This window comes from Lentzea waywayandensis (genome assembly GCF_900115955.1).
In the GTDB taxonomy this organism is placed as follows: domain Bacteria; phylum Actinomycetota; class Actinomycetes; order Mycobacteriales; family Pseudonocardiaceae; genus Lentzea; species Lentzea waywayandensis.
On sequence record NZ_FOYL01000011.1, the window covers coordinates 1 to 55,205 of the forward strand.

Below are 55,205 nucleotides of genomic sequence, written 5' to 3' on the forward strand. Positions count from 1 at the left end.
CCGCGACGACATCCACGAAGCCTTCCTCAGCCTGGCCTGCGGCATCATCTGCTGGCGCCGCCTCCGCAACCTCTCATTGAGTTAGGAGTTCTTAGACGTCGCGGCCTTCGGGCTCTGCGCCTTCTGTCGTGCGAGTTCCCGAACGCGACGTACCGCGAACTGGTGAGTGAGCACCGCGCGGAACGTCGGTTCGGCGACTCGCAACGCCAACACCTGTTTGTCGGGCTTCGAGTGACAGGCGGCCCGGACGATCAGCTCGTCCGCGTCGACCTTGTAGATGTGAGCCAGCTCGGCGAGCGTGATCAGGGTGGGCAGTGCGTGCCCGTTCTCGAATGCTGACAGCTCGGTGTTCGAGAGAGTCGGCGCCTTCTCGGCGATCTCGGCCTGACTCGATCCTGACGCGATACGTGCGTCTCGCAGTGCTTTGCCTAGTGCGACGGCGTACGGCTGCTGGGTGGAGAAGTCGCCCAAGGCGCGGTCGATGTCGAGTCCGCGCTCCGCCACCAGTTCCCGGAGGTCGGCGTCGTCGGCTTGCTGGAGGAGTGCACGTGCTCGGTCGACGCGTTCAGTGGACAGCCAGAAGTGATCCTCGGCGGGGACGACGTCCAGATCGGTGCGCCGACCGAGCACGCGTGCCTTCGTGAACCGGCGCAGTTGGTTGAGCAGGTCGACGTGAGCGAGGCACGCCAACTCCGCGAGACGAGCGACGTTGTGTTCGACGGTCACACGTTCTAGGAAAGCCACCAGGACGATGCCGCCTTTGCGGGTCCAGGAGAGGCGTTTGTCCTTGGAGACCCATTCGGTGATCTTCATCGGCGAGCTGTTTGGAGATGGGCGCCCTGGGCGATCAACGTGTCGATGACGAGGTCAAGCACGTCGATCGGGCTGTCGGTACTGGAAGTTGTGGAGGCTCCAGGACGAGGTGAAGACAACGGTCCGCCGTCTTGGCCAGTTCGTGGCCACGGCAGGATGCCTTCGGATTCTCGCCAAGCCAGGTCGCACTCGTTGCACGTCGGCCAGTAGCGAGCATCGTTGGGCCACCTATCGGAACCCGCCGTCACCTCGATGCCGCATAGGGTGTGGCCAACGTGGTTGACGGCTAGTTCCTGCGGTATCGCGTGGCGACCCTCGTCGTGGGGCTGCCATTTGTAGCTTCGAACCATGCCCGATCACTTCCCGTGAACGTCTGCGCTAACAGCGCACCTGATGTCGGCAGTGATCCACGGAAATCGACATAACTGTGGAGAACCAGGGCGGGTATCCAGCCGCGACCCGGCCAGAATCGAGCATCTGGCGCTCCTGCCTGCGTAAACACCGGGATGACCCGACCGGGTGAAAATGAAGTTCTCTTGGAGGAACGGTTGTTCGGCAGGTGTTCCGAGCTAGCCTGTGCAGGCACAATGCGCCGAATTCGCGTCAGAGGAGACCGATGGCGAAGCCGAGGAAAGGGCTAGCCGCCCGCCGCAAGGCAATGGGGTATTCACAGGAGAGCCTGGCCGAGCTCCTGCGAGTCACTCCCGGAACCGTCGGTCGCTGGGAGCAGGGCAAGTCCACTCCGGAGGCCTGGCTCCAGCCGCGCCTCGCGAAGGTGTTGGAGGTGTCCGTTCAAGAACTGATCGAACTCCTGAATCCGCGCGCTGAGTCGCCGGCAGGCGAGACCGCGGACGTGGATCGCCTGGAACGTGCACTCGCGAACCCGTCGAAGGTCGACCTGGTCACGGTGGCGGAACTGCGCCAGCACATCGCCTTGCTGAGCGTCCGGTACGACGGTGAGCGATCGACTGGGCTGCTGGCCGAGGCGGGACAAGCGCTCGGCCAGACCTGTCTGCTGCGCGAACATGCACGCGAGTACCGGGTGAAGCGGGACCTGCTCGCGGCCGAAGCGGAAGCCTCCACCCTGATGGGCCAGTTTGTCTGGGACGCATCTCAGCGTCGCGATCACGATGCCGCGAAGGGGCATTTCACGACTGCGGCTGAAGCAGCGCGCAAGATCAATGATCCGGTGTTGGAAGCCATCGCGCTCCTGCGCACGTCATACGTCGAGCTCTACGGCACCGAAGATCCAGCCGAGGGCCTGGTACTCACCGAACGTGCGGCCGACGTGGCTCGAGGGCACAGCGATGTGTTGACGGGGCTGGCAGAACTACATGCTGCTGAAGCACGCGCGATGCTCGGCGAACGCGTCGCGTGTGAGCGTTCGCTGGAACGAGCGCAAGACCACTTTGGACGAATCTCAGCCGACGAACCCGTTGTGGAGATGTTCTCCGAGACGCAGCACGACCGCCTGGCCGGGTCCTGCTACTTGCGCTTGAACGACGCGCCGAGAGCCCAGTCGACGCTGGAACGGGTTGCTTCCCAAGCGCCGTCCCGCTCCAAGTCGCGCAGCATCGTGCTCGCGAACTTGAGCTTGGCGCATATCCAGCAGCGCGAACTCGACCACGCTGCGGCGGCCCTACACGTCGCGATCGACTGCGTTGAGGCCACATGGGGCGGCGGTGGCCTCAAGGTGATCTTCGGCGTGGCCCAGGAACTCCGTCCCTGGCGGAAGGAACCTGTGGTAGATCAGGTGTATGACCGCCTCTTCACCATGATGGCGGCGTCGTAGAAAGGGTTGCCCGTGGTGAGTCCGGACGAGGCTAAGAACGAGGTTCGCCACCGCGTCTGGGACTTGCTCACCGAACACCGCGCCGCTCAACCTGACGTCCACGGCTCGATCCCGGACTTCGTAGGTGCGGAGCTGGCCGCTCAAAGGCTCTCGGAACTGTCGGTCTGGAAGCGGGCGCGCGTGGTGAAGGCTGTACCCGACAAGCCGCAGGCTACGGTCAGGGTGCTTGGTCTTCAGCAGGGCAAGCTGCTTTACGTTGCGGTGCCCAAGATCGCAGCGGCGAAACCGTTCTACGAGCTCGACCCGGTGAAGCTGCCTGTTTCGCCTGAGGAAGCGGCGGTGCCGAAGAAGGCCGCGTTGTTCGCGAGGACCGTCGACACGGACGAGATGCCCAAGATCGACCTGCTCGTATGCGGGACCGTGGCGGTGAACCGCAGGGGCGTCCGGCTGGGCAAGGGCGCGGGATACGCCGATATCGAGGTCGCCCTGTTGCAGGAGGCAGGGCTGATCAGCGAGTCGACGACGATCGTCACGACGGTCCACGACCTCCAGGTCGTCGATGGCGATCTCCCGGAGACCAGCCACGACTTCTCCGTCGACCTCATCGTCACCCCGACTCAGGTCATCGAGTGCGGACCACCTCGACGGCCTGCCGGGATCCTGTGGTCGGAGCTGGATCCAGGGAAGATCGCCGCCATTCCGGCGCTCGCGGCGCGGGCGGCTCGGCGCCCTGCGTCGGGTCTGTGACTACCTGATCGGCTCAGCGATGTCCTCTGGCTTGGAGTGCCTCCAACAACTACGCAGGTAGTACGGCGGAGCGCGAGAAGCGAGGGGAAACACGTGGGGGCTCAACCTGACCTGCAAACGCGGGTGACGTTCGCATGGCTCGAAGTGACTGGGAAGTGTCAGCTGCAGTGCGATCACTGCTATGCCGACTCTGGCCCGGCTGGTTCGCACGGCGCCATGACTACCGAGGACTGGGGTAGGTCGATCGATCAGCTCGCCGATCTCGGAACGAGGATGGTCCAGTTCATCGGAGGCGAGCCGACTCTGCATCGTGCGCTGCCTGGGCTGGTCCACCATGCCCTTGATCGGGGGCTGAGGGTCGAGGTGTTCTCGAACCTGGTGCACGTCCGTCCGGAGCTGTGGGAGGTCTTCTCGCGGTCCGGCGTCCAGCTCGCCACCAGCTACTACTCGGATGACGCCAAGCAGCACGAGCAGATCACACGAGGTGGGCGCAGTTATGAGCGGACGAGGTCGAACCTCGTAGAAGCCGTTCGGCGATCGATTCCGGTGCGGGTGGGCGTGATCGACGTCGATGAGGAGCAACGCGTCGACGAGGCGGTGGCGCAGCTGAGAGACCTTGGGGTCGGCGGCGAGGTGCGGATCGATCGTCTGCGCCAGGTCGGTCGTGGTGTCCGCGATCGTGGGCCTGACCTGGGTGAACTGTGCGGTCAGTGTGGTGACGGTAGGGTCGCGATCGCACCGGACGGGTCGGTGTGGCCGTGCGTGTTCTCTCGGTGGTTGCCGGTGGGGAATGTGCGGGAGGAGTCGCTCGCCGACATCCTGACGGGATCGAGGATGACGGAGACCGCATCAGTGCTCGCGACGGAGTTCGCTCGGCGGCCTCTGAACCCGTGTGTGCCCAACATGTGTGATCCGCAGTGCGGGCCGAGTTGCAGCCCGGCGTGTCGACCGGCCGGCAACTGCGTACCTACGGGAGCCTGCGCTCCGGACTACGACTGATCGAAGGAACTTCCACCTATGCTCGCCCGCCGCGCCTACATCCCCGAAGAGTCGTTGCCTCGTGGCTCTCGGAGACCGTGGCCGCTTGACGTGCCGTGCGTCGCCCAGCTAGCAGACGAAGGCATGACGTTCGAGCGGCCGGTGACCTTCCTGGTCGGCGAGAACGGCTCTGGCAAATCCACGCTGGTCGAGGCTTTCGCCGAGGCCTGGGGGCTGGACGCGCAGGGCGGGCGGGCCGGGCGGAAGTACGTCAACGACAGGCCGAAGTCAGAGCTCGGTGAGATGGTGCGATTCGACACCACCGCCCTCGGCGCCCGGCACCGCATCGGCCCGCGAACGAAGCGCAAGGGCTACTTCCTGCGTGCCGAGACCGCGTTCGGCTTCATGAACGCGGTCAGCGGCATGAACGGGTACTGGGATGAGGACACGAGCGAGATGAGCCACGGCGAGGGCTTCCTCACCGTGTTCGCCGCGATGTTCCGCGAGCCTGGCTTCTACTTGATGGACGAGCCTGAAGCGGCGCTGTCGTTCCAGTCCTGCCTACGCTTGATGCACCTCATGCACGAGCTGGGTAAGTCGGGGGCACAGATCATCTGCGCGACCCACTCACCGATCCTGGCGTCCACGCCGGACGCCGACATCATCGAGGTGGGGGAGCACGGCTTCCAGCGCTCCAAGTGGGAGGACCTGGCGCTGGTCGACCACTGGCGCCGGTACATGGCCACGCCCGAGGCTTACCTGCGTTACGTCACCGAGGAGTAGCGGTGCACGAGGACCTCAGCGACGCCGACGCCCAGTTCCGCGAATGGATGTGCGAGAACCTCCAGCGCGCTGCGGAGCACTTCGGACTTGATCTCGCTGGCGAGCCGCGGCTCGGCTGGATGGACCGTTCGATCAGTGCGCTCGCCGGCCGTGGTGAGGAGCGGTTCTGGTTGCGGGTGGTGTCGGAGAACAAGCAGTGGATCGACGGCGCCTTCTGGACCGGCAACCTCGACGCCAACATGTTGACCGGGCTGGCCAAACCGCGCGTGCTGGACGTGTTCGAGTGGGAGGAGTACCGGCAACAGCGCGCGGAGGTGCTGACCTTGTTGCCAGGTTCGCCGTGCTCCCGCACCGACGCGCTTCGCGAGCCGATCGACCTGCCGGATGCCTGGTGGGCTGAACTTCGCCGCACGATCGACGCGGTTGCTTGTACGCCGACGGATCGGGTCAACGCGGACCAGGAGTTGGTCAGCAAGCGAATCCGGCAGCGGTTCGGTGATGCCATGACTCCTGTTGTCTCCCAGTGGGAAACGGTGCACGGCGACCTGCACTGGGCCAACCTCATGGGACCGGCCTTCGGCCTCCTCGACTGGGAGTGGTGGGGACGCGGTCCAGCGGGCACGGACGCCGCGACCTTGCTCTGCTACAGCCTGCTCGTCCCGGAGATGGTCGAGCGGGTTCGTTCCGTCTTCGGTGATGTGCTGGAGTCCGAGTCAGGCCGGATTGCCCAGCTCTACGTCGCATCCCGGCTCTTCCGCCGGATCGACAAGGGTGATCACCCGGACCTCGCCGCGGTGCTTTCGACCCACGTCGAAACGCTGACGTGAGCGGCCTCGCGATGGCGTAAACACCCGATCGGGCGACCAGGGGTGTTTCTGCAGGCGAGAGCTAGTAGTTGCGGGATTCGTGCCGGGTCGCTGCGCGATTGGTGAGCTGGTCTGACCTGCGGTGGAGCAGTTGGCTGATTGTGCCTGGCGCAACAGATCCCAGCTACTGCAAGGAATTCCCATGCCGCAGAGATGTTCCACGGCTCGTGGCCGCGAGTTCGGTGAAGGCGTGCGGGCGGCCATCAAGGCCTCCGGGATGCCCGCACGTCGGGTCGCTGAACTCGTCGGCTGGCAGGAGGCGAAGCTGTCGGACTTCCTGAACGGCAAGATCGGGTGCACGGAGACAGAACTTGCCCTTCTGCTGGGAGTTTGTCGCACGCCCGTGGATGAACGTGACCACTTGTTGGCGCTCCGGCCCGCGACCCACGTCAAGGGTTGGTGGCAGAAGCACAGCTTGAGTGCGCCTGAACGGCATCGCACGCTCGTCCAGAACCTCAAGTCGGCCAAGAACCTGACCACGTGGCACCCACACGCGCTCCCGATGTTTCTGCAGTCGGCGGACTATATGCGGGCGACCATCGCTGCTTCTCCGAACGTGCCTGACGAGGAAGCGGACCGACGCCTCAAGGCGGGACAGGAGCTTCAGGAGTTGCTCGTCGGCCGCGGCCTGCAGTGCACCTTCTACGTTCACGAGCAGGCGCTGCATCTGCCAGTCGGTGGCCATGACGTCCACGTCAGCCAGGTGCACCACCTGCTGCTGATGGGTGTTCGTACGAACATCACGATCAAGATCGTGCCGACGGCGGTCGGTGCTCACGCGGGCATGAACGAGGCCTTCACCCGGTTGACCTTCCGAGCGCACGAGCCGCTGATCTTCCTGGAGCACGAATATTCGATGCTCATCGAAGAAGACAGCGGAGCTGTTGAGGCCTACCAACAAGTCGTTCGTGCACTCGACCGAGCCAGCCTGGACGCGGAACAGTCGAAAGCGATGCTGTGCTGCCTTGGGGAGAGCCTCTCCGCCGTCGACTCCACGGGACGTGACGGGTTGCCGACGGCCGTGTTTGTCGACGCGTCCCTCTAGAAAGCGCGAGTTGTAGAACGGGGACTGTCTGTCCATCACGTGATGGACAGACAGTCCCCGTCTCTGTCCGCTGTCAGTTACGCGGCCAGCGGGTGGTGCTCACCGGTGAGCGCGGCCAGCGCTGTGGCGACTTCCTCAAGGGTCGCCCGGACGTAGGTCGTGGTGCTGCCCGCGTCACTGTTGGTGTCGTTGTGCCCGGCGAAAGCACGGGCGACGGCGTAGCCGAAGTGGCGTTCGACCCACGTGAGCGTGGTGTATCGGATCCAGTGCGTGCTGACCCCCTGCTTCGCGGCCCAGGGCAGGCCTTCGCCGACGCGGCCCCAGAGCCGGTCGTAGCGGTGGTAGGTGATCGGGCGGCCGTCCAGGTAGCGGAAGAGGCGTCCGTTCATCGGTGCACCGCGCTGTTCGACGTGCTGGAGCAGGTGCCACATCAGCGTGGGGGAGACCGGTTGCCAGCGCGACGACTCGCCCTTTTCGCGGAGATAGACGAGGCAGTTCTCTTCGTCTAGGTCTTTGGGGCGTAGTGCGAGGGCGCCGCCGCGGCGTGCGGCGGTCTCGGTGTGGAACCGGATGATCAGCGAGTCGAGTTGTGGGTCGTTGCCTCCGGTCGCGACGACGTCGTTGAGTTGGTCCATCTGCTTGCCGGAGAGCGCCCGCCGGTTGCTGGGCTGGCGTCGGGGCTTGGGAACCTTGGCGGCCGGGTTGGAACGTTCGTCGACGAGTTCGTCGTTGACGGCGTGGCGGTAGAGGCAGCGCAACGCGGCGATCAGGTGCTCGGCGGCGGAGTTGCCGTTGCGGGTGTTACGGCGCACGGTCAGGTTCGCCTTGACGTGCTGGACCAGCCGCTGGATGTCGGTGGGCGTGCGGTCGCTTAGCGAGATGTCCGCCCACTGGTCGAGCACGCGGTTCCAATACGGGCTGTAGGCGCGGCGAGTGCCGTCGCTGACGGCCGCCGCCACGACCGGGATGTACTCGCCGAAGGTGGGAGCCAGCGGCTTCACCGAGTTGAGCAGGTCCTCGGCGGTCACTCCCATCCGATCGAGCACCAGGCGCGCGGCGTCGAGCTCAGCCTGGGTCGGTGCACCGGTCACAGGTCCCCACCGCCTTGCAGGGCGGGCAGCACCAGCTGGTCCAGCGCGATGGGTGGGAACACCGTGACCGTCTGGCGGTCGAGGTGGGCGACGAGGAGGACCCGGTCGGCGGACTTTAGGTGTGCTGCTCGACGGGCGTCGGCTGGTAGCCGGACGTGTCCCTGTTTGGTGAGTTTGAAGACGCCGTGCGGGTCGGCGGTGACGGCCAACAGGCCGTCGTGTTCGCGGATGTTCAGCCGGGTTGTGGCGGTCCAGTTCAGTGCGGCGGTCATGTGGCGGTCAGCGACCCGGCCGCGGTCGTCGAGCGTGGCCACGCTGTACAGGACATTGCCCAGCCGCGGTGGCGGTGATACCGGGACGGCGATAAGCGGGAGGGGCTGACCGGCAATGCGGGCGGATGCGCCCCTTGTGTTTCCTGGTGCGGTGTCAGGAACGATGGGGCGGATGAAGGAAATGGTCATCGAACGCCACCTGGAAGTGGCGCTGAAACGCAAAACAGGTGCTCAAGCGTACTTGAGCACCTGCCACGTAGATGTGGCACGTGTGCCACTTTTTCGTGTCCGAGGAGCGACTTGCTCTCTATCCCTACGTCTGCCCATCTAGTACGACGAGCGGATGACCCCGTCCCAGCTGTCCCTGCCGGTGCGAGGCCGGGACAGCGCTCCCCAGGGGTCAAAGTTGTCCTCTACGTGCGTGAACAGGGTGGATGCGCTAGAACGGGACGGGTCCATGAACCCGTCCCGTTCGTCCTGGATACAGCTTGTACGTGGCTTCCTGAGTCCGGCGTCGTGCGGGACAGGTGGCAGGTAGGGAGCTAGATCCGGGGCGGTACGCGGCATAGTCGGCGTGATCAAACGGTTGCCTGGGCGCATAATCCTAGGATGGCAACCGAACGTGCGTCGTCAGATTCTGCGGATAGAGCGACCGAAGACAGGTCGTGGCGGGACCGGCATCCGACCGCCGTTTTCTTGGCTACCTCCATCGTGGTGCCTTTGCTGGCTGCGGCCGCAGCCATCGTGGGGAGCCGTATCGGAGCTGACGGCGCACTAACTGCCGCAATCGCCCAGCAGGAACAATCTCTGAAGTTGGTCCGCGCTGAAGAAGCTCGAAAGAAGCGCGGAGAAGTATATGCGGAGCTAATCGACGCCGCCAATTCATTTGCGGACTTCATTGATAATCTTCGTGCAACGGCTCGGCGTTACGAGGAAGAGGACAGCAGGCGAGCGCCGGGAACCTATGTGCCCAATGATGTGGAAATCAATGATGAAGCGCGTGTTCGGGCAGCCTTTATCAGCAAATTGAACCAGGTTTTTGTCTATGGTAGCGATGAAGGGTATGCAACTGCGGAAGAGTTGCGCACGCTCTTCGGTGACGGTAAGGCGTTGACGCCGGTGAGGCAGCGACTGAATCCAGCTGAAATCGGAATTGAACGACCTGCTTATGATGCAGCGCTTAAGAAGCTTCAGCTACTCATGTGTCGGGAAGTATCCGCTGAACCGCGTCCAAGTTGCCGCTAGTCGCGGCAAAGTGCATTCGTGGGAGTACTGACTGCGGCTCAGGTCTTACCGCCACGTGTCGCCTGTTTGTAACGAAACTCAGGTTAGGTGCGACGGATGAGGCACACGTCGACTTCGAGTCCGAAGGCGGAGGGCTGGCCACGCGATGAATTTGCCGCTCGATGAACTCCACGGCGCGGAGCCTGGTGACGAGGTAATCCGATACTCTCAGGATGATCAGAAATCAGTCGAGGCGCACTATCGGAGATTTTTTGGAGGTCACTACTCTCATGTGTGGCACGAGAGAGTTTCCGTGGGTGTGCATCTAGATATCTACATTTACGGAGCAACACCCGATCGTCCGTACGTTACGCTTGCCACGGTTGGCATGGGGGCCGCTGATGTAACTTGCGAGCACGGTGACGTAGTTGGGCATCCAATAGAACTTGTGACCTACGTCCCTCATGACTGGGATTTTTCTTCTTCTGAGACCCAGTGGCTTATTCGTCGAATTATCGAGGTGGCGCGGTTTCCGCATGAGTTCAAGAAGGTAATGGGAAGACATCACACGTGGTGTGTCTACGACGGTAGAACGGGGCTTGCTGACGCTCTATTTCCTGGATCAAGCTTCACTCACTGGTTCTTTCGCTCCCTTATCGATGAGCCGGACGAAATTGACCACCTCGCGTTGCCAAGTGGACGGTGCGTCAATTTCCTCTGGGCGTACCCGATAACCCGGCATGAGCTGCACTTCGGAGAGCAAGAGAGTGAGCTTATAGAGCTAGAAACTCAGCTGGCGACGTATGCGCCGATACCCATCGATCTTAATCGTCCGTGTCTGTTTTCCTCGGAGAATAGAGAGGGGAGGCGGGCGCGAAAGCGAAATCAGAAGCGGCTCGCAAGGTCCCTGCCTGTATCCCCATGGATGGCGATTCGCTGTGAGTATCCCGGGCATCAGCGTGAATCGTCTGATGGTGAGAGCAGTGAATGAGCTATGGAACATCCCAAGTTTTGTTGTGAGCGCAGTGCTGGGTGCTGTATCTGGCGGGCTAATGAGCATAGTGATCGGGGCGAGGAAAGCGGAGCGGGAAGAAAAAGGTAAGCGACGAGTAGAAGCAAGGGTGGCGCTAGTTAAAGCCATCAGGGCTTATCGTCATGACTATAAAAAGGCTCGGCTTCTGCGCTTGGAGAATCAGGCTGTCGCAAGTGAGGACCTGTTCTCTTCTGCTTTAGGGCTCGCCAGTTCGGCCAATGCGCTTGCTCAGTTTCTTTCTTTTTTTGGGCGTACGCTTTTGCGGAGAAGAGTAGCGTCTGTTGTTGGTGTTGAGATGCTCAGTCTTGCTGAATTGCAGGTTGACGGCAAGGATGAGGTTTCCGTAGCGGCACTTCATATGGTCGCTGAAAGATGTCGTGCTGACCCAAGGGAATCTATGCGTCTGCTCGTCGAGGTAGATCCGGCAGACCTCTTTTGGGATGACTTACTTCGGCGGATCGAGCGACTATCTCGGAAATATTCTTGATTCCGTGTGGCTATTGGTGTCGTGATTTAGGTTTGAGTTGGTCTTTTGGCCTAGGGAGCATAGGGGCGTGCCACTCGACGCACCTGGTGCAACCTGGAGCGCAGTGACCACACAGCCAACTTACGCATCGCTCACGTGCCTGAAAGATCCGCTCGTGATCCTCGTCAGCCTGTGGTGTACGACCTTCGATCCTCATCGCAGATCACCTTGGCGGCGTGTCGTGTCAGATGCTCGGTGCCGTGCTTGATCAGGTGAAACTCTGCGGACAGCCGTGCGTGCGATGACTTCGCCATACACGACGGTGATGACCACCGCGAGAACCGCCATCAGGATCGTGTCGAGTCCGCAGATGCACAGTGCTCCGGGCGTCATCGGTGCTGCTCCTGGCGATCGGCGAGCGCGCGAAGCTGCTCCGACAGCATTGAGGAGAAGTTCTCGGCACCTCGCGGGAGGAAGCCAATCAGCACCGGGCACGGACTGCCGGGGAGCGTGACGTAGATCAGGTCATCGTCACCGAGGTGCGCCTCGATCGGTGTGCTTGACCGGACCACGGTGACCACGTATCCCGAGCCGAGAAGTCCCTCGGTTGCCGGGTGTCGTTCGCCGGGGGTAGTCACGTGACCTCCGTTGAGAGGTGTCCGGCGGCGCTGAGGCGGACAGGAGGTGTCCACGCCGCCGGACGGCTCGGGGGACCGCTTGTGAGCGACCCATGTCAAACTGAAATCAACGTCTCATCAGCACTTGGTCAGCGGAACGACCTGGCGGCGACATGTAGACGACATGGGCGAATCGGGAGGTGGGACGGCGTGCGGACGTTCCGGACGGTCCTGGAGCAGAAGATTCGGGAACGGCGTGAGACTCTCCAGGAGTTCATCGACTTCGCCGAGGTGTTCGCGCGTGAGCACAACGAGCCGGGGACGATCGGCAAGCGTCATCTTCAGCGGCTCATCGCTGGCCGGAAGGCCTCTGGGGAACCGCTTGGGCCGACTGTTCAGCCGGCGACCGCGCGCTTGCTGGAACGGATCTTTGAGGTAGGGATCGACGACCTGTTGTCGCAGCCGAAGCCATCCGAGATCGTCGGTCGGCAACGACCGGAACGGGACGCGGTCGAGTTGGCTGCTGCTCTTGACTGGCTCGATGAACGTGCAGGCTGGAAGTCAGGAACGAGCCGTTTGAAGGTGCGTGCGAGGCTTGATGCGCTCGACCTGGGGGCGCTGCTGGACCGGGGAGCGCGGCGGGCGAGGGTTGGGCGAACGGCGTTGGCTCGCGCGCTCGTCGAGTACTACGGCGACCAGGGCATCTACCGGGCGATCTGTGCGGACGCCGAGATCTTGACCAGCGTTGTAAGCCGTGCGGAATGGCTCGACCTGGCCTGTCCGCTCGGCGGTGCCCGGGGTGAGCTGACGCTCGCTGAGGAGACGGGCGACCACCGGGCACTGGACGAGGTCGAGGCATCGGCGGCCCTGTCGCGGCTGGCAGAGTCTGTCGCGCTCGGCGTGCGGTTCGCCAACCTACCGCTGTATCGCCTACGAAGCGTTGACGTTGGTCCAGGGCGGGTGCGGGGGCGCGTCGGCATCGTGCCGTTCGTCGAGTACGCGCTGACGGCCGATCTCCTCGAACGAGAACTGATCGATGCCGTCGGAGTCGGAAGTATTGCCCGACGAACTCCGTTGCGGGACAGGCGATTGCCGAGCCTCGACGCGGTACACGACCTGTCCGGTCGCGTGTGTGCCGGTGGTGTTCTGGCTCTGTGTGCGATCGCTCGGCCGCATGATCAAGTCCGCGGTTCGGCAGACTACGCCCTGCTGGTGCAGGAGCGTTCCAGCCAGGTGCTGAACGCCGCTGGGCGGCTCGCGGTGATCCCGAAGGGCTTCCACCAGCCGCTGACCGATGTGCGAGCTGAGACGGCGGTGGGCGCGACGCTCCGGCGAGAGCTTGAAGAGGAGTTGTTCGGCCGTCACGACGTCGATACGACGGTGGGTGACGCGCGCTCGGCGGCACCGATGCATCCGAGTCGACGGTCGGAGCCGATGAAGTGGCTGACCGGGGCACCGGGGCGGTTGCGGATGGAGTGCACCGGTTTCGGGCTGAACCTCGTCAGCGGGAACTACGAGTTCGCGAGCCTCGTCGTGATAGAGGACGAGGAGTTCTGGCACCGGTTCGGCGGACAGGTCGAGGCCAACTGGGAAGCAAGCGGACTGCGGCTGTACTCCAGCCTCGACGGCGGCCTGGTGAGCGAGTTGATCTCGCAAGAGGCCTGGAGCAACGAGGGGCTGTTCGCGTTGCTCCAGGGCCTGCGTCGGCTGAGCGAGATCGGCGGCGACCGCGTCAGCCTGCCGCCGGTCGAGTGGCGGCTCGGTGACTGATCACGTCTGGGACGGCCAGCGCACCGTCATGACAACCGAGTCCTCTACGGCTTCCCACGAGTGGTCAATCCCAGGACCCCACATCACGTAGTCACCTTGGCGCGTCATCGCCGCGCTTCCCTCGGTGAGGTCAACGCGGAAGTTCCCTTGTACCAACAAAACCAGGGTCGTTCGCTGGTCGTCTGAAGTCCACTCGACACGCTTGTCTCCGGCGGGGTGATTGAACCACTTCACCTCGACGTCCTTCGACGACCGCACACCCTCTGATGGGTCGATGAAGTGTCCGACTAGCCAGCCGCGCGTGGCGCTTCCGTCCTCCGCAGCGTTGCCCTGGCTCCAGTTCGCGGTCACCGTATCTCCCATTCGATCGTTGGCACGTTCACGCGGCTACCGCCGATCTCTTTGAGTCGGCGAAGCCCTTGCAGGAGCGCGAACAGGCCCTCGTTGCTCCACGCCGTGTCGGCCGCGAGCTCCTCGACGAGCTCGGCATCGGCACTGGAGTACTGGCGAAGGTTCGCCGTCTCCCAGTTGGCCTCGATCTGCCCGCCGTAGCGCTGCCAGAACTCCTCGTCGTCAACGACGATCAGGCTCGGGAACTCGAAGTTCCCGCTTACGAGGTTCAGCCCGAAGCCGGTGCACTCCATCCGCAGACGACCCGGTTCGCCGAGGAGCCAGCGCATCGGCTCGGAAAGGCGGCTCGGGTGCATCGGATCGGCACTGCGTTGGTCGCCCACCGTGTTGTCGATGTCGTGGCGGCCGAACAGCTCCTCTTCCATCTCGCGTCGGAGCGTCGCGCCCACTTGAGCGTCGGCCCGGAAGTCCACCAGCGGCTGGTGAAAGCCCTTCGGGATCACGGCAAGCCGACGCGCGGCGTTGATGACGTGACCTGAGCGCTCCTGCACCAGGAGAACGTAGTCTGCCGGGCCTCGGAACGGGTCGGCTGGTCGAGCGAACGCGCACAGCGCGAGCGTGCCGCCTGCGGTGAGACGTCCGCCGACGTCCAGCACGGTGTCGAGGTCCGGCAAGTAGCGGTCACGAAGTGGAAGTTCGCCCGCGCGCACGCCGCCGGCCAGCGCGTCGACCAGCTCACCTTCGAGGAGATCCATCGTCACGATGTACTCGACGAACGATGAGACTCCGACCGTGCCGCCGAGCGACTCCCTGTGCATGTCGACGCCAAGTAGGCGGTACAGCGGCATGTTGACGAAGCGGATGCCGAGCGCGAGCGACTCGGCCAGACGCTGAGTGGCCTGGTCGAACGCCTCCTCGTCGAGAGAGACCGGCGCGGCACCGGCCGCGCGCATCAGCTTGAGACGGTCATGAGTCGCGATCAGCGGACAGTTGAGGTCGAGCCAGTCGGAGCGTGTGAAGACGCTCGTGTCGGCTTCGACGTCGCCGAACCGGGCGGCATATCGGCCGTAGCCATCGGAACCACGGCCGTAGTAGTCCGCGAGAGCCTGCGCGACCTTGCGCTGATCAACGCGTCCGCGACGACTTCCCCTGTCCTGCAAGGAATTCACGTCGACCTGTGCGAGCCGTGATGCGACCGCGCGGCGAGCGGTTCCGGGCTCGCGCGTGCCGCGCTCGTCGAGCCAGTCGAGTGCGGCGACGATGTTCGGATCGGAGGCGAGCCGCTGTTCGGCCTCGGTCGCCGCCTTGACTGGGGCTGCCTCGGTCGCGGTGGGGGACGTGCTGGTGCCCTGTAGCTCGGCGAAGCGTGCCTGAACGTCTGCGGGCGCTCGATCGAGCGCGGTGTCCAACATCTGCTGGATCTCAGACTTGGGTCGTGAGCTGGGCTTTTGGTGCCAGTAGCCGACCGTTCGCGGGTGGACGTCGAGGTACTCGGCGAACGCCTCCTGGCTGAGCCGCAGAGCGTCTTGCAACATGCGCGCGTCCGCACCGGTCCAACCGTTGGTCAAGCTCATCTCGTCGCTACCCCCGAAGCGCGATTTGCAGGAAACTTGCTGCGGTTTTGTGGTGGAGTTGCATAGGTCTTGCATGGGATTCGGAGCGATTCCGCAGTGAAATTAGTGCCATGGAAAACAGCCGCTCCACCAGCAGGAACACCGCGCTAACGACGACCGCGGACATGCTTCGCCACTTCCGCGACCTGACCCATTACCGATGCGATATCCGATTTGAGAGCGTCAAGCCGATCGGTGATGTCTTCGAGTCGCTCTTCGACCCGGTCCATTCGAGTCCACAGGGTGTCGGCAAGGTCCACCACGGGGTCGCCGACCTCGGGAGGCGTGCGCCCCCGCAACACGGCGTCCAGGTGCAGCGGGTGCCAACCCAGCGCTGTGGACAGGGATTCCAGGGTTCGAGGGCTCCGCCGGCGCTCCACGAGGTTGTGCTGAATCTCGCGGACGATCGCGAGCGATACGTGCGACCGCTCGGCGAGTTCCTTCTGTCGCAATCCCAGCTCGTCCACCCGCTGGTTGATCGCCTTGGCGACTGCCGCCCAATCCTCCGACACGTATTCCTCCGCGCTCCGCCTCGGCGCTGAGATTAGTCACTGTTTCGAGCGCTGCGGCGTGACACGGCGTTTCACGCGCCGTTTGCGACCTTGCATGTCTTGACGAGTGTTGATATCAGCACTCATGAAACTGAAATCATCATTTCTCGCAGAAAGGCTATTCCTCATGCGTACTTCTCTGTCTTCCTCCGCTCACACCATCCGTGAGACCGCGTGGCTCCTCGGCGTCGACCGGTCCGAGGTCTGCCGTGCCATCCGACTCGGCAAGCTGCACGCCGAACGTCGGCGCGGCCAGACCGTCATCCCCGTGAGCGCACTCCTGCCGCTGCTCGCCAACGCCGGTCCGGGGGTGCTCCGTGACTGACGACCGACTGATCGGCATCGCGTGGTCGCTGGACCGCCTGCGCTGGGTGCCGACCGACCAACTCGCCGAGCTGGTCGAACGCGACGGCCTGTGCATGTGGGCGTTCACGAACGAGCCACCCGACGCTGGCGAAGAACTGACCGATCACGAACTCGCCGCGCGCACCTGTGCCGGGTGCCCCGTGCAAGACGAGTGCCTGGAACTGGAGCTGCGCACGGCCGGAGAGAAGACCACCGGTGTATGGGGTGCGCTCACCGACGACGACCGGCGCGAGCTGTACCCGCACTGGCTCCGACGCGGCGAACGCTTCGAGAGGGGGCCGCGTTCATGAACGCACTCACCCTCACCCCGACTCAGATCATGGCCGCTGTAGGCGCGCTGCTGGTCCTGGTGCTCGTGTGGCGAACGGCGTCCCGTCGCGCGAAAGCTGCGGCGAGCGCGGCACGCACGGGAGCGCGGTTCGCCTCGCTCGCCGGGCGCGTGCTGTTCAACGCCGCGCTGATCGTCGTGGCGCAGTGGATCGTGATCACCCAACAGGGAAGCGGTTGGCTGCTCGTCGCGGTGCTCGCCGTGCCAGCGCTGTTCGCGTCGTACACCCTGACCAAGGCCCTGACCGTGACGACGTACGAGCCTCGTCGCCGAGGCGGTGAACGGCGATGAGTGAACCGATCGAGCGCGTAGCGGTACAGGTCGATCGATTGTGCTGGACCGGCATTCTGCTCGGGCTGGCGTTCACGATGACCAACGTTCAGCAGTTCGCGGCGGCCGGTTCTCCGGTGTGGTCGCTCGCCTGGTGCGCTGCGTGGCTGCTCGACCCGATGGTGTCGCTGGTGCTCCTGGCGATCCTTCGAGCCGAGCAAGTCACGGCCAGACACGGCATCCGCATGGGTGGCTGGGTGCGGGCGGCGAAGTGGTTCACGCTCGGCGCGACATACGTCATGAACACCTGGAGCGCGTACGCCGCCGGATCAGCTGCGCTGGTGGTGCTGCACTCGGTTCCTCCGCTCGTCGTGTTCGTCGCCGCCGAAGCGGTGACCGACCTTCGGGACAAACTCGGCTCGGCGGTCGCCGCGTTCACGGCCGAACCGGCGGAACCGGCGGCTTCGCCGAGTCCTCGGCGGAAGGCGCAGAAGCGCGCGAATCCAAGGACTTCCTTTGACGACTACCTCGCGGTTGCCAGAGCGGCTCGCACGCCGGACGTGACGGTCACTCCCGCGTGGGTGCGTGAGGTGACGGAGTGCTCGCGTGGCCTGTCGTCGAGGCTGGCTACGGCGCTGAACGCCGAGGTGCCGTCATGACCGGCGAGATGGTTCCGGCGGGACCGGTGTTCGAAGGCGAACTCGTCGACGACCAGGCGGCCGAGGTTCAGCCGCCGCACGCTCACCGGGTGGCGGGCTGGTGGCAGCGGTCGCGGTTCGTTCCGGCTGCGTTGAAGTCACGGCAGGCGCTCGGATACGCGGCCAAGGACGGGCTCGTGTGGCTGGCGCGGTCGCCATTCCGCCTCGTCCGAGCCACCTTTCGTGGCCTGGTGGTCGCCGTGCGCGGTTGGCGGCGATGGGTGCGAGTGCACGACTATCGCGAGGCGGCCGAGCAGTCCGAGAAGCTGGCGGACAAGTTCGCCGAGATCCGTGGACTGACGTTGTTCCGGTGGAAGGTGACCGGTGCTGTAGCCGTCGTTTCCCTTGTCTCGCTTGCGATCCTCGATCTCGTCTACGGGCACCGGGTGTTGTGGATTGCCGGCGTCGTCGGCTCGGCGACGCTGGCGATCCTCGGTAGACAGAAGGACGGGAACCCTGGGCGAAAGGCTGCTCTTGCCGGGCCGCGCTCGCTCGCGTGGACGATGGACCCACAGATCCTGGTGGACGCATTCCGCGACGCGAAGCTGATCGGCAAGGACGAAAGCCTGCGTCTCGTCGAGCGGGCGAAGCACCAGGGCGGGGGATGGGCGGTTACCGTCGATCTCCCCGCCACCCGCAAGGCGGCCGACGTCGTGAAGCATCGGGAAGACCTTGCGTCGGCGCTGGCGGTTGATGAGATCCAACTCAGTGTCGAGCGGGTGCGAGGCAACGGTGGGCACGCCGGACGCGTCGCGATGTGGGTTGCCGATGAGGACCCGTACGCCAAGCCGCCGTTTCGGACGCCGTTGCTGGCGGTCGAGCGGTGGGACGCGTGGCGGCCGGTGCCGTTCGGCACGGACGCGCGCGGCAGGCGGATCACGCTGCCGCTGGTGTGGACGTCGCTTCTGATCGGCGCGCTTCCCAGGCAGGGCAAGACAATGGCCGAACGGTTGGCGGCCGCGGGCTTGATCTTGGACCCGCATGTTCGGCTGTACGTCGCCGACTTCAAGAACGGCAAGGACTGGAAAGCCGCCGAGAAGGTCGCCCATCGATTCATGGCGGGCGACGACGCCGAACACGTGCTCGCGTTCCTGGACTGGCTCGTCGAGCTGGTCGCCGACGTCCAGAACCGCTACCGGCGGATGCAGGATCTCGACGACGTCACCTGTCCCGAGTCGAAGGTGACACCGGACATGTCCCGTGATCAGTCGCTCGGAATGCCGATCACGGCGTTGATCGTGGACGAGGTCCACATCGCACTGGAGGACCGAACTCCCGTTGAGGTGCAAGGGAAGAAGCTCACGGCGGGGGAGTACATCGGTGAGTTGCTGACCTGGCTCGCGAAGAAAGCGCCGGCCGCAGGGATCATCCTCGTTCTGGCGACCCAGCGACCGGACAGCAAGACCATCCCGACCAAGCTGCGTGCTGTGCTCGGCTCTCGCTTCGCCCTGCGCGTCATGGACTTCCGTGACAGCAACATCATCCTCGGCGAGCAGATGAACACGCGCGGATACGACAGCAGCCGCCTACTTCCATCCCATCGCGGCGTGGGCATCCTGCGGCCGGACGGCGAGACCCAAGCCGGTGCCGACGTACTCGCGCTGACTGTGCGGACCTACTACATGCCCAACGAGGACTGGCGGGAGATCTGCGAGCGCGGCCGTGCCCTGCGGGAGGCAGAAGGGACGCTGAGCGGACACGCGGCAGGACACGACGTTCCGCCGATGCTCGACCGCTCGGCGGCTGCCAAGGCAATCGGAACCGGCACCGTGGCGAGCCTGGCCGAGGTCGAGCTACCCGAACCGTTGGCGTCAGTCGTCGACTACCTCGGCGACGACGTGAACACGCGGGACTTCGTACCGACCGCCGAACTCGCCGAGGCGCTCGAAGTCGAGGTAACCGCGCTCGGCGTCGACATGGGCGAGCTGGGTTGTCGGCCGACACGCCAGTACGTCCCGACCGACGAGGGCACCCGACGCGTACGCGGCTACCTGGTAGCCGACCTGCGTGCGGCGGTCGAGCGTATCGCTGCTGATGATGAAATCGACACTTCGGGCGAAGTTGACGGGGTCCGATCGTGATCGCCGACGAGCCGTCGAGCGGCGAACTCAAGTTCAACCCACCTGCCGAACTACCTGTCCTCACCAGGGAGGTAAGTCGCATACTGCTAGACATACTGATCAGAGTGACCGAGGTCGAGGCCCTCGACGGGCCTCGGGAAAGGGGGATGGATGACTGTTGAAATCAGTCGAGATCCGTGGGCAGCGTTCGACGAGCTGCTGGGTATTGAGGTCGTCGAACCGCTCGGTGAAGGGGTCAGGCCGGTTGCGTTCAGCGGCCGTTGCTCGACCGAGGACAACCAGGACCCGAAGACGTCGCGGGCCTGGCAATACGGCAACGCCGAGAAGCTCGTTGAACCGCTCGGTGGGGTGGTCGTCGAGGAGTTCTTCGATATCGGGCAATCCCGGTCGGTTCCCTGGGAGCGACGTCCCGAAGCCTCTCGTCTGTTGGACGCGTTGAAGGACCCAGACCGGGGCTGGAGCGCGATCGTGGTGGGTGAGGGGACGCGGTGTTGGTTCGGGAACCAGTTCTCTTTGGTCGCCCCAAAATTTGCCGCCTACGGTGTGGATCTGTGGGTGCCAGAACTCGGCGGCAAGTACGACGCGCGGAACCCCTCCCACAAGATGCTGATGAGCATGCTCGGCGGCATGAGCGAGTCGGAGCGTCAGCACGTACAGGCTCGTGTCCGAGCCGCCATGGACGCGCAGGTCCTGAACGAGGGGAGGCACCAGGGCGGTCGAGCGCCGTACGGGTACACGGTCGTTGACGGTGGACCGCACCCGAACCCGAGGAAAGCGGCAGAGGGCTACAGGTTGCGTGTGCTGGCGATCGACGAGCCGAGCGCGCAGGTCGTACAGCGGATCTTCGCCGAGTACCTGACCGGTGAAATGGGAGACCGGGCGATCGCGAACGGCCTCAACAGGGACGGGATTCCGTGCCCGTCGGCTCGGCGACCGGATCAGAACCGGCATCGGCTCGCAGACGGCTGGCAGGGCAGTACCGTTCGCGCGATTCTGGAGAACCCCCGTTACACGGGCTTTGCGTTCTTCGGGCGATGGACTCGACAGGAGGTGCTGCTCGATCCGGACGACGTCGGTGCGGGGCACGTGGTGCGCTTCCGGAAGGCCGCGCCTGATCGTGTGGTGCGTTCTCGAAAGAAGGCACACCCGCACGTCGTGGAGGTCGAGGAGTTCGTGCAGGCGCAGTTGCTGCGGAAGTCCCGGGGTGCGGGTGGGTTTACCGCCGGGAAGAAGCTGGTACGTGGTCCTAAGAAGCAAACGAAGAGGGCCTACCCGCTCCGTGGGCGGGTGAAGTGCGGATATTGCAAACGCCGGATGGAGGGAACGCCGCGCGGTCCTCGGACCTACTACCGCTGTGCGCTCCGAACGATGGTGCCTGGTTCACCCGCACTCGACGGCCATCCGACCAATGTGTACCTGCCGGAAGCTGCGGTGATCGAGCGGTTTAACGAGTGGATTGATCGACTCTTCGATCCGGTCAACGTCGACAGGACTGTTTTGGACCTGCTGGCGTCGCAGGATGGTGGAGACGCCGGAACTACCAGCCACGTCGGTGCCAAACAGCGGCTCGCCGATGCGGAAGCGAAGTTGCGCCGATTCCAGGACGCGATCGCCGCCGGTGTCGATCCGCTGGCTCTGGTCGATGCGATCAACGAAGCACAAGCGAAGCGCGCGGCAGCTCAGGCTGAGCTGAATGGGACACCGAAACGCACTGCGCGGGTCGCCGCCGATGTCTACGCCATGATTGATTCGCTCGGCGACGTGAAGAAGGTAATCAGGCAGGCGGACCCCGCCGAGCTGCAAAGACTGTACGAAGCGCTGAACGTGGAGATCGTGTACAACGCAACGGGCCGGATGCTCGATGCGAGCATCCGGCCCGTTGGTAGGGATAAAGCTGGTGTCCGAGGGGGGACTTGAACCCCCACCCCCTTTCGGGGACTAGCACCTCAAGCTAGCGCGTCTGCCATTCCGCCACCCGGACGTATTTAGTTCTGCCTCGGCTCGCGCCGTGGTGTGTCCATAGGTTACATGATCGTCGGTGCACGCCAAAATCGGGGCGCGGTGGGCTTGTTTGTGCTGGTAGGGCTTGATCGGTGGTGGTGTCGGTGGGCGGGGTTAGGGTCGGGGGGTGCGTGAGCTGACTGGGTGGTTGCTTGACTCTGACCCTGCGTTGCGGTGGCAGGTTCAGCGGGATCTGGTGAGGGCGCCTGAGGACGTTTGGCGTGCTACGCGGGCGCTTGTGGGGGCTGAGGGGTTTGGGGCTCGGCTGCTTGGGGTGCAGGGGGCCGATGGCATGTGGGCTGGTGGGGCCTTCTTTCCCGCTGGGTTTGACGGGAAGGAGGAGGGGCAGCCGTGGACGGCTACTACCTGGTCGTTGACCTCGTTGCGGGAGTGGGGGCTTGACGCCTCGGTGCTTGAGGGGACCGCTGGGCTTCTTGAGGCTGGGTGTCGGTGGGAGTACGAAGGGCTGCCCTACTGGGGTGGGGAGGTCGACTGCTGCATCAACTCGTGGACCTTGGCCAACGGGGTGTGGCTTGGGGTCGATGTTCGGGGGATTGCCGAGTGGTTCGTGGAGCATCAGCTTGGGGATGGTGGGTGGAACTGCGAGTGGGTTGAGGGGTCTACGCGGTCGTCGTTTCACTCGACGCTCAACTCGTTGAAGGGGTTGTGGGCGTACGAGGTGGCTACTGGGGGCACTGCGGAGACCAAGGCGGCTCGGGCTCGGGGTGAGGAGTACCTGCTTGCGCGGAGGCTTTGTCTGCGGTTGTCCACTCAGGAGCTTGTGGGGGAGTGGGCTGGGCGGTTTCGGTCGCCGTTTCGGTGGGGGTACAGCGTGTTGAACGCCATGGACTACTTCTGGGCGGTCGGTGTGAAGGATCCGCGGATGGCTGAGGCTGTCGAGATGATCAGGCTTGCCCGGCAGCCGGATGGGACGTGGCTGCAGGGTGGGCGGCATCCTGGGCGGGTGTGGTTTGAGGTTGATGTCGCTGAAGGGGAGCCGTCCAAGTGGCTCACGTTCTACGCGATGAGGGTGTTGGAGTGGTGGGATCGTTAGATCCAGCCTCTTGCTCTGGCGAAGCGGGCTGCCTCGTGGCGGTTCGAGGCTGCTGTTTTGCCCACGGCGGAGGAGAGGTAGTTGCGGACTGTGCCTGGGGACAGGGAGGCGCGGCGGGCTATTTCCTCGATTGGGGCGCCTTCCAGGGCTAGCTCTAGGACGTCTGCCTCGCGTGGGGTTAGCGGGCTGTCGCCGGCGCTGATTGCTTCTGCGGCCAGGGCTGGGTCTACGTAGCGGCCTCCTGTGTGGACGGTTCTGACCACCGTGGCCAGGACGTCTGAGGAGACGGTTTTCGGGAGGAAGCCCCTTACGCCTGCGGCTAGAGCTCGTTTCAGGTGGCCTGGGCGGCCGTGGCTGGTGACGATCATCGTGGAGCACGACGGGAGTTCCAGGGCCAGGGATTGCGCTACCGAGACGCCGTCCAGGTCTGGCATTTGCAGGTCGATCACGGCCACGTCTGGGCGGACTACGCGGGCGGTGGCCAGGGCTTCGGCGCCGGTGGCGGCTTGGGCTACCACTTCGAGGTCGTCTTCCAAGGACAACAAGGCGGCCATGGCGCCTCGGATCAGGTGTTCGTCGTCGGCCAGGAGGATGCGGATCACGGGAGCTCCACGGTGAGGACGAAGCGGTTGGGGGCTTCCGGGGCCGCTGTCACGGAGCCGCCTAGGGCCGCTATGCGCTCGTGGAGGCCGGTCAGGCCGCTGCCGAAGCGGAACGAGGTCAGGGAGACGCCGTCGTTCGACATGGTGAGGACCTTGCCGCGCAACGTGATCGTGCACGTGTGGGCCTCGCTGTGGCGCAGCACGTTGGTGACGCCTTCGCGGACGGCCCAGCCCAGGGCGCCTGCCGGTTCGCCGTCGAACGTCACGTCGCCGATCACGCGGCAGTCGATGCCCGCCGAGGCCAGGAGTGAGCGGGCTCCTGCCAGTTCCACGGAGAGGTCGGCGGTGCGGTAGCCGCTGACCACGGCGCGGAGTTCGTCCAGGGAGTCCTGGGCGATCTGGCGGACCTCGAGCATCTCGTCGATGGCGGGCTCGGTGCGGCCGCGGCGTGCTAGCTGGGCCGCGAGGTCGGCTTTCAGGGCTACGGCGGAGAGGTTGCGGCCCACTACGTCGTGCAGGTCGCGGGCGAAGCGGAGGCGTTCTTCGGCCACGGCCAGGTTCGCGCGGACTTCACGGGAGCGGTCCAGTTCCCAGACGATGCGCAGCATCCACAACGTCGAGCGGAACGCGGCCACCACGAACTGCAGCATGATGGTCATGAAGAACGCGATGCCCGGTGGTGCGACGAGGAACATCCAGGCGCCGCCCGCGGCGGCTACCAGCACGAGGGTGCGCGGGCGGGCCACGGCGGACAGGGACGTGATCATCAGGACCAGGAAGATGATCGCGATGCCGTCGCCTGGGCTGTCGGACTTGTCTGGCAACGGATCCGGGTAGATGAGTTCCGCCGCAGCCAGCGCGGTGCAGGTGGCGACGACGTAGATCGTCAGCAGGCGGCGCGGATAGGCGGCCCTGCCGAGGTGGTACTCGATGCCGAAGTGGACGAGCCGGACGCCCATGGCCACGTGGGCCAGCACCGCCGTCACGAGCACGACGAGGGCCACGGTGCTGACTTCCGCGGTCAGGCTGATGATCAGCAACGGCGGCAGGAACACGTAGCTCAAGTAGAACGTGTAGCGGACGAACAGGTCGAACCGCGCCGCGCTGCCACGGGAGCGCCACCAGCCGAGCAAGTTCACCTCCGAGGATCCCACCTGAACCACCGCTGCACAGCGTAGGTCCCCAGGACGATCCACACCGCCAGGACGATCAACGGCTGGAGCACGGGGCCGTCGGCCCAGCCGGCGCGCAGCAGTTCGAGCACCGGCGTCAGCGGCAGGTACTCGAGCACCGCCGCGAGGCCTTCGGGCAACGCCGAGAGCGGGAACATCAGGCCGGAGCCGAACAGGCACGCCATCAGGATCGGCAGCGACGTCGCCTGCGCCATCTCGACGGTCCGCGTGAACGCCGAGGACACCGCGGCGAGCAGCGTGAAGACCGCGACGCCGCCGAGCACGCCGAGCAGCAGGAACCACGGCCGCGACGGCAGTTCGACGCCGGTGATCACCCCGACGACCACGCAGTACAGCACCATCTGCCCCAACGCCACCACGACGGACGGCAGGGACGCGCCGAGCAGGATCTCCGGATCGGTGAGCTCGCCGACGCGCAGGCGCTTCAGAACGAGCTCCTCGCGCCGGGCGACGAACGTGGTGACGAGGTTGTAGTACACCGCCATCAGCAGCGCGAACCCGATCAACCCGACGACCAGGGGCACGCCGTCCGCGTCCACCGAGATCAGCACCGGTACCAGCAACAACGGCAGCAGCAGCGAGTTGAACAGCGCGGTCCGGTTGCGCCAGAACAACTTCAGCTCGGCCTGTCCAACAGCCACGGCCCTCATGCCGCCTCCTCCGCGATCGCCAGGAACGCCTCTTCGAGCGACGCCGACCGGGCGTCCAAACCGGACAGTTCAACGTTGTTGCGGGCGGCCCACGCGAGAAGCTCGTGCAGGGTCGACTGGAGCTCGTTCGTCCGCACGGTCACCCGGCCCGACGACTCCACATCGGCCACGACGGGCAGCGAGACACCGGTCGGCGGCACGAACGAGATCCGGGACGGATACGCGTCCACGACCTCGGACACCGTTCCCTGCGCCACGATCCGGCCGCGGTGCATGATCGCCAGCCGGTCGGCCAGCGCCTGCGCCTCCTCCAGATAGTGCGTGGTCAGCAGCACGGTCACGCCCTCGCGCAACAGGGAACGAATCAGCTCCCACGTGTTGCGCCGGCTTTCCGGGTCGAGGCCGGTGGTCGGCTCGTCGAGGAACAACACCTCCGGCTTGCCCAGCAACGCGAGCGCCAGGTCCAGCCGCCGCCGTTCACCCCCGGACAGCTGCTTCACCCGCACCGACGCCCGATGCGCCAGGTCGACCAGCGACAACGCCTCGTCCACCGGCCGGGGCGACGTCAGGGTCCCCGCCCACATCCTCGCGGCCTCGGTCACCGTGAGGTCCGGCGGGAAACCGCCTTCCTGGAGCATGACGCCCATCCGCGGCCGCACCAGGGAACGTTCCTTGAACGGGTCGTGGCCGAGCACACGTACGGACCCCTCCGCCGGACGTGAGAGCCCTTCCACGACCTCCACCGTCGAGGTCTTTCCCGCACCGTTCGTGCCGAGCAGAGCGAACATCTCGCCCCGCTCCACATCAAAGGAAACGCCCCGTACAGCTTCGAACCCTCCGCTGTACCGGCGAGTCAGCCCCCGCACCTCGATCGCTGTCATGGACCAACGATCTCGGGAAACACCCGTGACCGGCAGTGCGGCCCCTCACCAGTTCCCCATGACAGATGTCATGCGCGGAGCACGAGGGCGTCCAGCACCACGGACGCCGGTTCGGACAGATTCAGCCACGCGACGACGATGCGCTGGCGCTCTCTTGAGCGCACCCGTATGACCTGCACACCGGACGGGACCAACGCGGCCAACGGTTCGGGCAACGTCGTGATGCCCGCACCGGACGCCACGAGCTGAAGCTTCGCCAGCCAGTCCCGCGCGACATGGGCGACGGTCACCCGTTCGTCCAGCCCCGGCCAGACGCCGAAACCGGGCGGGCCGGCGATCCACGCCCAGCCGCGCAGGTCGGCCACCTCGATGAAGTCCTTGTGCGCCAGCGGATGCGTCGACGGCACGGCCAGCAGCAACTCGCGTTCGTCGAGCACCTTGGTCCGCAACGCCGGCGTCTCGTCGTCCAGCGGCGGGAACGGCGGCTCGGACGCGAGCACCGCGATGTCGACCGTGCGCGCTCGCAGCGCGCGCACGAGGGACGCGGTGGTGCCGTCGCGCGTGGTCACCGTCAACGCCGGATGACTGCGCCGCAACGACGCCAGCGCAGACGGGACCAGCGTGCCGCCCGCGCTCGTGAACCACCCGAGTCGCACGGTGCCCGCGGTGGCCGGCAGCCCGGACAGCTCACGGCTCGCGGCGTCGAGCTGCGCGAGAACCAGCCCCGCGTGCCGCAGCAGCACGTGCCCGGTGTCGGTCAGCTGCACGCCATCGCGTTGCCGGTCGAGCAACGGCGCGCGCACGACCCGTTCGAGAGCGGCGATCTGCCGGGACACCGCCGACTGCGTGTACCCCAGCGCGGCGGCCGCGGCGCTCAGCGAGCCCCGTTCGGCCACCTCCTGGAACACCCGCAACGCCACCAGCGGAACCGCAGTGAGGTCCATGAACCAGAGGTATACGGGCTACGGGTGGTATCGCCCCTGAATCTCGGTGATCTCCCCGTCGCCGTTGAACGTCAGCCGGGGCGCGTACGGCGTATCGCCCTTCGCCAGGAACTCCGCGCGCGTGCACTCGAGCGCGCCCAGCCCGTTCCACGTCAGCGTGAGGCCCTGCGGCTCTCCGCACCCGAACGGCGTGCGGATGACCACGTCGTCGGCGAGCCGCGACACCCGCGGCTCACCGGGCAGTTCGTGAACCATGGTGTTGTTCTCCTCGGCTCGCCGGAACTCGCCGTCGACCCACTGCACCGTGCCGTCGGGGTTGATCGCGGTGATCACCGCGACGTTCGTGGTGTCGGGCAACGCCCACCAGATCGCGCCCGCCCCGACCGGAATCGCGGCCAACGCCGCCCAGATCCACCGCTTCACGACGTGTTCGACGCCTCAAGCCGTCCCAGGGTTGCGCGAGGGAGTTGCGGTGATCAGATTAAGGTCGTAATCTCACGGTCGTGCCAAAACGCGCGGATCCCGTCGAACGGCGTCGGCAGGTGGTCGCCGCCCTCTACCGGGTGGTCGACGCCGAGGGGCTGGACGCGGCGAGCCTGCCCAGGATCGCGAGGGAGCTGAACGCCACCACGGGCCTGCTGCAGAAGTACTTCCGCAGCAAGGACGAGCTGCTGCTGTTCGCGCAGGACCAGCTCGTGGAGGAGCTCACCGCACGCGTGCAGGCGGTCCTGAGTCAGGAGGGGAGCCTTCAGGACCGGCTGCGTGAAGCGTTGTGCGCCATCGCGCTCGTGGACGACGCGGCACGTGCGCGGGTGTGGCTGGCGTTCGCGGCTCGTGCGGCGGCGAATCCCGTGTTGCTGCAACGGCATGTGGAGGGCGCGCGGCAGATCAGGGATCTGTGCCGGCACGTGCTGGAGGCGGCGGGCCTGGACGGCGGGGAGGCCGTCGGGCTCGCCGCCCTGGTCGACGGGGTGACGGCGCAACGCGCGCTCGAACCCGACGTGATGACGGAAGAGGTGGCGGGGCGGGTGATCGCGCGGCACCTCGAACGACTGTGGGGGAGAACGTGACACTGGGACTGGTGGCGGCGCTGGCGGGGCTGGCGCTGCTCGACTCGACGAGCATCGGGACGTTGTTCATCCCGATCTGGCTGATGCTCACGCCGGGGCGGCTGAAACTGAGCAGGTTCGGCGTCTACCTCGGCACGATCACCGTCTTCTACTTCGCCGTCGGCATCGTGATCGTGCTCGGCGCCCAGCGGCTGGCCGGCCACCTCGACAACCAGGTGGCCCTCTGGACCCAACTGGTGATCGGCGTGTTCCTGTTCGCGATCAGCTTCCGCTTCGACAGCAAGAAGAAGACGAACACCGGGAAGTGGCAGAACCGCGTCAACGCCAACGGGTCCGTGGTGGCGCTCGCGGGTGTCGCGGTGCTGGCGGGCATGGTGGAGCTCGCGACGATGCTGCCCTACCTGGGCGCGATCGGGATGATGAGCGCCGCCGACCTGCGGCCGGCCCAGATCGGGCTGCTGCTCGCCGGATACTGCCTGGTCATGATCGTGCCGGCACTCCTGCTGCTCGGCGGGAGGCTCGCACTGCGAGCGAGGATCGAGCCGTTTCTGACGAGGATCAGCGCGTGGTTCGCGGCGAAAGGGGCGGGTGCCACGGGCTGGATTCTCGGCATCGCCGGGTTCCTGGTCGCGCGCGATGCCATCGCCCGGCTGTTCCTCACGTGAACCATTTGGTCCAGTTGGCTGAACGACCCGGTTTCGTTTTCCTCCTACACTCGCCAGGATGACTGGGCTGGACGATCCGAGAAGATCGGTCCCGCGCGAACTGGCGCCGTTGCTCCGAATGGAAGTGGCGCCCGTTTCGGTGAGCATTTTCGAGGCGATCGAGAAATCGATTCCGGAATACAGCACGTTCCGGGAGAACGTGGTCGACGGAATCCGGCAGGCGTTGGTGAAGTTCGTCGACCGCATCGCCGCGCCGGATTCCGAGCCCGATCCGCACGACGACATCCACCGCAAGCTCGGCGCGTGGGAGTTCAAGTCCGGCCGGAGCCTCGACAGCCTCCAGGCCGCCTACCGGATCGGTGCGCGGGTGGCGTGGCGGCACGTCTGCGGGTTCGCCGAACGGCGGGAGCTGTCGCTGCGCCTCATGTCGGTGCTGGGCGAGGCGATGATCGCCCACGTCGACGAGCTGGTGAGCCTGTCGGTCGAGGGGTACGCGGCCGCGCAGGCGAGCGCCGCGGGCACGCTGGAACGCAAGCGGCGCAAGCTGATGGAGCTGCTCGTCGGCGATCCCGCGACCAGCTGGGAGGCCGTGCTCGACGCCGCGAAGGCAGCGTCCTGGCCGATGCCCGACCGTCTCGTCGCCGTCGCGCTGGAGCCGTCCGCCGCGCCCGCGGACGACCTGCCGGCCGACGTCCTGGTCAACTTCGAGGACGCCACGCCGTACCTGCTGGTGCCGAACCCGGCCGCGGTGCCGCGCTGGCTGCGCAGAGCACTGCCGGGGTGGCGGGCCGCGGTCGGCCTGCCGGTGGCCCCGAAGGACGCGCGCAGGTCGCTGGCCTGCGCCCGCCGGGTGCTCGCCCTCTCGCAGGAGAAGGTGCTGCCCGAGAAGCCGGTCCTGGACTGCGCCGACCACCTCGTCGAACTGACCGTGCTCGCCGACGAGTTCCTGGCCCGCCAGCTCGCGGAACGGGCGCTGGCGCCGCTGGCCCCGCTCACCGACCTGCAACGGACCAAGCTCGCCGAGACGCTGCTGGTGTGGCTGTCGGCACGGGGCGGGGCGCCCGAGGTCGCCGCCCGGCTGAAGGTCCATCCGCAGACCGTGCGGTACCGCGTGAACCAATTGGACGAACTGTTCGGCGACCGAATGCACGACGCCGAGGAACGGTTCACCCTCGAACTCGCCCTGCGCGCACACTATTTGTTGCTGCGGGACTGACAAACAACCGGAAGCCATTTCGTACGCAGGTGACAAAAGACAGTTTTTGCTTGCCTTGCCGAATCAAAGCTGGCTACTTTACTGGCGAGTAAAGCAACACCGCCTTCTTGCAGTTCAATGACGTACTCAGGAGGTCCCTGCAGATGAAGACCGGACTTTTCGCGCGCGCCGCCGCCGTCGTTCTGGTTGCCGGAGCGCTGAGCGTGACGACGGCCGGCACCAGTTCCGCCGCGACCGCCTCGCTGAACATCACCTACGTGTGCGAGTTCTCGATCACCGGCACGCACGACATGCCGACCGTCGTCACCTCGCCGGACGCGCCGGACTCCGCCACCGTCGGTGTGCCGACCGCGCCGGCCTCGACGACGGTGGCCACCACCGTGTCGGACGACATCCGCAACACCCTGTGGTGGATCGGTGGCCGTTCGGTCGACGGCACGCTGAGCACCAGTGTCACGGTGACCAACGGGAGCAGCGTCCAGAACGTGACCGCGACGTCGACCATCCCGAACACCGCGGTTCCGAGCTCGGGCACGTTCCAGGTCGTCGCCACCGGCACGCTGCCGGCGCTGACGCTCGCCAACGCCGGTACGGCGACGATCTCGCTGGGCAACGCGACCCTCGCGCTGACGCCGCGCTACTCCAACGGCGACCCGACGTGGATCGGTACCGTGAACTCGCCTTGCACGGTCAAGGCCGGCCAGGCCACCAAGTTCCACGAGTTCCCGGTGGCGTAAGGCCCGTCCCGTGATGGGATGACGGCCATGGAGCTCCAGCAACTGGTGGACCGGATCACCTCTGAGGTCACGCCAGGTGGCGCCGTAGCCGACTACATCCCGGCACTGGCCAGGATCGACCCGCACGCCTTCGGCCTCGCCGTCGCCACCCTGGACGGCGAGGTCTTCGGCGCGGGGGACTACGACAGGCCGTTCTCGATCCAGAGCATCTCCAAGGTGTTCATGCTCGCTCTGGCCCTCGCCGAGAACGACGACGTGTGGACCCGGGTCGGCCGCGAGCCGTCCGGGTCACCGTTCAACTCGCTGGTCCAGCTGGAGACCGAGCAGGGCATCCCGCGCAACCCGTTCATCAACGCGGGCGCCGTCGTCGTCACCGACCACCTCGGCCTCGGCGCCGCCGACCGGCTGCTCGCGTTCCTGCGCCAGGAGAGCGGAAACGCGCAGATCGGCGTCGACCCCGAGGTCGCCAAGTCGGAGATGGACCACAGCGACCGCAACCGCGCGCTCGCGCACTTCATGGCCTCCTACGGCAACATGCGCAACCCTGTCGACGTCGTGGTGCACGAGTACGTGCGGCAGTGTTCTATCGCGATGAGCTGCGCTGATCTTGCCCGCGCCACCCTGTTCCTCGCCCGCCACGGCGTCCGCAACGACGGCACGCGGCTGCTCGGCGTCAGCGGCGCGAAACGCGTCAACGCCGTGATGCTCACGTGCGGCACCTACGACGCCGCCGGCCAGTTCGCCTACCGCGTCGGCCTGCCGGGCAAGAGCGGCGTCGGCGGCGGCATCATCGCCGTCGTTCCCGGGAAGTGCGCGATCTGCGTCTGGAGCCCAGGATTGGACGCACGAGGCAACTCTCTCGCGGGCGTGGACGCGTTGGACCGATTCACCACGTCCACGGGCTGGTCGGTGTTCTGACTGATGGCCAAGGGGAAACGGGTGGTAGGAAGACGGGGTGAGCACAACGGGGAACGCACTGGCACTGGCGGAAGACGAGGTCGTCACCCTCGTCAGTGAGCTGATCAGGATCGATACCACGAACACGGGTGATCCCGCCACGGTGGTGGGGGAGCGCAAGGCCGCCGAGTGGGTGGCGGAGAAGCTGTCCGAGGTCGGCTACGAGACGACCTATGTGGAGTCCGGGGCCAAGGGCCGCGGCAACGTGGTCGCACGCCTTCAGGGCGCGGATCCCAGCCGTGGCGCGCTTCTGGTCCACGGCCACCTCGACGTCGTGCCCGCCGACGCCTCCGAGTGGTCGGTGCACCCGTTCTCCGGCGCCGTGCAGGACGGGTACGTGTGGGGCCGCGGCGCCGTCGACATGAAGGACATGGTCGGCATGACGCTGGCCCTGGCCCGGCACTTCAAGCGCAACGACATCGTGCCGCCGCGCGACATCGTGTTCGCGTTCCTCGCCGACGAGGAGGCCGGCGGCCTGTTCGGCGCGAAGTGGCTGGTCGAGAACCGGCCCGAGCTGTTCGAGGGCGTCACCGAGGCGATCAGCGAGGTCGGCGGCTTCTCGATCACGCTCAAGGACGACGTCCGCGCGTATCTCGTCGAGACGGCCGAGAAGGGCATCCGCTGGCTCAAGCTGCGGGTCAAGGGCACCGCGGGCCACGGCAGCATGATCCACCGCGACAACGCCGTCGCGAAGCTCGCCGCCGCCGTCACCAAGCTCGACCAGCACCAGTGGCCGCTGATCATCCGCCCGTCCGTGCGCGAGTTCCTCGACGGTGTCACCGAGATCACCGGCCTCGACTTCCCCGAGGACGACATCGAGGGCTCGATCGGCAAGCTCGGCGCCCTGTCGCGCATGATCGGCGCGACGCTGCGCGACACCGCGAACCCGACCATGCTCTCCGCCGGGTACAAGGCGAACGTCATCCCGTCGACCGCCGAGGCCACTGTGGACTGCCGGATCCTGCCGGGCCGCGAGGAGGCGTTCGACCGCGAGCTCGCCGAGCTCCTCGGCCCGGACGTGGAACGCGAATGGGTCGGCCTGCCGCCGGTCGAGACGACGTTCGACGGCGCCCTGGTGGACGCGATGACGGCGTCGCTGCTCGCCGAGGACCCCGGCGCCCGCGTGCTGCCGTACATGCTCTCCGGCGGCACCGACGCCAAGTCGTTCCAGCAGCTCGGGATCCGCAACTTCGGCTTCTCGCCGCTGAAGCTGCCCGCCGACCTCGACTTCTCCGGGCTCTTCCACGGCGTGGACGAGCGCGTGCCCGTGGACGCCCTGAAGTTCGGCGTCCGGGTCCTCGACCGATTCCTGCGCAACAGCTGAGGAGTGGTGTCGTGTCCACTGTGGATTTGACCGGTCAGGTCGCGCTGGTCACGGGCGGAGCGCGAGGAATCGGCTCCGCCGCCGTGCACCGGCTCGCGAAGCTCGGCGCGCGGGTGGCGGTGCTCGACCTCGACGCCGCCGGCGCGCACCGGGTCGCGTCCGCGGTGGGCGGCATCGCCATCGCCGGTGACGTCTCCGATCCCGAGACCATGCCCGCGGTCGTGGAGCAGGTCGAGAAGGAGCTCGGACGCCTCGACGTCGTGCTCCTCAACGCCGGGATCGGTGGCGGGCAGAGGGGAGTGGACGACGCCCTGGACGTCGCCCGCTACCGCAAGCTGGTCGGGGTCAACGTCGACCACGTCGTCTACGGGCTCTGCGCCGCCGTCCCGGCGCTGCGGCGGCAGGGCGGCGGGAAGATCGTGATCACCGCGTCGCTGGCCGGGCTGACGGCGATGCCCGCCGATCCGCTGTACACGCTGACCAAGCACGCGGTCGTCGGGTACGCGCGGGCGGCGGGCAAGGCGCTGGCCGGCGACAACATCACGGTCTCCGCGCTGTGTCCCGGGTTCGTCGACACGTTGCTGCTGGGCGCGGCGAAGGAGGAGTTCAACTCCGTCGCGTTCCCGTTGCTGACGCCGTCCGACGTCGCCGAGGCGCTGCAGACCGTGCTGGCGCAGAGCGAACCGGGGGAGGCCTGGATCATCCAGCCCGGCGGGAAGGCGACGGCCTACGGCTTCCGCGGGGTGCCGGGCGTCGGTGGCGGGAAGATGCCACCCGAAGTGGTGCTCGGCCGCATTTAGGGCGTGTCCTGGAACCGTGTTGTCTCGTTAGGACGAACAGACGACACGGCGAAAGGACTGCGCATGGTGCGGCTGGAGGACGGGACCGAGCTCAACGTGATGCGAGCGGGGGATCCCGAGGCGCCGGTGACGGTCGTGCTCGCGCACGGCTACGCGCTCGACCACCGCAGCTGGCACAAGGTAGTGGCGCAGCTGAGCCAGGACTTCCAGGTCATCGCGTACGACCATCGCGGCCACGGCAAATCGGGCGGCGCGTCCAAGGAGACCGCCACGATCGACCAGCTCGGGGAGGACCTGGGCGAACTGATCGAACGCGCGGTGCCGCAGGGCCAGGTCGTGATCGCCGGGCACTCGATGGGCGGCATGGCGGCGCTCGCGATGGCCGAACGCAGGCCGCGGCTGTTCCGGCAGCGGGTGCTGGGCAACGTCTTCGTGTCCACGGCGGCGAGCGGCATGTCCGAGACCGCGCTCGCGTGGCCCAAGGCCGTGGGCAAGCTCGTGCGGGAGCTGGAACGGGCGTTCGGGCCGATCGTGCGCGCGGTGCGGGAGAGGATCGAGCCGACCAAGACCGCCGGGCTGCGGTGGTGGCTGTTCGGCGACCAGCCGGCGGCCGAGGACGTGGAACTGACCGCGGACATGGTGTGGGGGCACTGGCCGGAGACCGTCGCGTTGTTCCGGCCCGCCGTGGACCGCTACGACCGCGAGGCCGGACTCACGGTGGCCAAGGAGAAGGCCGTGGTCGCCGTCGTGGGGGACGAGGACCGGCTGGTGCCCGAGTCGGACGCCGTGAAGTTCGGCGGAACGTCGGTCGTGCTGGCCGACGCCGGACATATGCTTCCGCTGGAACGACCGGCGGAGCTCGCGAACCTGATCCGCGAGGTGGCCGCGAAGGCATAGCTGGGGGCTGGTGCGTGCAGTACCTCGAACCGCGCACGGACGTGCCGGCGAAGGACGACTGGTCCACCGGCCTGATCCTGCAGGACCTGCGCTGGGGCGCGACGACGCTGGGCGGCATCGCCGTCGTGACGGGCGCCTTCGGCGTGGCGTGCCTGTTCCTGGCCACCACCCCCGGCAACGTCGGCGCGATGGTCGTGCTGTTCCTGGTCACGTTCCTGTTCGGGCTGGGCCCGCTGATGTACCGGTCGGAGACCAGGGCCGTGCGGCGCGGCCTGCTGGACCAGCCGTGGCGGCGGGTCCCGGCCACGGTCGCGGAGAAGCAGTCCGACGACCTGCACGACCGTCTGCTGCTCGGCGACGGCACGGTGCTGAAGGGCTGGTTCGAGGACCTGCCGGACATGGTGCTGGAACGGCAGGAGGTCTTCGTCTGCGGCCCTGACGCGTCCGGCAAGGCGGTCGTCAGGGCCGCCGGGTTCGCCAAGATGGAGAACGCCAGGGCGGGCGAGAAGGCCGACGCCGAGACCCACCCCGCACGGGAGCGCGTGGAACGACCGCTGGGCAGGCCACTCGACGACGAGGCCACCCTGAAGGCCTACAAGGGCATGCGCTGGGGCGTGCGGTCGTGGCTGTGGTCGGCCGTGCCCGCGGGACTCGGGGGAGTGCTGGTCCTGCTCAGCCTGTTCCCGCTCGCGCCGGCCGGGCTGGTCGTCGGCGGGCTCATGACGGCGCTGGGTCTGCTGGGCGTCCCGACGGCGATCGAGATCAGCCGCTGGTACCGCGACGCCGTGAGAGCCGTCGAGAACTCGGCGCAGTGGACGCCCGTGGCGATCACGCTGTTCCCGTGGCAGCCCAACCAGAACGTCGCCGGGCTCGCGCAGATGCCCGGCGGGCTCGCGCTGGTTCAGTTCGTGATCCCCGACCTGAACGTGGTGGCGAACATCGCCGACACCGGCGTCATGTGGATCGCCGGGACGCACGGCGACGTGATCGCGGTGGGCGTGCCCAGGGTGCCGGTGCTGACGTTCGCCGCGGTCCAGCCGGATCGGGACACCCCGAAGGAGGACCCGATCCCCTGGATCCAGCGGTTCCGCCAGCCCGACTTCAGCGGCCTGCCGCGCTAGAACGCCGCCTTCCCGGCGGACGGCCGAAGAGCCGCACGTGCTCGTCGACCAGCCAGTCCTTCAGCGGCGCCCACTCCGGGTGGTGGTTGAGCACCAGCAGGCGGTGCATCCACCAGTTCGGGTCGTCGTGGCGGGGGAACGCGGCGAGCCACGCGGCCCGCTCGTCCGCCGTGAGTCCCCAGAGGTGGGCGAGCTGGCCCTCGGCGTCCGTGTCGAGCTGGGCGGTGACCCGGCCGTCCTCGGTGTGCCATTCCGCGCGGAGTTCGCGCAGGACGGCTATGGCGCGTTCGTCACCTTCCTCGGCGGTGACGACCACGGTGTGCAGGCCCTGCGCCGCGGCATGCGCGAGCAGGGCACGGGCGGACGTTTCGTCGTGCGGCAGTGCGCTGTGAGCGACCCCGACTTCGTGCGGCACGAGCTCCATGACCCAGAATCTGATCACATCTACAACCAGTTCGGTGCATTTTATTGCTTCAGTGTTGACTGAAGGATCACCTTTCGCCGGTCACCGTCCCACGTTGCGCGAACGTTGTTGTAAGGCACCCGGACATCGACACCACACAACGTTTTCGCACTACAAATGCGGTCAAGAGGAAAGGGGAACGGTGTTGGTCAGCAGAGGGGCCTCGGGTCGACCCCGGGGAAGTAGTGCTCCCAGTGACGACTGGACAGGTGCGCCGTCGTAGTGGCGCACACGTGGGTGGCGGTGGCCTCGACGTCGAGGTCCCAGACGCGGACAGTGCGGTCCGCGCCCGCCGTCGCGAGCGTCCTGTTGTCCGGCGCGAAGGCCACGCCCCACACCCGTTCCGCGTGACCGTGCAGCACTGCCCGGACCTGGGGGTTTCGGGGATCGCTCACGTCCCACACGCGGACGACGTCGTCGGTCGTGCCGGCCGCGACGAGGGTGCCGTCGGGGGAGACGGCCAGGCGCTGCAACGGGCCGCCGTCATTGGGCAGGGACGCGAGCTTGCGCGGCTGTGCGGGATCGCTGATGTCGTACAGCGCGCCGCTCGCGCCCTGGTTCGCGAACGCCATGACGTTGCCGTGGATCACGACGGTGAACACCTCGTCCCGGCCCGCCTGCCCGCCGCGGCGGATGGGGTCGGGGTTGCCGTCGGTCTTGAGCGCCGGGTACGCCCGCGGCTTGGCGGGATCGCTGACGTCCCAGAGCTGGAGCTCCCGGCTGCCGCTCGCGATCACCAGCGTGCGGTCGTCCTGGGAGAGTTCGACCTGCCAGACGGTGTCGGTCTTGGGGACGCTGAATCCCCCTGTCCTGACCGGAGCGGCCGGGTCGGAGACGTTCCAGAGCCCGATCACACCGTCGTCCTCGGCGACGACGAGCATCTTGCCGTCGTGGCTGAACGTGGCGCCGACGATCGGGACGTTCCAGGTGATCGCCTTGGTCAGCAGGCGCGGCTTGGCCGGGTCGCCGACGTCCCACAGGGCGGCGGTGGTCGTGGACGACGAGAACAGGACGTTGCCGGTGGGGCTGATGTCGAGCGTCATCGTCTCGTCGTCGGGGGCGAACGCGGGCAGCGTGGAGATCTCCTCGGCATGCCGGTCGTCGGGCCGCCACAGCTTGATGGCGCCGTCCTCAGCGACGGTCGCGAAGTACCGTCCCTGCTTGTCGTAGTCGAGTTTCCACACGGTGTGCTTGTGCCGCGGGTAGTTCAGGTTGGCCAGGTCGAGCACCCTGACCTCGGCGTCCGTGGTGGCGGTGACCATCCTGCGCGAGTCGGAGCTGAAGGTCACCGACCCCAGGGCGTCCGTGTGCCCGCCCAGCACCGCGGCGATCCGGACGTCGCGAGGGTCGGTGACGTTCCACAGCCGCATCGTCTTGTCGCCGCCGCCGCTGGCGAGGAACCTGCCGTCGGGGGAGAACGCGACCGCGTGAACCGAGAAGGAGTGCCCGCTCGCGACGCTGAGCAGCGCGGGAGCGCGCTGGTCGGTGACGTCCCACAGGCGAACGTCGCCGTTGTCGGCACCGGTGGCGATCGTCCGGCCGTCAGGGGAGAAGGCGACGCCGTCGACCGCGTAGTCGCCGGGGGTGGCGTCGATGACGGACAGCTGGGTGCCGGTCGCCAGGTCCCATAGCTTGACCGTGCCGTCCCATGCCGCCGAGGCGATGGTGGTGCCGTCACGGTTGAGCGAGACGGCGTGCACGTTCTGGTCGTGGGCCTGGATGGTGCGCACGAGCGTGGCGGGGCCGGAGATGTCCCAGATCCTGATGGTCCGGTCCTGGCCGCTGCTGACGAGTGAGCGGCCGTCCGGGGTGAACTGCACGGCCTGCACCTGGCCCTCGTGGCCGGACACGCGGGCCTTCTCGACTGGTCTGCGCGGGTCGGTGACGTCGAACAGGCGGATGAGACCGTCCCAGCCCGCGGCGGCGATCGTCCCGCTGTCCGGACTGAACGCCATGCCGTGGGTGGCGTTGCCGCCGGCGTGGACGCGGCCGAGCTCACTGGGGTGGAAGGGGTCGGTGAAGTCCCAGATGATCATCGTCCGGTCGTCGGCCGCGGTGGCCAGGATCTTGCCGTCCGGACTGAACACGGCGAACGACGCCGGTTCCTGGTGACCTCGTACGACGGTGACCTGGGGTGCGGCGAAGGTGCTGAGCAGGGCGTCGCGGGCCGCGGGCAGCCCGGTGAGGCGGTAGGCGGCCAGGCGCAGCTGGCTCGCGAGGCTCGGGTCGCGGTCCTGCAGGCTGTTGGCCTCGGCGATGGCCTTCTGGGCGAGCGCGATGGTGCGTTGCTCGGTGGTCTGTCGTTGGGCGCGCACGGCGAACACGGTCGACGCGGTGGCCACGAGCAGCAGCGCGGCGAGCAAGGCGACCACGCGGCGCAGGTTGGTGGTGCGGCGCTTCTCGGTGGCGACCTCGTGTTCGACGGCGGCTTTGCTGGCGCCGAGGAACGCCCGCTCCTCGGCGTTGAGGGCGCCGGGTTCTCGCTGCGACCAGTCGGAGGCCTGGGTGAGCGGCACGCCTCGGTAGAGCGATCCGGGATCGCGGTGGTGCGCCTCCCAGTCGGCGGCCGCGGCGGTGAGCCGGCGGTGCACGCGCAGGTCGTCGCGTGCTTCGGCGATCCAGTCGCGCAGGCGCGGCCAGCCGCGGATGACGGCTTCGTGGCTGATCTCGACGCTGTCGTCGTGAACGGTGAGGATGCGTGCCGCCGCGAGGTGCTCGACCACCTCGTCCGCCGCGAGTTCGGAGCGTTTGACGAGGCGTTTGGTGTCCTCGGTGCCCTCGCCGGGGGTGATCAGGCGCAGGAAGACCTGACGGGCCTGGACGCGCTGCTGCTCGCCGAGCCCGGTGTAGGCGTTCTCGGCGGTGTTCGCGATGGCGCGGGCGATGCCGCCGCTCTCGTGGTAGCTGGTGAGCGTGAGGGTGTTGCCGCGCTTGCGTTGCCACGTTTCGAGCAGTGCGTGGCTGACGTGGGGGAGGACGCCGGGTTCGCCGGTGGCGTCGGCGATGAGGCGGGCGACGAGTCCGGTCTCGAGCGCGCAGCCGACCTCGACGGCGGGTTGGGTGATGGCCTTGCGCAGCTCGTCGGTGGTCATCGGGCCGACCAGCACCTGGGCGTCCTCGATGGCCTTGACCAGGTCGGGGTAGCGGGCGCAGTGGCCGTAGAAGTCGGCTCGCAGGCCGACGACGGTCTGGCCGTCGCGTTCGGTGAGCGCGGCGATGAACTCGTCGCGGTGGGGGAGCGCGAAGATCTCCTCGAACTGGTCGACGACCAGCAGACCGTCGGTCTCCGGGAGCGCCTCGTGGGTGCCCGGGGTGATCAGCTCACCTGGCAGGCGGGCCAGCAGACCTGCCCTGAGCAGCGACGACTTGCCTGAGCCGGACGCGCCGATGACCAGCACGGTGTCGTGGTGCTCGAGCTTGCCCAGCAGCTTGCCGACAAGCCGTTCCCGGCCGAAGAAGCGGTCTGCGTCGTCCTCGGTGAACGCCTTGAGACCGACGTAGGGGGAGTCGGCCTGCGGCTGGTTCGGCTCGGACTCGCCGATCTCACGCCAGCGCTGTTCCCACAGCTCCTCGTCGCCGCCGCAGGCCCGGACGAACGCGAGCGCCACGGCGAGGCTGGGCAGGCGCTGGCCGCGGGCGGCGTCGGCGAGGGTGCTGGCGGAGTAGTGGCTGAGCCTGCCGAGTTCGCGGTAGCCGGGGGAGCCGGCCTTTTCGCGGAGCTTGCGCAGGTCGAACGCGAACTGTTCGACGGGCCCGGCGAACGGGTCGAGCGGTTTCTCCGGGCGGGGCATGACGGTGATTGTTTCATCCGCCTGTGTCTCGTCATGCTCTATAGCTTCAGTGGTGACTAAAATAGATCATCAACCGGTGTTCGCCGTCGCCCGGCAGGTACAACGTCTCGAACACCAGGAGGTGAGGGCCCCAGCGTTCGGTGCCGGTGGTGGGCGGCAGGGACGCCGCGGCGTCGTAGCGGTCGGTGAAGGCGGCGCCGGCGGTGATGGAGAGCTCGAACGCGAGTACCGCCGCCTGGTGGTCGCCCAGGTCGGCGGCGGCGCGCAGGGCGGCGGCCCGGTCGTTCGCCACCCGGTCCCAGTCGGGGTAGTGGGCCTTCGACTCGGGACTGAACGCGAAGCGGATGAGGTTCTGCTCGTCGTTCAGGCCGGAGATCTCGCGGAACCGCGCGGTGCTCGCCAGGACGTCACCAGCGGGGGACAGGACGGCGGCCGCGGTGGGTTCGAGGGCGTCCAGCGTGGCTCGCACGGTCGGTCGCAGCGGCGGTGGCGGGGGAGGAGCGCAGTTCGTGCCGGCCTTGATCAGGCGGTACAGGTGGACGCGCTCGTCCGCGGTCATGGCCAGCGCGTCGGCGAGGGCGGACAGGACCTGGCCGGAGGGGGAGCGGTCGGTGCCGCGTTCGAGGCGGGTGAGGTACTCGACGCTGATGCGGGCGCGGTCGGCGAGCTCGCCGCGGCGCAGTCCCGGGGTGCGGCGGCGTTCGGTGCTCGGGGGTGTGGTGGCTTCGCGGCGGGCGCGCAGGAAGCGGCCCAGTGCGTTGTCGGCCATGACGGCGCAGTTTAGAGGGGCCCTGGGCGGGTCTCCCTGCGTTCGTCGTCCGCGGTGATGCTGTGGATCATGCGATACCGACTGTTCGGCCGGACCGGCCTGCGTGTCTCGGAGTTGTTGCTGGGCACGATGACGTTGCGTTCCGAGGACCTGGCGCGGCGGGTGATCGACGTCTACGCCGACGCCGGTGGCAACTTCCTCGACACCGCTTCGGCGTACGGGGAGAGCGAGGAGGTGCTCGGCGCGGTGCTGGGGCGGCGGGACCGGTTCGTGGTGGCGACGAAGTACACGTTGTCGCGGGACGCGGGGGATCCGAACGCGGGCGGGAACCACCGCAAGAACCTGGTGCTGTCGCTGGAGCAGTCGTTGCGGCGGTTGCGCACGGACTACGTGGACGTGTTGTGGGTGCATCTGTGGGACCGGCACACGCCGGTCGAGGAGACGATGCGGGCCCTGGACGACGTGGTGCGGGCGGGCAAGGTGCTCTACGTCGGGGTGTCGGACGCGCCGGCGTGGTTCGTGGCGAGGGCGAACACGCTGGCGGAGTGGCGGGACTGGACGGCGTTCTCGGGGTTGCAGGTGCCGTACAACCTGTTGCGGCGCGATGTGGAGCGGGAGTTGCTGCCGATGGCCTCGGCGCTGGGGCTGACCGTCGCGGCGTGGGCGCCGTTGGCGGCGGGGAAGTTGTCCGGCGGTACGCAACGTTCTGGGGTGCTGAGCGAACGGGAACAGCGCGCGGCGTGGGCCGTGCGGGCTGTGGCGGAGGAGCTGGGTGCGACGCCGGCTCAGGTGGCGTTGGCGTGGCTGCGTTCGTCCGGGGCGCTGCCACTGGTGGGCGCGCGGACTCCGGAGCAGGTGCTGGACTGCCTGGGCGAGGTGGTGCTGCCGCCGGAAGCGGTCGCGCGCCTGGAGGCGTCGGCCCCGTTCGAGCGGGGCTTTCCGGCGGACTTCATCGCGGAGTGCGAGGCGGGTGCGTTCGGCTCCGCCGTTGTCGTCAGGTGATGAGGCCTGGCAGCAACGCGGGCTGGCGCTTGCGGCGCAGCCACATCTTGCGGGAGCCGTCGCTGTAGAGCAGCGTGCGGGACAGTTCCCAGCCGGCGAACTCGGCCTGGATGGCCAGCTGCGTGGTCGCGGTTCGGCGGGAGATGCCGGGCGGCAGACGCAGCGGCCGGTATTCCCAGTCTCCGTCGATCACCCCTTCGTTCATGGTGCGATCACCTGTATCCCTCCGTTGTCGCCGGACGTCACGGTGACGCGTCCGGATTCCTGGTCGACGCTGACGGTGTTGGGCTGACGCACGGTGGGGAACCGGTACTTCTCGGCTGGTTCGCCCGCGGCGACGTTGAGTCCGACGACCTCGTTGCGGTCGGTGAGCGTGATCCACGCGATGTCGCGCTTGCCGTCGTAGGCGATGCCGTACGGGGTGCCGGGCATGGGGTAGCGCTGGCGCATGATCAGCGGGTTGATCGAGAACGCGATGAACTCGCCGCCGCGCGTGTCGACCACGAGCAGGCGTCCGAAGCGGTCCGGGACGCCGTTGGTGGCGCCGTCGCCGGCTCGCAGGCCCGCGCCCCTGGTCTCGGTGCCCTTGTCGTCGGTGGTCATCTCGAAGACAGCGCTGCGCAGCCGGTCGAGCTCGACGTCACGGCCGTTGACCTGGAACTTCAGTGTGGTGCCGCCTTCGGTGAACGTGCCGCCGGGCGTGATCTCGCCGGGCGGGGTGGCGTTCTGGGCGGGGGAGTGGGCCGGCTTGGCGGCTTCGAGGGTCTCCGCGACCTGCAGGGGATCCTGTGACCCTTCGCTCTGGCCGCACGCTGCCAGCGTGGCGGTGGTCAGGAGCAGAGCAGCGAGCCGGCGCAAGATCGGGTTCCCTTCGCGGAAGTCGTCCTCTCCAGCATCCCTGACGGGCGCTCATAGGTCACGCAAGGGGTGGGGTGAAACCCGTTCGGCCGCTCCGCCCAGCAATTATCTCTATTGCTTCAGTGTAGCCTGAAACTAATCCTCAACAGGTCTCCAGCCCCAAATCACGTCCAGATCAGAAACTACCCAAGAAGTAGGGGCAGCTCAGGGCATGGGGCGTTCGGGGTAGCCGAGCTCGATGGCGCTGACGTCGTCCAGTGCCGCCCTGATCGCCGGTGGCAGGGTGAGCTGCTCGGCTTCGAGTGAGGCGATGAGCTGGTTCGTGTCGCGTGCGCCGACCACGGGGGCGATCACGCCGGGCCGGTCGCGCACCCAGGCCAGGGCGACGCACAGTGCGGAGGTGCCGAGGCCTTCCGCGGCGGTGGAGACGGCCTGCACGATGCGGGCGGCGCGTTCGTTGCGGTGCTGCTCGACGTAGCCGGCGAAGTGGGCGGAGGCGCCGCGGGAGTCCGGTGGTGTGCCGTTGCGGTACTTGCCGGTGAGCACTCCGCGGCCGAGGGGTGCCCAGGGCAGCAGGCCGAGTCCGTGGTGCAGGGCGGCGGGTGCGACCTCGCGTTCGATGCCGCGTTCGAGCAGGGAGTACTCGACCTGGGTGGAGATCAGCGGGAACGTGGTGGGCGTGAGGGCGGCGGTGGCGAGCTGCCAGCCGCTGTAGTTGGAGATGCCGGCGTAGCGGACCTTGCCGGAGGAGATGGCGTGGTCGAGGGCGGACAGTGATTCCTCGATGGGGACGCCGGCGTCCCAGGCGTGCAGTTGCCACAGGTCGATGTGGTCGACGCCGATGCGGCGCAGGGAGCCGTCGAGGGCGGTCAGGAGTGCGCCGCGGGAGGCGCCTCCGCCGAAGGGGCCTTCGGTGCGGCGGGCGACGGCCTTGGTGGCGAGGACGAGTTCGTCGCGGGGGACGACTTCGCCGAGCAGGGTGCCGAGGAGGCGTTCGGCTTCGCCTTCGGAGTAGACGTCGGCGGTGTCGATGAGGGTGCCGCCGGCGTCGGCGAAGGCCATGAGCTGGGTGGCGGCCTCGTCCGCGTCGGTGTCGCGGCCCCACGTCATCGTGCCCAGTGCCGTCCTGGACACGCGGAGGCCGCTGCGGCCGAGGTATCGCTGTTCCACGTGCGCGATGCTAAGGGGTGATCATCGGCTGAGCCTGGCAATCGGTGTTACTGACCGGTAGGGTCTCGCCGTGTGAAGCTCGGACTGAACCTCGGATACTGGGGCGCCGGCAACGACGCCGCGAACCTTGAGCTGGCCAAAGAGGCCGACCGACTCGGTTTTTCGGTGGTGTGGGCCGCGGAGGCCTATGGCTCCGACGCGCCGACGGTGCTCGCGTGGGTGGCCGCGCAGACCGAACGCATCGACGTCGGTAGCGCGATCTTCCAGATTCCGGCGCGGACGCCGGCGATGGCCGCGATGACCGGGGCCACTTTGGACACGTTGTCCGGTGGGCGGTTTCGGATGGGTCTCGGTGTGTCGGGTCCGCAGGTGTCGGAGGGTTGGCACGGTGTGCGGTTCGACAAGCCGTTGGCGCGCACGCGTGAGTATGTGGAGATCGTGAAGAAGGCGCTGTCTCGCGAGAAGCTGCGTTACGAGGGTGAGCACTACACCCTTCCTCTTCCTGACGGTCCCGGTAAGGCGCTGCAGCTGACCGTCCATCCCGTGCGGGAGAAGATTCCGATCTACCTCGCTGCGGTCGGCCCGAAGAACCTGGAGCTGACGGGTGAGATCGCGGACGGCTGGTTGGCGATCTTCTTCTCGCCGGAGTACTCGGCGGAGTCGCTGGCCAGTGTGAAGGCGGGCCGGGAGAAGGCCGGGTTGACGATGGACGGCTTCGACGTCGTTCCCACCGTCCCCTTGATCGTCGGTGACGACTGGAAGGCGTGTGCGGACCCGGTTCGCGCGTACACGGCGTTGTACGTGGGCGGTATGGGTTCGCGTAAGCAGAACTTCTACAACAACCTGATGGTGCGCATGGGTTTCCCGGATCAGGCCGAGGAGATCCAGGAGAAGTACCTGTCGCGTGACTACGCGGGGGCGATGGCGGCGATTCCGCTGGAGTTCCTGGACGCGACGTCGTTGCTGGGCCCGAAGGAGCGCATAGCAGACAAGATGAAGGCGCTCGCTGCCGCGGGGGTCACCACGCTGTCCGTTTCGCCGATGCTGCAAGATCTGGAGCAGGGGATCGCGGGTCTTCGGACCGCGGCCGAGGCTTTGGATCTGGCAGGAGTGGGTAGTTGAGCTGGTTGCAGGCTCTGGTCCTCGGACTGGTCCAAGGACTGACGGAATTCCTGCCGATTTCCAGCAGTGCGCACCTGCGCATCACGTCGACGCTGTTCTTCGGCAACGACGCGGGCGCTTCGTTCACCGCGGTGATCCAGTTGGGTACCGAGGTGGCGGTGTTGATCTACTTCGCCAAGGACATCGGGCGCTTCATCAGCGCCTGGTTCCGCGGCCTCTTCAGCGCGGAGGCGCGCAAGGAGAAGGACTACCGGCTCGCCTGGTACGTGATCATCGGTTCCGTGCCGATCTCGGTTCTCGGTTACCTGCTCAAGGACGAGATCCGGACGTCGGCGCGGAACCTGTGGATCACGGCGACGATGCTGGTGGTGTTCGGTCTGCTGCTGGGTCTGGCGGATCACATGGCCAAGCAGCAGCGGGACGAGCTGCGGATGAAGGACGCGATCGGGATGGGGCTGGCGCAGGCGCTGGCGCTCATCCCGGGTGTGTCTCGTTCGGGTGGCACGTTGACGGCGGGTCTGTTCCTGGGGCTGACGCGGGAGGCGGCGGCGCGGTACTCGTTCCTGCTGGCGATTCCGGCGGTGTTCGGGGCGGGGTTGTTCTCCATTCCGGACGTGCTGGAGCGTTCGGGCACGGGTGTGCAGGCGTCGATTCCGCAGATGATCGTGGCGACGTTGATCTCGTTCGTGGTGGGGTACGCGACGATCGCGTGGTTGTTGAAGTACGTGTCGAAGCATTCGTACTCGGCGTTCGTCTGGTACCGGTTGATGCTGGGGCTCGTGCTGATGGGGCTGCTGTCGATGGGGTTGTTGCAGCCGATCTAAGGTGGGTGCCGTGGCCACGGTGATCCTGCTTCGACATGCTCGTTCGACTGCCAACGGTTCCGGTGTGCTCGCCGGGCGTTCGCCGGGTGTGGGTTTGGACGAGCGCGGGCAGGTTCAGGCGGCGGCGTTGGTCGGCCGGTTGCAGGACGTTCCGGTGAGTGCGGTCGTGTCGTCTCCTCTGCAGCGGTGCGAGGAGACGCTGGCGCCGTTGCTGGCGGATCGCTCTCTGGAGGCGGTCGCGGAGCCGGATCTGTCCGAAGTGGATTACGGGGCGTGGACCGGTAAGGCGTTGAAGGATCTGCTGAACGAGCCGTTGTGGACGGTGGTGCAGCAGCATCCGTCCGCCGCGGTGTTCCCCGAGGGTGAGGGGCTCGCGCACGTTCAGGCTCGCGCTGTCGCGGCTGTGCGTGCGCATGATGCGCGGATCACCGAGGAGCACGGTCCTGGTGCGGTGTGGGTGTTGTGCTCGCACGGTGATGTGATCAAGTCGATTCTGGCGGATGCTCTGGGTGTGCATCTGGACGGGTTCCAGCGGATCGTGGTGGATCCGTGTTCGATCTCGGTGGTGCAGTACACGCAGACGCGGCCGTTCGTGTTGCGCACCAACGACAACGGTGGTGACCTGAAGGGTGTGGTGCCTGCGGCGCCGCCGCAGGAGGAGCCGTCGTCGGACGCTACCGTGGGTGGCGCGACCGGGACCTGAGGTAGCGCTGTTCTGGTGCGCTCAGGGTGAGTTTGGCGGCTTTCTCGTATTCGTGGCGTGCTTGGTCGTGTTCTCCTCGCAGGTCGAGGAGATGTGCTTTGACGGCGTGTACGCGGTAGTGGTCGAGGTCCAGTGTGGACAGTTCGTCGAGTGCCTGTTTCGGGCCGTGGACCATGGCGACGGCGACGATGCGGTTGAGTGAGACCATCGGGCCGGGTGCGGTGACGGTGAGCAGGTCGTAGAGGCCGAGGATTTCGGGCCAGTCGGTGTCTTGTGCGGTCTTGGCGTCGGCGTGGACGGCCGCGATGGCCGCCTGGAGTTGGTAGGGGCCGATCTGCGCGGTTTTGAGCGCGGTGCTGATCAGGTCCGCGCCTTCCGCGATGGCTGTCGTGTCCCAGATGGTGCGGTCCTGCTCCGCGAGCGGGATCAGCGTGCCGTGGGCGTTGGTGCGGGCGGGGCGGCGTGCGTCGGTGAGCAGCATGAGCGCGAGCAGGCCGGTGAGTTCGCCGTCGTCGGGCCTTCTGCGGTGGAGTTGCCTGGTCAGGCGGATGGCTTCGGCGGTGAGGTCGACGCGGACGAGGGTGTCGCCGGAGCTGGCGGTGGAGCCTTCGGTGAAGATCAGGTACAGCACGTGCAGGACGGCGGTGAGGTCCTGGGGTGGCCGGAACTTGGCGCCGGACTGTTTGATCTTCTGTTTGGCGCGGCTGATGCGTTGTGCGACCGTCGCTTCCGGGACGAGGAACGCCCGTGCGATCTCCGCTGTCGTGAGTCCGCCGACCGCCCGCAGTGTCAGGGCGATCTGCGACGCGGTGGTGAGTGACTCGTGGCAGCACAGCGCGAGGATCGTGAGCGTGTCGTCCTGGGCAGGCACCGGATCGGGCGGTGCGGGCGTAAGTGCGACGACCTTGTCCTCGCGTTGACGGCGTGCGGTGTCGGAGCGGTACTGCTCGATCCACCGTCGGCTGGCGGCGGTGATGAGCCAGCCCTTGGGGTTGTCGGGGATGCCGTCGGCCGGCCACTGCTGGGCGGCGCCGAGCAGCGCTTCCTGCACGGCGTCCTCGCAGACGTCGAACTGGCCGTGGCGGCGGACGAGGACGCCGAGGACCTGCGGCGCGAGTGCGCGCAGCAGGCCCTCCACCTCAGGGTTCACATGCCGTCCAGCATCGAGACGTCCCAGACGGGCCGGACCTCGATGCCGTCGTTGTGGGCGTCGGGCAGCGTGGCGGCGTGGGCGATGACCTGGTCGATGGTGTCGGCTTCGACGAGGTAGAAGCCGGCGAGGTACTCCTTGGCCTCGGCGAACGGCCCGTCGGTGACGACGACCTCGCCGTTGCGGATGCTGACGCCCTTGCCGGTCTCGGGTCCGGGGAGGCCTTCGCTGACGATGAGCTCGCCGGAGGCGCGGAGTTTGTCGGACAGGTCGTAGTGGTCCTGGCCGAACTTCATCTGCTGCTCTTCGGTGAGCTTGTCCCACGCGGCCCGCGACTTCGGGTTGCTGTAGATCAGGATCAGGTACTTCACGTGCGGCCTCCCGGCTCGTGGCTGGCTGGCGGAAAAATCTTCTCACCGCCATGTCGAGACCGCGGGCTGTGTCTCGACACCGGTGTGTCAGCCACTTCGACGGAGGAGTTCGAGATGACTCACACGCTGGTGCAGGACGAGGTCGCCATTCTCGCGGTGTTCACCGAGCACGAGGAGGGCATGCGGCTGCGTGATCCCGCGCGGATCGTGGCGCGGTATGCGCCGGACGCGGTGACGTGCACGTTGGCGCCGCCGTTGCGCAACACGGGTCTGGACGCCCGTGATCCGGAGGCGTTGGCGGGGTGGATGGCCGGGTTCACCGGGCCGATCACGATCGAGCACCGAGACCTGGAGGTCGCGGTGGCCGGTGACGTGGCGTTCGTGCACGGGCTGGCGCGGATGGCGGCGGTGCCGGTCGGTTACCCGGACGGGTTCTCGATGTGGATGCGCACGACCGTGGGGTTGCGGCGCCGCGACGGGCGATGGCTGGTGACGCACGAGCACCAGTCGGTGCCGTTCCACATGGACGGGTCGTTCCTGGCGGCGACCGATCTGGAGCCCTGAGAAGACCTTGCCGAGGCCCGGACCGTGCAGGGGGTCGGTCCGGACCTCGGCGCTTCTTGCGGGGTGGTCTGCTACTTGACGTTCACCGCGGCCCAGGCCCGGTTGACCGCCGCGTACTCGGGCGACGAGGCGCCGTAGAGGTCCGCGGTGGCCGCGAGCGTGCCCGTGCGGGCGGCGGCGTACTTGGTGCTGGAGGTGAACTTGGTGGTCAGCGCGCGATACCAGATCTTCTCGGCCTTGTCGCGGCCGATGCCGGTGACGGGCTGGCCGTCGGTGGTGGGGGAGTCGTAGGCGACGCCGTTGATGGTCTTCTGGCCGCTGCCCTCCGAGAGCAGGTAGAAGAAGTGGTTGGCGATGCCCGAGGAGTAGTGCACGTCGACGTTGCCGGCCGTGGAGGACCAGTAGTCGAGGCTCTTGCCGTCCTTCGAGGGCTTGTCCATGTAGCGCAACGGCTTGCCGTCGCCCCGGATGTTGATCTTCTCGCCGATCAGGTAGTCGCCCGCGTCGGTGGTGTTCGCGGCGTAGAACTCCGTGGTGGAGCCGAAGATGTCGCTGGTGGCCTCGTTGAGGCCGCCGGACTCACCGGAGTAGACCAGGCCCGCGGTCGAGGCGGTGACGCCGTGCGACATCTCGTGGGCCGCGACGTCGATCGAGGTCAGCGGGTTGCGGTTCTGGGCGCCGTCGCCGTAGGTCATGCAGAAGCACGAGTCCGACCAGAAGGCGTTGCTGTAGTTGTTGCCGTAGTGGACCTTGCTCAGCGCGCCCTGGCCGTTGTTCTTGATGCCGCTGCGGCCGTGGACGTTCTTGTAGTAGTCCCAGGTCTTGGCGGCGCCGAACGCGGCGTCGACGCCCGCGGTGGCCTTGTCGGTGTAGGTGCCGTTGCCCCACTTGTTGTCGGCGTCGGTGAACAGGGTGCCGGTGCCCGTGCCGTTGTTGAGGTTGTTGACGGCCTGGTTGCCGCGGGCCGGGTCCTTGAGCTGGAACGTGGAGCCGGACTGGGTGGTGTTGAGGGCGACGGTGCCGGTGTAGGTGGACTGGCCGGTGCCCTCGGCGTGGTGCACGCCGTCGTAGGTCAGCAGCGTCTGGCCGGTCTTGGCGTCGGTGAAGGTGTGCAGTTCGCTGGGCGTCTGGTCTTCCTTGACGCTGTGCGTGACCGTCTCCCACGCGAGCACGGGGGCGTGGTCCAGCGCGAACACGACGAGCGTGCCGCCGGCGGCCGTGGTGGCGGGCGCGGAGGTGTCGAGGCCTGCGAGGGCGGCCTCCGACGCCTTGGTCACGCCCGTGACCTGGCCGGACTTCTGGGCGACGACGAGGTCGCCGCCGATGACCTTCAGGCCGTTGAGCGTGCGGTCGAAGCGGAGGTGGTGCGTGCCGTCGGCGTCGCGCACGACGTCCCGGGGGACGAGCTGCTCGCCGCCGGACAGGCCGAGGGCGGAGGAGATCGTCCCCGCCTGCTCGGCCGCGGCGTGCAGAGCTTCCTGTTGCGTGAGGCTCCTCGGCTGCGGTGCAGCGTTGGCTCCCAGCGTGCCCGTGGCGGCCAGAGCCGCCCCGGCCACCAGGGCGGTGGTGATGCCCAGGGTTTTGCGCTTCATGAACGCTCCTTGTTCCGGTGCAGGGAGCGATCGCTCCGGCGTTACAGGGGTGCCGGGTCGATCACCGTGGAACAACCCGACCATCGTCGATGACCGGGCGTGGTGATCGTATTGCTCTCAGTGCATGCGACCAGCCACTCCCAAAGTGCGAGATTGCTTCACGAATTGAGCCGATGCGCTGGTCAGGACACCGGGTTTTGCCCGAATGGCGGGACAAAAGAGCAGCTCAAACGGCGTGGAAACACGACGGAAACTTCCCGGTACACCCGTGCTGATGGGCTAACGAACTGCTCTGTTCGGTGCAGCCCTACCGGAGGGGATCTTGTTTACAGTTAACTACGCACAGTGAGAGCTGGGTCACAGAATCAGAGGCCCAGGCGGGTCACGGCGTTGTCCTCGAGAGGGTTCGCGGTCCGGATGTAGCGGTGCACCGTGCGCGGGTTGGTCCACCGGCCCTGCCGCATGATCTCCCGGTCGCTGGCCCCGCCCAGCGCCGCCTGCGTCGCGAACCCCGCCCGCAGCGAGTGCCCGCCGAACAACGCCGGATCCAGCCCCGCCCGCACCGCGTACCGCTTCACCAGCTCCGCCACCGCACGCCCCGACATCGCCTTGCCGCCGATGCCGCCGTGCCGGTTGATGATCGGGAACACCGCACCCTGACGCCCGCTCGCCTGATAGCCGTGGCAGCGGTGCAGACCGGTCTCGGCGATCTCGCGGCCGTCGAGCACGTCGGCCCAGTCCGCGAACGCGCACACCGGGCAGGTCGGCCGCCTGCTGCCGCGCGGCAGCACCACCGACTGCTGGTGCTTGCCCGTCTGGTCGGTCTTCGTGGTGCCCAGCCGGATCAGCAGCAGCGGCTCGTGCGTGCGCGGATCCACGTCCACCGTGACGTCCTCGAACTCGATCCGCGCCAGCTCACTGCGCCGCAGCGCGCCCGCGAACCCCACCAGCAGCAGCAACGCGTCCCTCGCGCGCGCCGGGCCGTCCTGAGGCCGTTCGCTGAGCAGCGCCTCGAGCGTGTCGAGCAACACCGGCCGCTTGCGCCGGGGCTGTGACTTGCGCGTGCGCCGGATACCGCGCAACGTCAGCCGCACGACGTCACTGCGCGTGGGGCTGGGCAGCCCGTTCGCCGCGTGCACCGCCGCGATCGCCGCCGACTTGCGTTCCAACGTCGACGCGCCGAACGCCGGCGACCCGTCCGGCTTCACCGTGTCCGCCGCGACCGCCAGATAGACCGCCACGTCCAGCGGGTCCGCGGGCAACGCCTGGCGGCCCTCGGCCTGACACCAGCCGGCCCACGCGATCCAGTCCGACCGGTAGGCGCGCACCGTGTTCGGGGATTGAGCGCTGCGCAGATAGCCGCTGAGCGAGGCCGCCTGCTCGTCGTCGAACCGTTCGCGCACCCTCACGAGCGCGTCGGCGTCGATCAGCACCGAGTGCGAGACCCGGACCAGCGCGTGCTGGACGGGTTCGGGCAGGCTCACACCCGCGATGGTAGTCCTCTGATCAACTCCGCGACCTCGCGCGGCGTGAACTCCAGCCCGCTGATCCCCACGCTCACCTCGAAGCTGCACCGCCGCGGATCCGGATTCGACCGCGCGTACAGGAACAGCTTGATGCCCGTCTCCTCCAGCAGGTTCTGCGCCGCCCGCTGCGCGTCGCGGCGTGACATCGGCAGGTGGACGTGGAACAGGGGAGTGGCGGGCACGTCCGGTGTGGTGTGCGCGAACCCGTCGGCGTTGATCGCCTCGGCCAGCGCCTGCGCGTGTTGCCTGAACTCCGCCATCCTCGGCAGGTTCGCGTCCATGCCCATCAACGCGATGGCCGCCAGCGGCCACGCGTCCGCGATCGCCCCGCCCATCCGGCGCCGCCACACCTCCGCCTGCTCGATCGTCTCGGCGTCCCCGGCCAGCACCGCGCCGCGCACCCCTTCGAGTCCTTTGTAGAGCGACACGTACACCGTGTCGAACAACGCGCCGATCTCCGCGAACGTGGCGTCGTACCCGGTCTGCGCCTCCCACAGCCGCGCGCCGTCGCAGTGCGCGGCCGCGCCGGACTGTCTGGCCCACTTCGTCTGTGCCGCCAAGTCCCCGAAGGTGGGCAGCACGCCGCCGATGTCGCGTTGTGGCAGCTCGAACACCACGGCCGCGAGCGGTTCGAGCACCGCCTTCAGGTCATCGAGGCCGAACAGTTCGTTGCGGTCACCCACGGGGTGGAACCGCAGGCCGTGCAGCGCGTTGTAGCCCTGGTTCTCCCACACGTGCAGGTGCGTCTGCGGATGACCGGCGAACGCCCGCCGGCCCGTCCGTTCCGCGTGCACCCGCAGCACCACCTGCTGCGCCATCGTCCCCGACGGGAAGAACAACGCCCGCGGCTTGCCCAGCAGCCGCGCGACCCGGTGTTCCAGTTCCCGCACCGGATCCTCCGGCCGCGTGTCCGGCGTGACGTGCTCGGCCAGGCGGCGCACGAGCTCGAACGGCGACTTGCGCGGACCGCTGTGCTGCGACAGCGAACGACGGATCTCCATGACCGGACGATACCTATTGCAACTTAGTGGCAACAGGGCCGTTCGCCGTGATCAGGCCGCCGCGCTCAGACGTGCGTCCAGCTCGGCCCCGTCCGCCACGAACCACAGCTGCCTGCCCCGGTTCGACTCGTAGACGAAGTCCCGCAACGCCGTGCTCGCCGCCACCTGCTCGGTGATGTCCCCGACCACCACGACCCGGAACCCGTACTGCTGGAACTTCTGCACCACCGCGCCCGCCACCCGTGTGCGCAACACGAGGAAGTCCTCGGACAACCGCGCCACCGGCAGCACCAGCCACTGCACGTCCTGCCCCCACAACGTGCCGATCAGGTCCACAGCGGACTGCTCGTCGGTGATCGCGGGACCGTCCGCGGCGCACATCAGCACCGTCGCGCCGTGGCGCGTCTGCACAACATCAGGCATGGCCCCGCAACCTAGTCGCGGCCCGCACCCGATGTCGCGCCGAATATCGCGCGCGACCGGTGATCACCTCTTGCTAGGGTCGCCGCACGCGATCGGCCCGAGGAGGTGAGTCCCATCAACGCGGTCATCCCAGATGGGCGTTCCCTCCCGCTTTCGGCCTGACGCCGTCCGCGCGTCGCCACGGGAGCGCTCCAGTCATCCCGAAGGGCGAACAGCCATGCGTTTCACCTCCGAATCAACCTCTCCCGACGGCACCACCGAACGCGACTTCGTCCACGACGGCGTCCCCGGCGTGCTCTGGACCCCCGCAGGCACCCCCACCGGGCTCGTGCTCAGCGCACACGGCGGCGGCCAGCACAAACGAGCCCCCGGCATCGCCGCCCGCGCGGCACGGTGCACCGCCGCCGGACTCGCCGTCGTCACCCTCGACGCACCAGGCCACGGCGACCGGCCCCGCACCGCCGACGACGAGCGGTTCGCCACCGAGATCCGCTCCCGCATCACCTCAGGCCAGGACGCCGGCGCGCTCGTCGCCGACTACAACGCCCTGCAAGCCGCGCGGGCGATCCCGGAATGGCGCTCCGTCCTCGACGCCCTGCCCGCCACCGGCGACACCGTCGGATTCTGGGGCGTGTCCATGGGCAGCGCCCTCGGCATCCCGCTCGTCGCCGCCGAACCCCGCATCAGCACGGCCGTGTTCGGCCTGATCGGCGCCACCGGACCGTTGGTGGGCGCGGCGGAGACGATCACCGCGTCTGTGCGGTTCCTGCTCCAGTGGGACGACCAGCTCGTCGCCCGCGACGCCGGCCTCGCGATGTTCGACGCCTTCGCCACCCGCCAGAAGTCCTTGCACGCCAACCCCGGAGGCCACGGCGAGGTCCCCGAGCACGAACTCGCCGACGCGATCGCGTTCCTCGCCGGATAAATCCCGGGCGCTCACGGGCAGGCCTGGGTAGCGTCGCGCCACATGCGTGATCTCGCGACGTTGCCCAAGGCCCACCTGCACGTGCACCTGGAAAGCACCGTGCGCCCGGACACCCTCGCCGAGCTCGCCGAGCACCACGGCGTCGACGTGCCGGCCGTGCAGGCCGGATCGTTCGACGGCTTCACACAGTTCGCCGCGCACAACGGGGCAGTACGGAACTGCCTGCGGCGAGCCGAGGACTTCCACCGGATCGCGTACGAGTTCTGCGCCGAGGAAGCAGCGCAGGGGACCCGGTACGCCGAGGTCACGTTCACCGCGGCAGCGCACGGAGAACGGCTCGGTGATCCGGACATGCCGCTCGAGGCGGTGTTGTCCGGGCTCGCCGCAGGACAGGCCGCCCACGGCATCGAATGCCGTGTGATCGTGGACCACCCCAGAAAGCGGTCAGTGGCGCGGTTTCAGGACTCGCTTCGCCTCGCGACCACACACCCGCGGGTCGTCGCGATCGGGATGGCCGGAGCGGAAGACCACCCGCTCACCCCGTTCACCGCCGTGTTCCGCGCCGCGCGAGAAGCCGGGATCGGGCTCGTGCACCACGCCGGCGAGTGCTGCGGAGCACCCAGCGTCGCCGAAGCCGTCACCGTCGGGCTCGCCGACCGGATCGGCCACGGATTCCGCGCACTCGACGATCCGGAAGTCGTCGCGCTGCTACGGGACCGCGCCATACCGCTCGAAGCCTGCCCGTCGTCCAACGTCGCACTGGGACTGGTCGACTCACTCTCCTCTCATCCGCTGCCACAACTCATCGACGCCGGACTGACCGTCACGCTCAGCACCGACATCCCCGCCTCCACCGGCACCACGCTCACCGACGAATACCGCCTGCTGCGCGAACACCTCGGCTTCGACGACGACACTCTCGCGCGCATCGCCACCAACGCCGTCGACGCCTCCTTCGCCCCCACAGGAACGAAGACCACGCTGCGTCAGGACATCGCCACCTGGCGGGCAGGCTCGAAACACACCAGCCCATGCCGGGCAGCCAGCAACGCCACCAGATCCAGCACCTGACGCTGACCCGGCC

Annotated in this window: 60 protein-coding genes and 1 tRNA gene (1 of these 61 running past the window's edge); 33 read left to right on the forward strand and 28 right to left on the reverse strand. The window is 67.3% G+C overall.

Annotation, left to right across the window (positions count from 1 at the left end; translation table 11 throughout):
* Positions 1-81: 81 nt before the first annotated feature.
* Both BM417_RS33395 and BM417_RS33400 read right to left on the reverse strand, forming a co-directional pair.
* Complete coding sequence (locus BM417_RS33395) at positions 82-813, reverse strand: helix-turn-helix domain-containing protein (protein WP_093602831.1); 732 nt, start codon at positions 811-813, stop codon at positions 82-84.
* Positions 810-1,163 carry a zinc finger protein gene (locus tag BM417_RS33400; protein WP_093602833.1) on the reverse strand — a complete coding sequence of 118 codons (354 nt, stop codon included), beginning with the start codon at positions 1,161-1,163 and terminating at the stop codon, positions 810-812. Before BM417_RS33400 ends, BM417_RS33395 begins: the two co-directional genes overlap by 4 nt.
* Positions 1,164-1,429: 266 nt before the next feature.
* On the opposite strand from BM417_RS33400, the gene BM417_RS33405 reads away from it, so the two are divergent.
* The 6 genes from BM417_RS33405 to BM417_RS33430 all read left to right on the forward strand — a co-directional run bounded on the left by BM417_RS33405 (position 1,430) and on the right by BM417_RS33430 (position 7,024).
* Positions 1,430-2,605 carry a helix-turn-helix transcriptional regulator gene (locus BM417_RS33405; protein WP_093602835.1) on the forward strand — a complete coding sequence of 392 codons (1,176 nt, stop codon included), beginning with the start codon at positions 1,430-1,432 and terminating at the stop codon, positions 2,603-2,605.
* A gap of 15 nt (positions 2,606-2,620) precedes the next feature.
* A complete protein-coding gene (locus BM417_RS33410) occupies positions 2,621-3,352 on the forward strand; it encodes a 5-formyltetrahydrofolate cyclo-ligase (RefSeq protein WP_093603345.1) in 732 nt (243 codons plus the stop codon).
* A gap of 144 nt (positions 3,353-3,496) precedes the next feature.
* Entirely contained in the window at positions 3,497-4,351 is an 855-nt protein-coding gene (locus BM417_RS33415; protein WP_245822324.1) for a radical SAM protein, read from the forward strand.
* Between the two features lie 123 nt (positions 4,352-4,474).
* Positions 4,475-5,113: an AAA family ATPase gene (locus BM417_RS33420; RefSeq protein ID WP_245822325.1), complete on the forward strand. Its 639-nt coding sequence runs from the start codon at positions 4,475-4,477 to the stop codon at positions 5,111-5,113.
* 2 nt (positions 5,114-5,115) lie between these two features.
* Positions 5,116-5,940: a phosphotransferase family protein gene (locus BM417_RS33425; protein ID WP_245822326.1), complete on the forward strand. Its 825-nt coding sequence runs from the start codon at positions 5,116-5,118 to the stop codon at positions 5,938-5,940.
* 229 nt (positions 5,941-6,169) lie between these two features.
* Positions 6,170-7,024 carry a helix-turn-helix domain-containing protein gene (locus tag BM417_RS33430; protein WP_177320736.1) on the forward strand — a complete coding sequence of 285 codons (855 nt, stop codon included), beginning with the start codon at positions 6,170-6,172 and terminating at the stop codon, positions 7,022-7,024.
* Between the two features lie 77 nt (positions 7,025-7,101).
* Here BM417_RS33430 and BM417_RS33435 read toward each other — a convergent pair whose 3' ends face one another.
* Both BM417_RS33435 and BM417_RS33440 read right to left on the reverse strand, forming a co-directional pair.
* Positions 7,102-8,115 (reverse strand): tyrosine-type recombinase/integrase, encoded by a 1,014-nt coding sequence (locus BM417_RS33435; protein ID WP_245822327.1) that lies wholly within the window; start codon positions 8,113-8,115, stop codon positions 7,102-7,104.
* A complete protein-coding gene (locus BM417_RS33440; RefSeq protein ID WP_245822328.1) occupies positions 8,112-8,576 on the reverse strand; it encodes an AbrB/MazE/SpoVT family DNA-binding domain-containing protein in 465 nt (154 codons plus the stop codon). The genes BM417_RS33435 and BM417_RS33440 overlap by 4 nt, the downstream gene beginning before the upstream one ends.
* Before the next feature lie 420 nt (positions 8,577-8,996).
* Here BM417_RS33440 and BM417_RS47160 point away from each other — a divergent pair, with 420 nt between their 5' ends.
* From BM417_RS47160 to BM417_RS47165, 3 genes are all read left to right on the forward strand, one after another.
* Positions 8,997-9,632 carry a hypothetical protein gene (locus BM417_RS47160; protein WP_143138898.1) on the forward strand — a complete coding sequence of 212 codons (636 nt, stop codon included), beginning with the start codon at positions 8,997-8,999 and terminating at the stop codon, positions 9,630-9,632.
* A gap of 145 nt (positions 9,633-9,777) precedes the next feature.
* Positions 9,778-10,602 carry a suppressor of fused domain protein gene (locus BM417_RS50370; RefSeq protein ID WP_093602843.1) on the forward strand — a complete coding sequence of 275 codons (825 nt, stop codon included), beginning with the start codon at positions 9,778-9,780 and terminating at the stop codon, positions 10,600-10,602.
* A complete protein-coding gene (locus BM417_RS47165) occupies positions 10,595-11,131 on the forward strand; it encodes a hypothetical protein (RefSeq protein WP_143138899.1) in 537 nt (178 codons plus the stop codon). Before BM417_RS50370 ends, BM417_RS47165 begins: the two co-directional genes overlap by 8 nt.
* Before the next feature lie 368 nt (positions 11,132-11,499).
* Here BM417_RS47165 and BM417_RS33450 read toward each other — a convergent pair whose 3' ends face one another.
* Positions 11,500-11,748 (reverse strand): hypothetical protein, encoded by a 249-nt coding sequence (locus tag BM417_RS33450; protein ID WP_177320737.1) that lies wholly within the window; start codon positions 11,746-11,748, stop codon positions 11,500-11,502.
* A gap of 189 nt (positions 11,749-11,937) precedes the next feature.
* Between BM417_RS33450 and BM417_RS33455 the strand changes: the two genes are divergently transcribed.
* Complete coding sequence (locus BM417_RS33455) at positions 11,938-13,497, forward strand: transcriptional regulator (RefSeq protein WP_245822329.1); 1,560 nt, start codon at positions 11,938-11,940, stop codon at positions 13,495-13,497.
* Here BM417_RS33455 and BM417_RS33460 read toward each other — a convergent pair whose 3' ends face one another.
* From BM417_RS33460 to BM417_RS33470, 3 genes are all read right to left on the reverse strand, one after another.
* Positions 13,498-13,848: a signal peptidase I gene (locus BM417_RS33460; RefSeq protein ID WP_093602847.1), complete on the reverse strand. Its 351-nt coding sequence runs from the start codon at positions 13,846-13,848 to the stop codon at positions 13,498-13,500.
* The gene (locus BM417_RS33465) at positions 13,845-15,422 is read right to left on the reverse strand and encodes a transcriptional regulator (RefSeq protein ID WP_093602849.1); all 1,578 of its coding nucleotides are present in this window, start codon (positions 15,420-15,422) and stop codon (positions 13,845-13,847) included. The genes BM417_RS33460 and BM417_RS33465 overlap by 4 nt, the downstream gene beginning before the upstream one ends.
* Before the next feature lie 146 nt (positions 15,423-15,568).
* Entirely contained in the window at positions 15,569-15,973 is a 405-nt protein-coding gene (locus BM417_RS33470) for a helix-turn-helix domain-containing protein (protein ID WP_093602851.1), read from the reverse strand.
* 166 nt (positions 15,974-16,139) lie between these two features.
* Between BM417_RS33470 and BM417_RS33475 the strand changes: the two genes are divergently transcribed.
* The 6 genes from BM417_RS33475 to BM417_RS33500 all read left to right on the forward strand — a co-directional run bounded on the left by BM417_RS33475 (position 16,140) and on the right by BM417_RS33500 (position 21,672).
* The gene (locus BM417_RS33475) at positions 16,140-16,337 is read left to right on the forward strand and encodes a MerR family transcriptional regulator (RefSeq protein WP_093602853.1); all 198 of its coding nucleotides are present in this window, start codon (positions 16,140-16,142) and stop codon (positions 16,335-16,337) included.
* A complete protein-coding gene (locus tag BM417_RS33480) occupies positions 16,330-16,668 on the forward strand; it encodes a WhiB family transcriptional regulator (RefSeq protein WP_245822330.1) in 339 nt (112 codons plus the stop codon). The genes BM417_RS33475 and BM417_RS33480 overlap by 8 nt, the downstream gene beginning before the upstream one ends.
* Positions 16,665-16,997, forward strand: coding sequence for a hypothetical protein (locus BM417_RS33485; protein WP_030475125.1), 333 nt, complete (start codon positions 16,665-16,667; stop codon positions 16,995-16,997). The genes BM417_RS33480 and BM417_RS33485 overlap by 4 nt, the downstream gene beginning before the upstream one ends.
* Positions 16,994-17,635 carry a hypothetical protein gene (locus tag BM417_RS33490; protein WP_093602855.1) on the forward strand — a complete coding sequence of 214 codons (642 nt, stop codon included), beginning with the start codon at positions 16,994-16,996 and terminating at the stop codon, positions 17,633-17,635. The genes BM417_RS33485 and BM417_RS33490 overlap by 4 nt, the downstream gene beginning before the upstream one ends.
* Positions 17,632-19,755 carry an FtsK/SpoIIIE domain-containing protein gene (locus BM417_RS33495; protein ID WP_093603357.1) on the forward strand — a complete coding sequence of 708 codons (2,124 nt, stop codon included), beginning with the start codon at positions 17,632-17,634 and terminating at the stop codon, positions 19,753-19,755. The genes BM417_RS33490 and BM417_RS33495 overlap by 4 nt, the downstream gene beginning before the upstream one ends.
* Positions 19,756-19,905: 150 nt before the next feature.
* Complete coding sequence (locus BM417_RS33500) at positions 19,906-21,672, forward strand: recombinase family protein (RefSeq protein WP_093602857.1); 1,767 nt, start codon at positions 19,906-19,908, stop codon at positions 21,670-21,672.
* Here BM417_RS33500 and BM417_RS33505 read toward each other — a convergent pair.
* Positions 21,651-21,736: transfer RNA gene (locus BM417_RS33505), tRNA-Leu, on the reverse strand. The two genes, BM417_RS33500 and BM417_RS33505, sit on opposite strands and share 22 nt — an antisense overlap.
* A 156-nt stretch (positions 21,737-21,892) precedes the next feature.
* Here BM417_RS33505 and BM417_RS33510 point away from each other — a divergent pair.
* On the forward strand, positions 21,893-22,810 hold the full coding sequence (locus BM417_RS33510) for a squalene cyclase (RefSeq protein ID WP_177320764.1): 918 nt from the start codon (positions 21,893-21,895) through the stop codon (positions 22,808-22,810).
* Here BM417_RS33510 and BM417_RS33515 read toward each other — a convergent pair.
* The 6 genes from BM417_RS33515 to BM417_RS33540 all read right to left on the reverse strand — a co-directional run bounded on the left by BM417_RS33515 (position 22,807) and on the right by BM417_RS33540 (position 27,503).
* Positions 22,807-23,412, reverse strand: coding sequence for a response regulator transcription factor (locus BM417_RS33515; protein ID WP_093602861.1), 606 nt, complete (start codon positions 23,410-23,412; stop codon positions 22,807-22,809). The genes BM417_RS33510 and BM417_RS33515 overlap by 4 nt on opposite strands.
* Entirely contained in the window at positions 23,409-24,551 is a 1,143-nt protein-coding gene (locus tag BM417_RS33520; RefSeq protein WP_218164644.1) for a sensor histidine kinase, read from the reverse strand. Before BM417_RS33520 ends, BM417_RS33515 begins: the two co-directional genes overlap by 4 nt.
* Positions 24,548-25,255, reverse strand: coding sequence for an ABC transporter permease (locus BM417_RS33525; protein WP_093602863.1), 708 nt, complete (start codon positions 25,253-25,255; stop codon positions 24,548-24,550). The genes BM417_RS33520 and BM417_RS33525 overlap by 4 nt, the downstream gene beginning before the upstream one ends.
* The gene (locus BM417_RS33530) at positions 25,252-26,136 is read right to left on the reverse strand and encodes an ABC transporter ATP-binding protein (RefSeq protein WP_093602865.1); all 885 of its coding nucleotides are present in this window, start codon (positions 26,134-26,136) and stop codon (positions 25,252-25,254) included. The genes BM417_RS33525 and BM417_RS33530 overlap by 4 nt, the downstream gene beginning before the upstream one ends.
* 68 nt (positions 26,137-26,204) lie before the next feature.
* Positions 26,205-27,080, reverse strand: coding sequence for a LysR family transcriptional regulator (locus tag BM417_RS33535; protein WP_093602867.1), 876 nt, complete (start codon positions 27,078-27,080; stop codon positions 26,205-26,207).
* An 18-nt stretch (positions 27,081-27,098) separates the two neighbouring features.
* Positions 27,099-27,503, reverse strand: coding sequence for a hypothetical protein (locus BM417_RS33540; protein ID WP_093602869.1), 405 nt, complete (start codon positions 27,501-27,503; stop codon positions 27,099-27,101).
* Between the two features lie 80 nt (positions 27,504-27,583).
* On the opposite strand from BM417_RS33540, the gene BM417_RS33545 reads away from it, so the two are divergent.
* The 9 genes from BM417_RS33545 (at position 27,584) to BM417_RS48125 (ending at position 35,867) form a co-directional block, all read left to right on the forward strand.
* Positions 27,584-28,150: a TetR/AcrR family transcriptional regulator gene (locus BM417_RS33545; protein ID WP_093602871.1), complete on the forward strand. Its 567-nt coding sequence runs from the start codon at positions 27,584-27,586 to the stop codon at positions 28,148-28,150.
* On the forward strand, positions 28,147-28,815 hold the full coding sequence (locus BM417_RS33550) for a GAP family protein (protein WP_093603361.1): 669 nt from the start codon (positions 28,147-28,149) through the stop codon (positions 28,813-28,815). Before BM417_RS33545 ends, BM417_RS33550 begins: the two co-directional genes overlap by 4 nt.
* A gap of 58 nt (positions 28,816-28,873) precedes the next feature.
* Positions 28,874-30,031 (forward strand): PucR family transcriptional regulator, encoded by a 1,158-nt coding sequence (locus tag BM417_RS33555; RefSeq protein ID WP_143138900.1) that lies wholly within the window; start codon positions 28,874-28,876, stop codon positions 30,029-30,031.
* A gap of 143 nt (positions 30,032-30,174) precedes the next feature.
* Positions 30,175-30,768 carry a DUF6801 domain-containing protein gene (locus BM417_RS33560; protein WP_093602875.1) on the forward strand — a complete coding sequence of 198 codons (594 nt, stop codon included), beginning with the start codon at positions 30,175-30,177 and terminating at the stop codon, positions 30,766-30,768.
* 27 nt (positions 30,769-30,795) lie between these two features.
* Entirely contained in the window at positions 30,796-31,686 is an 891-nt protein-coding gene (locus tag BM417_RS33565) for a glutaminase (protein WP_093603363.1), read from the forward strand.
* Between the two features lie 37 nt (positions 31,687-31,723).
* Positions 31,724-33,049 (forward strand): M20/M25/M40 family metallo-hydrolase, encoded by a 1,326-nt coding sequence (locus BM417_RS33570; RefSeq protein ID WP_177320738.1) that lies wholly within the window; start codon positions 31,724-31,726, stop codon positions 33,047-33,049.
* Positions 33,050-33,060: 11 nt separating this feature from the next.
* Complete coding sequence (locus BM417_RS33575) at positions 33,061-33,849, forward strand: SDR family oxidoreductase (RefSeq protein WP_093602877.1); 789 nt, start codon at positions 33,061-33,063, stop codon at positions 33,847-33,849.
* 63 nt (positions 33,850-33,912) lie between these two features.
* Positions 33,913-34,746 carry an alpha/beta fold hydrolase gene (locus BM417_RS33580; RefSeq protein ID WP_093602879.1) on the forward strand — a complete coding sequence of 278 codons (834 nt, stop codon included), beginning with the start codon at positions 33,913-33,915 and terminating at the stop codon, positions 34,744-34,746.
* A 14-nt stretch (positions 34,747-34,760) separates the two neighbouring features.
* Entirely contained in the window at positions 34,761-35,867 is a 1,107-nt protein-coding gene (locus tag BM417_RS48125; protein WP_093602881.1) for a hypothetical protein, read from the forward strand.
* On the opposite strand, the gene BM417_RS33590 is transcribed toward BM417_RS48125, so the two are convergent.
* From BM417_RS33590 to BM417_RS33600, 3 genes are all read right to left on the reverse strand, one after another.
* Entirely contained in the window at positions 35,848-36,291 is a 444-nt protein-coding gene (locus BM417_RS33590) for a hypothetical protein (RefSeq protein WP_093602883.1), read from the reverse strand. The genes BM417_RS48125 and BM417_RS33590 overlap by 20 nt on opposite strands.
* Positions 36,292-36,479: 188 nt before the next feature.
* On the reverse strand, positions 36,480-40,121 hold the full coding sequence (locus BM417_RS33595; RefSeq protein ID WP_093602885.1) for an nSTAND1 domain-containing NTPase: 3,642 nt from the start codon (positions 40,119-40,121) through the stop codon (positions 36,480-36,482).
* 46 nt (positions 40,122-40,167) lie between these two features.
* Positions 40,168-40,890: an MmyB family transcriptional regulator gene (locus BM417_RS33600; RefSeq protein ID WP_093602887.1), complete on the reverse strand. Its 723-nt coding sequence runs from the start codon at positions 40,888-40,890 to the stop codon at positions 40,168-40,170.
* Between the two features lie 69 nt (positions 40,891-40,959).
* Between BM417_RS33600 and BM417_RS33605 the strand changes: the two genes are divergently transcribed.
* A complete protein-coding gene (locus BM417_RS33605; RefSeq protein ID WP_093603367.1) occupies positions 40,960-41,892 on the forward strand; it encodes an aldo/keto reductase in 933 nt (310 codons plus the stop codon).
* Here the strand turns inward: BM417_RS33605 and BM417_RS33610 are convergent.
* The 3 genes from BM417_RS33610 to BM417_RS33620 form a co-directional block, all read right to left on the reverse strand.
* Positions 41,885-42,097 (reverse strand): DUF5703 family protein, encoded by a 213-nt coding sequence (locus BM417_RS33610; RefSeq protein ID WP_093602889.1) that lies wholly within the window; start codon positions 42,095-42,097, stop codon positions 41,885-41,887. The genes BM417_RS33605 and BM417_RS33610 overlap by 8 nt on opposite strands.
* Positions 42,094-42,750 (reverse strand): YncE family protein, encoded by a 657-nt coding sequence (locus tag BM417_RS33615; RefSeq protein WP_143138901.1) that lies wholly within the window; start codon positions 42,748-42,750, stop codon positions 42,094-42,096. The genes BM417_RS33610 and BM417_RS33615 overlap by 4 nt, the downstream gene beginning before the upstream one ends.
* A gap of 204 nt (positions 42,751-42,954) precedes the next feature.
* Positions 42,955-43,920, reverse strand: coding sequence for an aldo/keto reductase (locus tag BM417_RS33620; protein WP_093602893.1), 966 nt, complete (start codon positions 43,918-43,920; stop codon positions 42,955-42,957).
* 72 nt (positions 43,921-43,992) lie between these two features.
* Between BM417_RS33620 and BM417_RS33625 the strand changes: the two genes are divergently transcribed.
* Genes BM417_RS33625 through BM417_RS33635 form a run of 3 tightly spaced genes read left to right on the forward strand, consistent with a single transcriptional unit; the run spans position 43,993 to position 46,569 of the window.
* Positions 43,993-45,042, forward strand: coding sequence for an LLM class F420-dependent oxidoreductase (locus tag BM417_RS33625; RefSeq protein WP_093602895.1), 1,050 nt, complete (start codon positions 43,993-43,995; stop codon positions 45,040-45,042).
* Positions 45,039-45,866 carry an undecaprenyl-diphosphate phosphatase gene (locus BM417_RS33630; RefSeq protein ID WP_093602897.1) on the forward strand — a complete coding sequence of 276 codons (828 nt, stop codon included), beginning with the start codon at positions 45,039-45,041 and terminating at the stop codon, positions 45,864-45,866. The genes BM417_RS33625 and BM417_RS33630 overlap by 4 nt, the downstream gene beginning before the upstream one ends.
* 10 nt (positions 45,867-45,876) lie before the next feature.
* On the forward strand, positions 45,877-46,569 hold the full coding sequence (locus BM417_RS33635) for a histidine phosphatase family protein (RefSeq protein WP_218164646.1): 693 nt from the start codon (positions 45,877-45,879) through the stop codon (positions 46,567-46,569).
* On the opposite strand, the gene BM417_RS33640 is transcribed toward BM417_RS33635, so the two are convergent.
* Positions 46,541-47,719, reverse strand: coding sequence for an RNA polymerase sigma factor (locus tag BM417_RS33640; RefSeq protein WP_245822331.1), 1,179 nt, complete (start codon positions 47,717-47,719; stop codon positions 46,541-46,543). The two genes, BM417_RS33635 and BM417_RS33640, sit on opposite strands and share 29 nt — an antisense overlap.
* Entirely contained in the window at positions 47,716-48,090 is a 375-nt protein-coding gene (locus BM417_RS33645) for a YciI family protein (protein ID WP_093602899.1), read from the reverse strand. The genes BM417_RS33640 and BM417_RS33645 overlap by 4 nt, the downstream gene beginning before the upstream one ends.
* A 114-nt stretch (positions 48,091-48,204) precedes the next feature.
* Here BM417_RS33645 and BM417_RS33650 point away from each other — a divergent pair, with 114 nt between their 5' ends.
* Positions 48,205-48,654, forward strand: a complete 450-nt coding sequence (locus tag BM417_RS33650) for a YybH family protein (RefSeq protein ID WP_093603373.1) — start codon at positions 48,205-48,207, stop codon at positions 48,652-48,654.
* Between the two features lie 71 nt (positions 48,655-48,725).
* On the opposite strand, the gene BM417_RS33655 is transcribed toward BM417_RS33650, so the two are convergent.
* From BM417_RS33655 to BM417_RS33670, 4 genes are all read right to left on the reverse strand, one after another.
* Positions 48,726-50,246: a M4 family metallopeptidase gene (locus BM417_RS33655; protein ID WP_093602901.1), complete on the reverse strand. Its 1,521-nt coding sequence runs from the start codon at positions 50,244-50,246 to the stop codon at positions 48,726-48,728.
* Positions 50,247-50,611: 365 nt separating this feature from the next.
* The gene (locus tag BM417_RS33660; protein ID WP_245822332.1) at positions 50,612-51,730 is read right to left on the reverse strand and encodes a site-specific integrase; all 1,119 of its coding nucleotides are present in this window, start codon (positions 51,728-51,730) and stop codon (positions 50,612-50,614) included.
* Positions 51,727-52,773, reverse strand: coding sequence for a threonine aldolase family protein (locus BM417_RS33665; protein ID WP_093602903.1), 1,047 nt, complete (start codon positions 52,771-52,773; stop codon positions 51,727-51,729). Before BM417_RS33665 ends, BM417_RS33660 begins: the two co-directional genes overlap by 4 nt.
* Before the next feature lie 51 nt (positions 52,774-52,824).
* Positions 52,825-53,196, reverse strand: a complete 372-nt coding sequence (locus BM417_RS33670; protein WP_093602905.1) for a DUF4180 domain-containing protein — start codon at positions 53,194-53,196, stop codon at positions 52,825-52,827.
* A 217-nt stretch (positions 53,197-53,413) separates the two neighbouring features.
* Here BM417_RS33670 and BM417_RS33675 point away from each other — a divergent pair, with 217 nt between their 5' ends.
* Positions 53,414-54,121: an alpha/beta fold hydrolase gene (locus tag BM417_RS33675; RefSeq protein WP_093602907.1), complete on the forward strand. Its 708-nt coding sequence runs from the start codon at positions 53,414-53,416 to the stop codon at positions 54,119-54,121.
* Positions 54,122-54,163: 42 nt separating this feature from the next.
* Positions 54,164-55,192 (forward strand): adenosine deaminase, encoded by a 1,029-nt coding sequence (add, locus tag BM417_RS33680; protein WP_093602909.1) that lies wholly within the window; start codon positions 54,164-54,166, stop codon positions 55,190-55,192.
* Here add and BM417_RS47170 read toward each other — a convergent pair.
* A protein-coding gene (locus BM417_RS47170) for a hypothetical protein (RefSeq protein WP_143138902.1) crosses the window boundary here: on the reverse strand, positions 55,108-55,205 show its 3' portion. 229 nt of this gene lie beyond the right edge of the window; the window shows 98 of its 327 coding nt (coding positions 230-327); its start codon lies beyond the right edge, outside the window; the stop codon is at positions 55,108-55,110. The genes add and BM417_RS47170 overlap by 85 nt on opposite strands.

Excerpts from the sequence above, each read along its gene's own strand:
- BM417_RS33395 (WP_093602831.1), bottom strand. The coding sequence starts at position 813 with ATGAAGATCACCGAATGGGTCTCCAAGGACAAACGCCTCTCCTGGACC.
- BM417_RS33400 (WP_093602833.1), bottom strand. The coding sequence starts at position 1,163 with ATGGTTCGAAGCTACAAATGGCAGCCCCACGACGAGGGTCGCCACGCG.
- BM417_RS33405 (WP_093602835.1), top strand. The coding sequence starts at position 1,430 with ATGGCGAAGCCGAGGAAAGGGCTAGCCGCCCGCCGCAAGGCAATGGGG.
- BM417_RS33420 (WP_245822325.1), top strand. The coding sequence starts at position 4,475 with ATGACGTTCGAGCGGCCGGTGACCTTCCTGGTCGGCGAGAACGGCTCT.
- BM417_RS33440 (WP_245822328.1), bottom strand. The coding sequence starts at position 8,576 with ATGACCATTTCCTTCATCCGCCCCATCGTTCCTGACACCGCACCAGGA.
- BM417_RS47160 (WP_143138898.1), top strand. The coding sequence starts at position 8,997 with ATGGCAACCGAACGTGCGTCGTCAGATTCTGCGGATAGAGCGACCGAA.
- BM417_RS50370 (WP_093602843.1), top strand. The coding sequence starts at position 9,778 with ATGAATTTGCCGCTCGATGAACTCCACGGCGCGGAGCCTGGTGACGAG.
- BM417_RS33465 (WP_093602849.1), bottom strand. The coding sequence starts at position 15,422 with ATGAGCTTGACCAACGGTTGGACCGGTGCGGACGCGCGCATGTTGCAA.
- BM417_RS33475 (WP_093602853.1), top strand. The coding sequence starts at position 16,140 with ATGCGTACTTCTCTGTCTTCCTCCGCTCACACCATCCGTGAGACCGCG.
- BM417_RS33485 (WP_030475125.1), top strand. The coding sequence starts at position 16,665 with ATGAACGCACTCACCCTCACCCCGACTCAGATCATGGCCGCTGTAGGC.
- BM417_RS33490 (WP_093602855.1), top strand. The coding sequence starts at position 16,994 with ATGAGTGAACCGATCGAGCGCGTAGCGGTACAGGTCGATCGATTGTGC.
- BM417_RS33495 (WP_093603357.1), top strand. The coding sequence starts at position 17,632 with ATGACCGGCGAGATGGTTCCGGCGGGACCGGTGTTCGAAGGCGAACTC.
- BM417_RS33500 (WP_093602857.1), top strand. The coding sequence starts at position 19,906 with ATGACTGTTGAAATCAGTCGAGATCCGTGGGCAGCGTTCGACGAGCTG.
- BM417_RS33525 (WP_093602863.1), bottom strand. The coding sequence starts at position 25,255 with ATGAGGGCCGTGGCTGTTGGACAGGCCGAGCTGAAGTTGTTCTGGCGC.
- BM417_RS33530 (WP_093602865.1), bottom strand. The coding sequence starts at position 26,136 with ATGACAGCGATCGAGGTGCGGGGGCTGACTCGCCGGTACAGCGGAGGG.
- BM417_RS33535 (WP_093602867.1), bottom strand. The coding sequence starts at position 27,080 with ATGGACCTCACTGCGGTTCCGCTGGTGGCGTTGCGGGTGTTCCAGGAG.
- BM417_RS33555 (WP_143138900.1), top strand. The coding sequence starts at position 28,874 with ATGACTGGGCTGGACGATCCGAGAAGATCGGTCCCGCGCGAACTGGCG.
- BM417_RS33560 (WP_093602875.1), top strand. The coding sequence starts at position 30,175 with ATGAAGACCGGACTTTTCGCGCGCGCCGCCGCCGTCGTTCTGGTTGCC.
- BM417_RS33565 (WP_093603363.1), top strand. The coding sequence starts at position 30,796 with ATGGAGCTCCAGCAACTGGTGGACCGGATCACCTCTGAGGTCACGCCA.
- BM417_RS33580 (WP_093602879.1), top strand. The coding sequence starts at position 33,913 with ATGGTGCGGCTGGAGGACGGGACCGAGCTCAACGTGATGCGAGCGGGG.
- BM417_RS33590 (WP_093602883.1), bottom strand. The coding sequence starts at position 36,291 with ATGGAGCTCGTGCCGCACGAAGTCGGGGTCGCTCACAGCGCACTGCCG.
- BM417_RS33595 (WP_093602885.1), bottom strand. The coding sequence starts at position 40,121 with ATGCCCCGCCCGGAGAAACCGCTCGACCCGTTCGCCGGGCCCGTCGAA.
- BM417_RS33600 (WP_093602887.1), bottom strand. The coding sequence starts at position 40,890 with ATGGCCGACAACGCACTGGGCCGCTTCCTGCGCGCCCGCCGCGAAGCC.
- BM417_RS33605 (WP_093603367.1), top strand. The coding sequence starts at position 40,960 with ATGCGATACCGACTGTTCGGCCGGACCGGCCTGCGTGTCTCGGAGTTG.
- BM417_RS33610 (WP_093602889.1), bottom strand. The coding sequence starts at position 42,097 with ATGAACGAAGGGGTGATCGACGGAGACTGGGAATACCGGCCGCTGCGT.
- BM417_RS33650 (WP_093603373.1), top strand. The coding sequence starts at position 48,205 with ATGACTCACACGCTGGTGCAGGACGAGGTCGCCATTCTCGCGGTGTTC.
- BM417_RS33655 (WP_093602901.1), bottom strand. The coding sequence starts at position 50,246 with ATGAAGCGCAAAACCCTGGGCATCACCACCGCCCTGGTGGCCGGGGCG.
- BM417_RS33665 (WP_093602903.1), bottom strand. The coding sequence starts at position 52,773 with ATGGAGATCCGTCGTTCGCTGTCGCAGCACAGCGGTCCGCGCAAGTCG.
- BM417_RS33670 (WP_093602905.1), bottom strand. The coding sequence starts at position 53,196 with ATGCCTGATGTTGTGCAGACGCGCCACGGCGCGACGGTGCTGATGTGC.
- BM417_RS33675 (WP_093602907.1), top strand. The coding sequence starts at position 53,414 with ATGCGTTTCACCTCCGAATCAACCTCTCCCGACGGCACCACCGAACGC.
- add (WP_093602909.1), top strand. The coding sequence starts at position 54,164 with ATGCGTGATCTCGCGACGTTGCCCAAGGCCCACCTGCACGTGCACCTG.